Origin of the sequence: Devosia submarina (assembly GCF_003056345.1) — a bacterium.
Lineage (GTDB): Bacteria > Pseudomonadota > Alphaproteobacteria > Rhizobiales > Devosiaceae > Devosia > Devosia submarina.
This window is the reverse complement of the sequence record NZ_PYWB01000014.1, coordinates 1-54,453: the sequence shown is the minus strand read 5'-3', so window position 1 is coordinate 54,453 and position 54,453 is coordinate 1. Positions and strand designations below refer to the sequence as shown.

Genomic DNA, 54,453 nt, shown 5'->3' with positions numbered 1-54,453 from the left:
CATGTATGAGGCCGGGCTCCATTCGCTTGGGCCGACGGACAAATAGCTTTTCCCACTGATCGGTTGGCCTGATCGCCAGGGCCTTGGGCAGCGACGCCCGGTCCGGGCGATGGCGGCCGTGCGAGCAGGAGCGACGGCATGTTGAGACTATTTGTTTCGCTTGGATTGGCTGCCATGCTGGTCGGGTGCTCCAGCAATAATGCGGGCACAAACACGCTGCAATATTCGCCCGAGGCGCGCGATTATCCCTATGGCTACCAAATAGAGGCCGCGCGCGTGGTGCAGGAGCGCGACGCCGATCCGGGCTTTGTGCGCGTTTCCCGGCCCATGACGACGCTGGGCGAGACGGTGTTTTCGCCAAGGCGCTGGTTTGTTTGCGTGAGGGGCATTCCGGCTCCGGCGCCACCGAGCGGGTTCTTCGCAGCCATGGCGCAGGCTTTCAGGGCCTGGTTCGGGCCCAAGGACCCGAGCGGGATTGTTTATGACGTAGTATTGTTCTTTTCGGGGGAGCAGGAGGTTTCACTCAGGGACGGGTTTGACCTGCCGCTGTGTCGGGGGTTGGAGTTCGAGTTCATAACTGCGGAGCCGCCTGGGGTTTGATGGAGGCTTGGCGCTGGGGGTGCGTGTCTGGGGAACGGGGCACGACCTCGTGGTTCGACAGGCTCACCATGAGGTCTACTGCTAATGTCGTGCCGGACCTTGAGGGAGCTTGGCGGCATGGCTTGCTCGTTCGACCGGTTTGCTCCCGAGAGCACTCCAGACAGGTTGGTGCTTGCGCCTTCCTGTCTCCTCCGCTAGCTTTTCGGGCATGATGTTTATGTCGGTTTTCTTTCCGCTCGTCTGAACGACCCCGGTCGTTGCGGCACTGGGTGCCGCTCAGATTGAACACTCCGCCTGCAGGCGGATGAGTGGAGATTTTCTATGTCAGATGTTGTTTCACCGGGCCTGAGCACGGCTCAGGTTGAGGATTTCATTGAGTGCGGCTTTGTGCGGCTGGAGGGTGCCTTTGGTGCCGATCTTGCCCACCGCGGCCGCGATGAGCTCTGGAAGGCGATGGGACTTTCGCCCGATGCGCCGGAAGGCTGGATAAGGCCTGTTGTGCGGGTGCCGTTCATGTCGGGGCCCGTCTTTGTGGAGGCGGCCAATACGCCTCGGCTTCATGGTGCCTATGATGCCCTGGTGGGTGAAGGACGATGGGTTGCGCCACAGGGGCTTGGCTCCTTTCCCGTGCGGTTCCCGTCGGCGGACGATCCGGGCGATGCGGGTTGGCATGTGGACATGAGCTTCGGGACGGACAATCCCGACTTCATGCAGTGGCGGATCAATGTCCAAAGCCGCGGACGCGCGCTGCTCATGCTGTTTCTGTTCTCCGATGTAGGGCCGGAAGATACACCGACGCGGCTGCGGGAAGGCTCGCATGCTGTGATTGCGCGCGAACTCCTGCCACATGGGGAGGCCGGGCTGACGCTGGGGCAATTGGCGGCGGATGGCTTTGCCTCGACGGCGCACTGCCCGGAAGTGCTGGCGACAGGGCCTGCGGGGACGGTGTACCTATGCCATCCATTTGTGGTGCATGCGGCGCAGCCGCATCGGGGACAGAAGCCGCGCTTCATGGCGCAGCCGCCATTGCTGCGGGTAGGTGAGTTCGACCCTGCCCTGCCACCTTCACCTGTGCAGATAGCAATAAGGCGAGCATGCGGGTTGCATTTCTAGGCAATCAGGTCGGAGCCTAAGGCTACGACCATTTTTTTAGCGATTGCGCAGGGTCCACCAAGACAGGCGGGCGATTTTTTGCCAGTCGGGGGTGTTCGGGAGTGGCTCGTAAGGTGAGCTGGCGCGACTGACAAGGGCGGTGAGCTGGGGGCGCAGGATCGCAAGAGGGGCGAAGGCGGGTTTGAGGGGGCCGGGCAGGAGCTTGATGGCGGCCTTGGCCTTGCGGAGGTGCTCGGCGGCGAGTTCGGTGATCTGGCTCAGGGCTTCGTGAAGGCCTTCACTGTCGGTCTGGCTAAAAATTTCACCTTCTTGGACGCCGTTCGCTTCAAAAATCGACCATGGCAGCATGATCCGGCCTTGGGCCGAGACATAGCCGAAGGCGCGGAGATGGCCGATCATGGCGTGGGCGACGCCCAGATGGCCGGCGGCGTCGCCGGTCTCCACTATTTGGCCGTCGTTGAGGATCATCGCCGCGAGCTGGTAGAGGGTTGAGGCTGTTTCGCCCGCATAGCCTTCAAAGGTCTGCAGGTCCGGCATGGGATCGTCGTAGAGATCGAAGCGGCGGGCGCCGATCAGGCGCAGCAGCGTACCGCTCGGCAGATTGTAGCGTTCAATGGTTTGCAGCAGCGCATCGGCAACGGGGTTTTGCCGGATAGCGCCGTGTTCCTGCCCATTAAGGGCATCGCTCCACCATTGGAGGCGCACTTCGCCGGGTGCCGGATTGCTGATGCGATCGCGAATGGCGGCAACATCGGCATTAAAGGCATAAAGCGCGGTAACGGCGTCCCGGTGCTGCGGAGGCAGGATCAGGGTAGACAGGTACCGGTCGTGGTCCCCTGCCCGCAGCGCTTCGGCGGCGTGCGCAAAACTTTCGGCGGGCATCAGCGCACACTTTCCACCGCGAGCAGCGCTGCGGCGACAGCGCGTTCCTCGGCGAGAAGGACATTGTAGGTGCGCACGGCTCCGCCAGTGCTGACGGCTTCCACGATGATCTTGCGTGCGCGGAGGGCTTCGCGCAGCGGACGGGGAAAGGCTGCAATGTCAGGACCAAGGCCGATCAGGAGGACATCGATCTGATCGGCGGCGGCAAAGACGCGCTTGAGGGATTCAGCTGTTATGTCGGGGGGTGACGCGGCAGGCCAGGCGTGCATGCCGGTGGGCAGGCAGAGGAGCGAGCCACGATGGGACATGCCGGCGAAGCGAAAGCCGCCCTTGCCATAGGCGTCAATGCCGACCTGTTGGGGGTAGTAGCCGGATTGGTTGACGTCGCGCGGTTTGTCCATGATGTGGCGGGAACGTCCTTTTGGCGGCGTTGTTCCGGAACTTCACCTTGCGTCCTGGTGAGAAGGGGCAAGGTGAAGGTTGTTGCTGTTAGAGCCAGCTCTGCCCGGGGTTAAACGCCCGAACACCTCAGGATGGACCCCGGCTCAGGGCCGGGGTGACATCGTGGGTGGGAGAGCTTTCAGCGCAGCCCTGGGTTTATCAGACCGAAGCGCCGTCGGCAGTTTTGGCAGCGGGTACGTTTTCGGTATCGGAGCGGGCCTTGAGACCGAAATTGATCAGGATCGGGCCGTTGACGATGATGGACGAATACATGCCCACCAGCGAGCCGAAGGTCATGGCGATGGTGAAGGAGCGGATCACTTCGCCGCCGAAGAGGACCAGCGGAATCAGCGCGAGGAACACGGTGAACTGCGTCAGGGACGTGCGCACAATGGTCTGGTTGATCGACAGGTCGATCAGTTCCGGCAGTGGCATCTTTCGGTGCTTGCGCAGGTTTTCGCGGACGCGGTCGGAGACCACGACGGTTTCGTTGAGCGAGAGGCCCACGAGGGTCAGAACCGCGGCGATGGAGGTCAAATTGAACTCCAGCCCGGTGATACTGAACAGCCCGATGGTCATGATGATATCATGCGTGGTGGTGGTGATCGCGGCCATGGCGAACTGCCACTCGAAACGGAACCAGATGTAGATCAGGATCGCAACCAGCGCAACGATGACGGCGATCGTGCCCTTCCAGGCGAGCTCACCCGATACCGTGCCGCTGACGGCCTCGGTGCTGCGAATGGTGTAGTTTTCGCTCGCGAGCGCGTCGCGAACCTTGGCGACGGCGGCCTGGTCGGCATCCTGCCCACCCTCCTGCGCCTGGACACGGACGAGCACGTCCTGTGGCGTGCCGAAGCCCTGGACCTGCACTTCACCCAGATCAAGCCCGCTGAGCGTTTCGCGCAATTCGCCCACATCGGCCGGGCCGCCTTCATGCTGGAGCACGATGGCCGTGCCGCCAACGAAGTCGATGCCAAGGTTGAAGCCTTTGAAGTAGGCGGAGCCGATGGAGAGTAGGCTCGCGACGATCGAGAAGGCGATCACATAGCGCGAGATCTTCATGAACGGAATGCGCGTGCCGTCCGGGATGAAGCGGAAGTGCTGGATCTTGAGGATCTTGGGGCGCTTGGCGCGATACCACATGCCCACGAAATAGAGCGTGACCGTGTAGGAGGTGAAGAGCGAGGTAAGAATGCCGAGCGCCAGGGTGACGGCGAAGCCCTGCACGGGACCGGAGCCCAGGAAATACAGGACGATGGCCGCGATGAGCTGGGTCAGGTGCGAGTCAACAATGGTGGACCAGGCGCGCGAGAAGCCAGCATTGATCGCCTGAAGTGGCGACTTGCCGGCCTTCTGCTCTTCGCGCATGCGCTCATAGATGAGGACGTTGGCGTCGACGGCCATGCCGATGGTGAGCACGATGCCAGCGATACCCGGAAGGGTCAGCGTTGCCCCGAGCATGGAGAGAGCGCCAAAGATCAGGATGATGTTGAGCACCAGCGAGATGTTGGCGAACACGCCCCAAAGGCCATAGGCGATGACCATGAAGGAGATCACCAGCACCGAGGCAACAACACCGGCCGTGAGGCCATGTTGGATGGAATCGGCGCCGAGGCTCGCGTCCACGGTGCGCTCCTCGACGATGTCGAGGCTGGCGGGCAAGGCGCCGGCGCGCAGCAGGACTGCAAGGTCGTTGGCCGTGGCGGTGGTGAAGCTGCCGCTGATCTGGCCCGTGCCGCCGGTGATCGGCTGCTGGATCACAGGTGCGGTGATGACCTGGTTGTCGAGCACGATGGCGAAGCGCTGGCCGACATTGGCGGAGGTGATCTGGCCGAAGGTAACGGCGCCACGGGTGTCGAGGCGGAAGCTCACGACGGGCATGGCGCGCTGCTGATCGTAGCTTGGCTGCGCATCGACCAGCGACTCGCCGCCCAGGGCGACGTCTTCATAAAGCAGCTCTTCACCGCCATCCTGCGAAGGCAGAACCATCGTGCCGGCGGGCAGGCCCTGGGCCTGCGCCTGCTGGGCGCTCATGCCGGGATAGACCATGTGGAAGGTCAGGCGGGCGGTTTGCGAAATGATGTTTTTCAGGCGCGTGGAATCGCCGAAGCCAGGCACCTGGACCAGGATGCGATTGGTGCCCTGGCGCTGGATGGAGGGCTCGGTGGTGCCGAGTTCGTCGATACGGTTGCGAATGACCTCGATGGACTGGGACACGAGCGCCGATGTGCGCTGCTCCACGCCTTCGGGCGTGAGCGTTACGGTGAGCTTGCCATCGGGGGTTTCGCCAAAAGCCAGTTCGTTGACGCCGCCGACGGCGATCAGGGAATTGGTGATGGTGTTTTGCAGCGCCTGCAGGGCGGTGACCGCAGCCTGCTTCTGCGCGGGATCGGTGAGCTCGATCGTCAGCGAATTGGTCGCTGGATCGGTAGTGATCAGATTGCCAATGCCGTTTTCATTGGCGAGCTTGTTGCGCACATCGCGGCGCAGGCTCTGCAGGCGCTCCGATACAATGCCCTGCTCGTTAACCTGCAAGAGCAGGTGTGAACCGCCCTGCAAGTCCAGACCTAGCACCACTGTCTGCTTGGGCAAAAAGCTTGGCCAGGCATCGCGCACGTCCTGCGGCAGGAAGCTGGGGACGGCAAAAAGCACGCCCAGGAGAGCAACAAAGGCGATGATGGCGGTGCGGATCGGCGAGAACTGCATTGGTGAAAACGTCCTGAACGGAAAAACCGGAGCCCGTGGGCTCCGGCGATGTGTGGATGCTGCCTCAGGCAGGCTTGTTGTCGTTGACCGGCTCGGATTTGGAGCGGACATCGGCGACCATGCCGCGCACCAGCTTGACCTTCACGCCTTGCGCGATTTCGACTTCGAGGTCTTCGCCGTCAACGGCCTTGGTGACCTTGCCAACAATGCCGCCGGTGGTGACCACGGTGTCGCCGCGGCGGATGGCTGCGAGCATCGCCTGCTGTGCCTTGAGGCGCTTCTGCTGCGGACGGAAAATCAGCAGCCAGAAGATGATCACCAGCAAAAGGATCGGCATGAGCTGGACGAAAATATCGGTCATACCGCCGCCGGTGGCGGGCGCGCCGGCTGCCTGAGCAAAAGCGGGCGTTACAAACATGAGGCGAGTTCCTTGCTTCTTCTTGGTTTGTGAGGGGACCGCGCCAGACCTGCTGCAAGCACCACGGCTACTGGACGCATATGGGGCTCGCTGCACTTGCGCCCCGGTCAAAATCGGCCGGACTATACATTTGCACCCCTGTGATTGCAAAGGCATTCAGGGGGTCGCAAATTGCCGCGCCGACCAAAGGAAGCCAGAACAATGAAAAGCAAAGACCACCTCGCCCAGATCGCCCAGACGCTTGGGGAAATTGCTCAATCATTGAAGGCCTTGGCGCCGACAGCTCACGAATCGAATCCGCTAACGGGCGATGCGGACGCCTACCATTGGGATGGCGATGCCGGAGTGTTGATGCCGGTGCCAGTGGTGAGCCGAGTTCCCCTGGCCATGCTCAAGGGGATCGATGCGGTGCAAGACATCCTCCTGCGCAACACGGAACAATTCGCCCGCGGACATGGCGCCAACAATGCCCTGCTATGGGGCGCACGGGGCATGGGCAAGTCGTCGCTGGTCAAGGCGATCCATGGCGACATTGTCGGGCGCGAGGGTTTCGAGCGGCTGGTGCTGATCGAGATCGCACGGGAGGACCTTGATTCCCTCCCTGCCCTGATGCGGCGGATCGGGCGGGAGAAGGCAAGGTTCATCGTATTTTGCGATGACCTCAGCTTTGACAATGGCGAGACGAGTTACAAATCGCTCAAGACGATTCTGGATGGCGGGCTCGAGGGACGACCGGAGAACGTCCTTTTCTATGCCACATCCAATCGTCGGCACCTCATGCCGCGGGACATGATCGAGAACGAGCGCTCTACGGCGATCAATCCGGGCGAGGCCGTGGAAGAGAAGGTGTCGCTCTCGGACCGGTTTGGGTTGTGGCTGGGCTTCCACAATTGCGACCAGCCAACGTTTCTCACCATGGTGCGGGCGTATGCCGACCATTTCGGGTTGCAGATCGATGACGAGACGCTGCGGGCGCGGGCGATCGAATGGGCAGCGACGCGTGGCGCGCGCTCCGGGCGAGTCGCTGTGCAGTTGGTGCGGACACTGGCTGGGGAGTTGGGGAAGAAGGCTTGAGGAGCGAGGCGACGCGAGGGGCGGTTCACTGGAGTGGCGCCACATCTGCGATCGTCATCCTCGGGCTTGACCCGAGGAGTCTTCGCTTGCGGAAGGAGTGTTGGAGTGTAGAGCCCTCGGGTCAGGCTCGAGGGTGACGATCGGTCGATGATAGGCGGCCGCGTCGAGTGGGGCCACTATTTCAGTAGGCCTCATGGTTAGCCTGTCGAACCATGGGGGCGTGGTAGGATAGCTCCACTCGCTCGACCTCGTGGTTCGACAGGCTCACCATGAGGCCTTTGAGCGTTTAGTGTGGGCTGCCATCATGGTGGCTCAGCAGCCCACCCTTTTCCCTTTCCGCAAAGTAGCAGGCTGTCGACTGGGAAGCTCGGGATCTAAAAAGCAAAACCCCGCCATAGGCGGGGGTTTCAAATTGTTCCGAACCTAGCTGGCGAGCAGCGGGACGGGGTCCACGGGGGTCGCGCCTTTGCGCAGTTCGAAGTGGAGCTGGGGCTTGGTGACCGAGCCGGTCATCCCGGCGGCGCCGATGGTGTCCCCGCGGGAAACGTTGGCGCCCTTGGTGACGTTCATGGAACCGAGGTGGGCATAGGCGGAGACATAGCCATTGGGGTGGCGGATCAGGATCAGGTTTCCGTAGCCTTCAACGCCCGAGCCCACGTAGATCACGGTGCCGTTTTCGGCAGCTTTCACGGGCGAGCCTTCGGAGGCTTCGATATTGATGCCGGTGCCCTTAGAGGAGGCGAAATCGGTCAGGATACGGCCGCTGACGGGCCAACGGAACTTGTCGCTGGTTGTTGCGGCGGCAGGCTGCGCAGCGGGCGCCGTTGCGACCTGCGTTGGAGCAGCCGGTGCGGGAGTGGCTGCTGGAGCTGGCGTTGGGGTTGCGGCAGGTGCTGCAGCCTGGGGCGCGGCGGCTGGCGTCGTCTGCAGCGTGTTGGCGGCAGCTGGCAGGGTAGGCTGGGCCGGCGCAGGCGTTGTCGCGGCAGGAGCGGCGCTGGCGATTTGGGTTGGCGCCTTGGTGGCCAGCAGATCAGCGCGGCCCGGAATGATAACGGACTGACCGACGACGATCTTGTCTGGCGAGGACAGGCCATTGGCCTGGACGATCGCCTGGGTGGTCACTTCATAGCGGCGGGCGATGGTGTAGAGCGATTCACCGCTGGCAATGGTGTGGCGGAAGCCGTTGCCGTTGGCGGATACGGCCGGCGCGGGCGTTGCGGCAACAGTTGGAACCGAATTGTTGGTGGGCAGGCTGCCGAGTGCGGCTGGAGACGGCATCGGAGCGGCCGAAGCGAAAGCGGGCTGTGCTTGCATGGCTGGAAGGGATCCCTGGGACGAGGAACTCAATACTGGAAGGTCTTGGGACTGGACGGAGGGCGCGGAGCCGCCCGTCGGCAGGGGCGCGAGTGGCTGGCTGTAGGCCGTCTGCGCTGGCTGATTCCATGCGGGTTGCGCCGCAGGCTGGCTGTTCCAGGCGGGCTGGGCCGGCTGGTTGTTCCACCCACCACCATTGCCCAAGGGCGCTGGCGGGAGAAACTGGTTTTCGGCAACCATGGCCTGGGGTGCCCCAAGGCTGGATGGCATGCGCTGGTTGACCGATGCGGGAGCCGACTGCCCTATCGAGCTTGTCGTTGTATTGTCGCTGAATGCGCGACTGCCCAGGCTGGAACAGCCGGAAAGGGCAATGGCAGCAGTAACCAGACCGGCCATTGCAACAGCGCTTTTCGGCGCCTGACGGCATACGCGGATATTCATCAGCTAACTCGTACGCAGGTACTCAACACGAGATTGAATCTAGGCGGGTAAGGTAAAGACGAGTTTAAAGCCGATGCGATTTGAGCAAAATCGTAAGGGGCCGATTTGGGATTGGGTAAGGTTAAGAGCGGTGGGGGTGTGATGGCGGCGTAGGACCGGCACCTCGGCAGCACTCACGCGGGGTCATCCTAGGCTTGATCCGAGATGCATCCTGAAACGGATGGATTGAGTGCGGCGGTTACTAGAGCCACTTTGCGGCGGGGGAGGAATCTCGAGATGGGCCCCGGGTCGAGCCCGGGGTGACATCGAGTGCGTGGCGAGGGTGTGCCGACCCTACAGCGAGAGCATGCCCTTGAGGCGCTGCACGACGGCCATGTCGGTTTGCTGGAGCATCATGGGGGTGACGGTGATGAAGCCGTCGCGGCGCATGGTTTCGAAATCAGCTTCGGGATCGAGCGGCAGGGGCGTTTCGGGAATGGCGACGAAGAATTTCCCGGCGTTGTCGCTTTGATAATAGCGGAAAGGTGAGCGCGAAAAGCGCTGGTGGGGCACGACAGCAATGCCGCGTGTTGCTGCCGGGTCGCAGAAGGGGAAATTGACGTTGTAGTAGTGGTCCCGCGTGTTGCCGGCCGCAGCAATGATGGCGCGAGCTGCGGCAAGGCCGTGTTGGCTGGCATTGGACCAGTTGACCTCACGGCCATGCTCGTAATTGATCCCCTGGCTCATGGCTATGCCAATGGCACCTTGGAGGGCGCCTTCGCGCGCGCCGGCAGCTGTGCCAGAGCAATTGACGATATCGCCAAGGTTCTGGCCGGCATTGACGCCGGAGAGTACCACATCGGCTGGATGGTCGCCCAGGAGGTGGGTCATGCCGGCGACCACGCAATCGGCGGGGGAGCCGCCGACGATGGAGAAGGTGCGAGGGCCGCGCTGGTCGATGGCGAGTTCGTGGCCGAGGGTAAAGCGGTGCCCTGCCCCCGACTGGTTGCCATCGGGCGCAACGATCCAGACGTCGTCGCTGAGCCTGTTGGCAATGTCCGCCATGATGGCAATGCCTGGCGCATCCACGCCATCGTCATTGGTGATGAGGATGCGCAGGGCCATTACTTCCCACCAATGGAGGTGAGGCCACCCATGTAAGGCTGCAAGACTTCGGGGATGGCGACGGAGCCATCTTCCTGCTGGTAGTTTTCCATGACCGCGATGAGGCAACGGCCGACGGCCGTGCCGGAGCCGTTGAGCGTGTGGACAAAACGCGGTGCCTGCTTTTCGCCGGCGGGACGATAGCGCGCATCCATGCGGCGGGCCTGGAAATCACCGCAGACCGAAACCGAGGAGATTTCCCGATAGGTGTCTTGGCCAGGTAGCCAGACTTCAAGGTCATAGGTCTTCTTGGCGCCAAAGCCGATGTCGCCGGTGCAAAGGTTCATGACGCGGTAGTGCAGGCCCAGTTTCTGGAGCACCGCCTCGGCGCAGCCGAGCATGCGCTCGTGTTCGTCGACTGAGGTTTCGGGCGTGGTGATGGAGACCATCTCCACCTTGTTGAACTGGTGCTGGCGCAGCATGCCGCGCGTGTCGCGACCGGCCGAACCGGCTTCGGAGCGGAAGCACGGCGTAAGGGCCGTGAGCCGCAGGGGGAGTTCTTCTTCGCCGAGAATGGATTCGCGCACGAGATTGGTGAGCGGCACCTCGGCGGTGGGGATCAGCGCGAGGCGGCCTTCGCCGTGGGGCGTAAAGAAGAGGTCTTCTTCGAACTTGGGCAGTTGGTTGGTGCCGAAAAGAGCTTCGTCACGAACCAGAAGGGGCGGCTGGACTTCGGTGTAGCCGTGTTCGGTCGTGTGCAGGTCCAGCATGAACTGCCCCAAGGCGCGTTCGAGGCGGGCCACCTGCCCTTTCAGCACCACGAAGCGGCTGCCGGAGAGCTTGGCGGCGGTTTCGAAGTCCATCTGGCCTATGGCTTCGCCGATCTGGTAGTGCTCCTTGGGCGCAAAGCTGAAGCTGGGCTTGGGGGCACGGGCCTTGGCAGCGGTTTCGGCAGTGCCGTTGCGGCCGAAATATTCGACGTTGTCGTTTTCATCGACGCCAGTGGGAACGTCGTCGAAGACGAGATTGGGGATAACCGAGAGAGCGTTGCGCAGCTCGAGCTCGATCGCGCGCTCCTCGGCCTCGCCTTGCGGGATCATTTCCTTAAGGCCCGCCACTTCCGCCATCAGCTGCTGGGCCTTGGCCTCATCCTTTTGCGCCTTGGCCTGGCCGATCTGCTTAGACAAGGCGTTGCGCTTTTCCTGCGCTTCGTTGAGGCGCACGATGATGTCGCGCCGCTTGTCATCGATGGCAAGCAGATCGGAGGAGCGGACCGACACACCTTTGCGCCGGGAAATGGCAGCATCGAAGGCTTCGGGATTGGCTCGGATCCACTTGATATCGAACATCGTTTGCTTCGGGGCGCTGCCCGCCTCTGGTTTGGGTCTGGATTGTCTAAGGTGGATGGGGGATGACCGCAATCCCGAAAAGGGGAGCGGTTGGCTGCTGCAGAAGTGCAGGCCCTCGGGTCGAGCCCGCGGGTGACGATCGGGGGGTGGGGCACCAGCGGTGCGCTGACCGCTACTTACGGCTTGGACGTGCCGGTGAGTTCGGCTTCCTGGGCAGCCAGGGCTTGGGCACGGCGTTTTTCGACCATGCGGACCGAGATGATGGCCAGCTCGTAGAGCATGTACATGGGCAGGGCGAGGCCGATCTGGGAGATCGGATCGGGCGGCGTGATGAAGGCCGCGAACATCAGGATGCCGACGATGGCGTAGCGGCGCCCCTTTTTGAGCAGATCCACATGGACGAGGTCGATCTGAGCCAGCAGGGTTAAAATAACCGGCAGCTGGAAACAGATGCCAAAGGCCAGGATCAGCAGCATGGCGAGGCCGAGATATTCGCTGACGCTGGTGAGCATCTCGATATCCTCGGTCTGCATGCCGGCAAAGAAATGCAGCGCCATGGGCAGGACGATGAAATAAACGAGCGCGGCGCCGGCCAGAAAGAAGATAGGCGTGGCAATGAGATAGGGAATGAAGGCCTTGCGCTCGTGCTTGTAAAGACCCGGCGCGACGAACATGTAGATTTGGCTCGCAATGATCGGAAAGCCGAGGAAGATGGCGCCAAACAGGGCCACATTGAGATAGGTGAAAAAGAGTTCCTGAGGCGCCGTGAAGATGAGGTTGGCGCCAGGAACGGCCCGCTTATAGGGGATCAGCAGCCAATCATAAATGGTGCTGGCGAAGATGAAACAGAACGCCATCAGCGCAACAATGGTGATGGCGGAATAGATCAGGCGCTTGCGCAGCTCGATGAGGTGCTCGAGAAGCGGTGCTTCGCTGCCAGCGAGCTCGTCCTCGGGCGTCTTGGTCTTGTCCTCGATCTGCTTGGCGTCGGCCATAACTTATTCGTTTCCGGCTTGCGTAGTGTCTGGCTTGGGCTTGCGTGACGTGCGCGCCTTGGGCGTGGGAGCGGCCGGCGAATCTGCTGGTTCGGTCGGCAAGACGTTTTTCTTGGCCGCTGGCTTACGGGTGCGCGGCTTCTTGACCGGCGGGTCCATGTCGATGGGCTGTGATTCCGCGGGCGCGGGCACGGCGTCGAGCGCAGGAAGCTCCGTGGTAACGACGGGGCGCGTGGGCGACGGCTCGGCTTTAACAGGCTTTTTCATAGGCGGGGCCTCCGCAGGGGGTTGAACCTCCAGCGGCGTCTCACCGGCCGCTGGTGCAGCCACGACAGGCGCGGGCTCGGTCATGCCCGCCCTCGCCCGTATTTCATCGACAACGCTTTCGACCTTGGGATCGGTCGGCTTGATGACGCCACTTGGCTTGGGGCCAGTCGGCGTCATGGTGTTAAACTCACGCCGGATCTCTTCGCTAGTCTTTTTCAGCGGCGCCGTGATCGAATTGCGCAGATTGCGCACTTCATCAAGGCCAGTGGTCTTGTTGATCTCGCGCTGGAACTCATTGCCCATGCGGCGGATCTGACCAACGATCTTGCCGACGCGGTTCATAACCACCGGCAAATCCTTGGGGCCGATAAAAATCAGCGCGGCGACACTGATCACCAACATCTCAGTCCAGCCCAAGCCGAGCATAGTCTTATTCCTTCAGAGCAAGGGCAAGTCAGGCGAAAGCGTCAGACGACGTCTTTCTTTTCGGGCTCGCGAACGTCGGCGGTCGTCGTGACGCGATCGACGGGACGATCATCGTCGTCCTTCATGCCCTTCTGGAAGGCTTTGATGCCCGAGGCCACTTCACCCATCATGCCCGAAATCTTGCCGCGGCCGAACAGCAGGATAACCACGACGGCAACTACGAGAATACCCCAGATACTTGGCGCGTGCATATGTCTCTCCCTAAAAACTCAGTACGCGTTACACGCGAAATGTAGGTCAGAAATAGGTTTAATCGCTCTGAAACACAAGAACGTGTTCCCCAATCAAGCGTCTCGGGACATCTTGTCCCACGCTTAATCCCCTATTGGAAGGCCGGAACGCATTCGCCTAGCCATTCACTCGTCGGTTTCGTCGCCATCGAGAGGATCTTCATCTTCGCGCAGGGCGCCGTCGAATGGTAGCGGGATCTGCAGATCGGGCGGCAGGCGGCCGGAAAGAAGGCCGGAGCCCTTTAGCTCCTCAAGACCCGGCAGGTCGCTGAGCGACTGAAGGCCGAAATGATCAAGAAAGGCTTCGGTCGTGCCATAGGTGACGGGGCGACCGGGCGTGCGGCGGCGGCCGCGCATGCGCACCCAGCCAGCTTCCATCAGCAGGTCAATAGTCCCCTTCCCCGTTGCGACGCCGCGCACCTCCTCGATTTCGGCGCGAGTCGCCGGTTGATGATAGGCGATGATGGAAAGGGTTTCGAGCGCAGCGCGGGAGAGCGAGCGCGTTTCCTGCTCTTCACGGCGCAGCAGGAAGCCGAGATCCTCGGCGGTTCGGAAGGCCCATTTGTCGGCGCGCTGGACCAGATTGACACCGCGGCTGGCGTAGCGCTGCTGCAGCATCTTGAGGAGTTGGACAGTGTTGGCGCCCTGCCCCAGATAGATTGCCATTTGCGATGGAGCCAGCGGCTCGGCTGAAGCGAACAGCAGCGCTTCAAGGATACGCAGATTGCGTTCGGTGATTTCGGTGCGCTCGTCCAACTCGGTCACGGCGTATCGGCCTTGCGGCGGCGCATGAACAAGGGGCCAAAGGTCTCGGTCTGCCGCAGGTCAATCTTGCCCTGGCGCACCAGTTCAAGGCTCGAGGCAAAGCTCGAAGCCCGTACGGTGGCGCGTTCCGCGGGGGTGGTCAGGTATTCGGCAAGATAGGTGTCCATGGGCACCCATTCAAAGCTGTCGCCGATCAGACGCTGGAGAATATCGCGGGCATCCTGCAGTGACCAGACTGTGCGCTGCAGGGGCGTGTATTCGGTGATCGAGCCGCGCTCGCGCTGGGCGGAATAAGTTTTGAGCAGATCATAGAGCGAGGCTTCCCAGAGGCTGGTGCGCTGTATCTGGATGGGTTCGGGCATGCCGCGGGCATAGACCTGAAAGCCGAGACGCGGCCGACTCATCAACTGATTGGCGGCCTGGCGCATGGCCTCGAGACGCTTGAGGCGGAACTGGAGCATGGCAGCCAGCATCTCGCCCGAGGGTTCCTCGTCCGATGGGGCGCGGGGCACCATGAGGCGGCTTTTAAGATAGGCAAGCCAGGCTGCCATAACGAGGTAATCGGCGGCAATCTCGATCCGCTTCTCGCGAACCTTCTCGATAAAGGCGAGATATTGCTCGGAGAGAGCAAGGACGGAAATGGCGGCGAGGTCTACCTTTTGCCGCCGCGCCAGATCGAGCAGCAGATCGAGCGGGCCCTCATAGCCGTCCACATCGACATACATGACGTCGTCAGCAGCCGGGGGAGCCGGCGTGTCGAACCAGTTTGTCGGTGTTTCGGTCATGGGTTCAGGGTGCCGCTCGGGTTTGGCGGCTATCCTTGGAGGCTTGGGTGGGGGGCGTCAAGCGGGGGCTGAGAAACCCGGCGGCCGTGGCTGCATCTCGAGATGAGCCCCGGGTCGGGGCCGAGGTGACATTGTGGGTGCGGCAAGCGCGGAACCACAATTGGAAGGGCGTTACATCGTGAAGCAGTCGCCGCCGGCGGCTTTGACGTTGGTGCAGATGTTGGAGGCTTGTTCCAGGGAATTGGCGGGGACGCGGACGCGGTAGAATATGCCCCGGTCACCGAGGTCGACGCGCTGGACTTCCATGTTGGCGCCGCCGAACAGCGGGCCAAAGCGGGTGACGAGGCCCTGGGCCGTGGCGCGGGCTTCGGCTTCTGTGCGCTGCGAGGCGAGCTGCACATAGGCCGGGGCGTCGTTGGAAACGGCGGGCACTTCGGTAGCGCCAGGGATGTTGACGGATGGCTGGGCGGCTGGAGGCGGCGGCAATTGCTGTGCTGCGGCCAAGGCCGCGGAGTCCTGCCCGATTGCGGCATTTGCCGGCGTTGTTGGCGCGGCGGCCTGAGGCCGCTGCGCAAAGCTTGAGGGTCGCTGCAAGGGGATGACCGTGGTCTTGCCTGGCAAGACATTGCCCGCTGCGTCGACGGCCGGAACCGTTGCACCAGGGGTGACTACTGGCACGGGCGGAACCTCGGGGGTCGGCGGGAGGGCCGCGGCTTCAGGCGCTGCAGGGGGCGGCACGGCGCCAGCTTCAGATGCTGGACTTGCTGGCGCTGCGGCAGACGGATCGGCCGGAGGTGGCACGGCGCCCTGAGCAGCGAGCAGTTCGGGGCTTGCGGTCTGTGCACCCGGGATTTCCGGAACATTGGGGCGATCCACTGGGAGAATCGTGCTGCCGGCAAGGCTGTTGTCGGCGCTCACGATCGTGCCGTCGGGGCGAACCGTGACAGTGCGCACCTTGCGGTTGGCAAGGCCCTCGGAGCTGATGTCGGGTGCGACAGGGGTTTGCGTTACTTCATTGAGGTCGGCCTGATCGCGCGAAACAAGCTGCTCCTCGGCGCCGGGAACAACGCCTTCCATCTCGTTGAAAACAACGGATTGCTGTTGCGAAGCAGCCTCGGGCTGGGGCTCGGGCGTTTCCTTGACCGGGGTGGCGTCTGCCGTGAGCAAGGGCGGCGGGCCGCTCTCGCCGCCGCTCAAGCCAAGCACCCAATAAAGGCCAAAGCCTGCTGCAAGCAGCAAAACAAGCGCAATGAGCGGACCGGCCAGAGCGCGGCTGAAGCCAAGCTTAGGCATAGCGAAGGCACGCTTCTCGCGGCGACTGCGCGGCTCGACCTGATCTACCTCGGGCGCTTCCACCCAGCCGATTTCGGCGCCCGATGCATGGGCGGCAGCCAGGATCGCCTCGTCGGCGCTCGAAACGCTGCGCGGTGGCGGCGGAGCCTGCTTGGGCACTTGCGGGGTAGCGAGACTGCGAAGAGCGGGACGTTCTGCTTTCGGCGCCGGCTGAGGCGTATCATCGAGATCCACACGTACGGCACGCCCGATCAGGCTTTCGATCTCGTCGATTGGATCAAGGCCGATATTGTCTTCGACTGCCGGCCTTGCCGCGGCGGGCGCAGGCACCTCCACAACAGGCGCGGGTTCCGCGCGAACGGGCGTTGGGGCCATGGTCGGCTGGGCCGTTGTGGCGGGCGGCGGAGCGGATACGGGTTCAGGTGCCCTGGCTTCTGCCGGCGGGGTCGCAGGCTTGGCGGAAAGACCAAAAACCGGCGGCACCTTGAACTTATCCTGCTCGGGGCGCGTGGGCTCCGGGCGCGGCGTTGGCTGCAAATTGACTGGCCGCAGCTCTGGCTGGGGTTGGCGATCCTGGCTTGCTGACGCAGGCGAGGAATTGACGGGCTGCCAATCGGCGCTCGGGTTTGCGGCAGGCTGCGGGCGCTGGGCGGGTTCGGCAGGGGCCGCCGCAATCGGGGGCGCTGTTGGAATGATGGGGGCAGCGGCTTGCTGTTCGCTCGCCAGTTCGGCCGCGATCAGATCGGCGATGCTGTCGTGCTCGATGGGTTGGGGCGCTGCAGATTCGGGCATGGGGGCCGGTGCCGTCGCGGGCTCGGGCGGAACGGTCGGCGCAGCCTGCTGGGGCTCAACAGGGGCCTGTGCAGGCGCAGAAGCTTCCTTGCGCTGGCCGAGCTCAAAGGCGAAGCTGAACGTGTCACGTTCATTGCCGGCCGCGGACGCGGGTTGCTGGCGCACGGGTTCCACAATGGTGGTTGCGGAGGCCGCAGGTGGCACCGCCGAGGGGATGCGAACAGGCTCTTCGCGGCGCGGGGCAGCGGCATTGGCGGGTTCACCGGGGATACGCACGGTGAAAGGCGACGGGGTGGCTGCCTTGGGAGGCGGCGTGTCCTGCGCATCCTGGGCCATCAGCTTGGCCAGTTCGGCAATCAGATCATCGGCGGCGTCGGAGTTTCCGGCCATTGGCTGCGGTTTCGCTGTCATCAAGCAGCGCCCTCTAGAGCCTCATGCGACCCGGCAGCGCCAGATCGCCTGCTCTTTAATGGTTGGTGCATCGTCCAAGCGAGGAACGGGTGTCCCCTTCCCCGCCCGATGCTCTAGGTTTTACTACGGTGCCCTTGGTGGGCAATTTTGCCGCGAGTCAACACAGTATTGCGCCCGAATTATGAAAGCTCCTCGGGAGCGGAGACGCCCAGAATTCCCAGTCCGTTCACGATCACCTGCCGGACGGCATCAACCAGTGCGAGTCGCGCCAGGGTTAGCTTTGGATCCTCAGCATTAACAAACCGTAACGAGGGATCATCCTTGCCCTTGGCCCAGAAGCCGTGGAAGGCCGCGGAAAGCTCGTGGACATAGAAGGCGATGCGGTGCGGTTCGTGCGCGATGGCGGCGGCCGTGACCGTGCGCGGCCAGGCTGCGAGCACGCGGACGAGGTCGAGTTCGGCTGCTGATTGCAGCAGGCTCACATCGGCAGCCCGGAGTGCCTCGGGCGAGACATCGAGCTCGGGCAGATCGCGGGCGGCGGTCTTGAAGATCGAGTAGGCACGGGCATGCGCGTACTGGACATAGAAGACAGGATTGTCCTTGGTCTGTTCCTTGACCAAGGCGAAGTCGAAATCCATGGCCGCGTCGTTCCGGCGGTACATAAGCATGAAGCGTGTGGCGTCGGCGCCCACTTCCTCAACCACATCGGCCAGGGTGACGAGGTCGCCGGACCGCTTGCTCATCTTGAACGGCTCGCCGTTCTTGAGGAGTCGCACGAGCTGGCATATCCGCACGTCCATGTCGGCTTCGTTGAGCGAGACGGCCTTGGTGGCAGCCTGGAGGCGCTTGACGTAGCCCGAGTGGTCGGCGCCCAGCACATTGATCATGTGCTTGAAGCCGCGCAGATATTTGTTGCGGTGATAGGCAATATCGGCCGCAAAATAGGTGTAGGAGCCGTCGGACTTGACCAGCGGGCGATCCACGTCGTCACCGAAATCGGTGGCGCGGAAAAGGGTTTGCTCGCGGTCTTCCCATTCGTCGGGCGTCTTGCCCTTGGGAGGCTCAAGGCGGCCTTCGTAGATCATGCCCTTGTCGCGCAGCCAGGCAAGGGTGCTCTCGATGTCACCGCCCTGCCCGTGCAACGTGCGCTCGGAAAAGAACACATCGTGGTGTATGTTGAGCTTGGCAAGGTCGGCCTTGATCAGCTCCAGCATGGCAGCAAGGACGCGCTCCTTGACGAGCGGGGTGACTTCCTCATCGGGCTTGCCAAGAAGGCTATCGCCGAATTCGTCCTTAAGCGCCTGGCCAACGGGGATCAGGTAATCGCCGGGATAAAAGCCCGGGGGAATCTCGATAGTTTCCCCCAGCGCTTCGCGATAGCGCAGGAAGGTGGAGCGGGCGAGCGTGTCGATCTGGCTGCCGGCATCGTTGATGTAGTATTCGCGGGTGACCTCGTAGCCGGAATAGCTCATGAGTTCGGCCAGCGTGTCGCCGAACACAGCGCCGCGGGTGTGGCCCACATGCATGGGGCCCGTCGGGTTGGCCGAGACATATTCGATGTTGACGGCTTCGCCGCCGCCTAGGCTTGAGCGGCCAAAGGCGGCGCCCTGCTCACCGATGGAGCGCAGGACCTGGTGCCACAAGGGATTGGCCAGGCGGAAATTGATGAATCCGGGGCCGGCGATCTCCACCGAGGTGACATCGGGATCGTTGCGGAAGTGCTCGACCAAGGCGCCGGCGATCTCGCGCGGGTTCTTGCCGAGCGGCTTGGCAACCAGCATGGCAGCATTGGTGGAGAGATCACCATGGGCGGGATCGCGCGGGGGCTCTACCACGATGCGGGCCAGGAGATCGGCGCCGGCTTCGGGGAAGAGTGACTGCATCGCCTGGGCAATGCGCGCGGAGAAAATGGCGAAAACGTCCATGGTGTACTCGGGAGAAAAGCTTGAGGGGCCGGACTAAATCAAATCCTGGCCACCGTCAAACAAGCGGGCGTGTTCCTCGAAGGCATAGGGGTCGGTCATTCCGGCGATGAAGTCGGAGACGATGCGGGCGAGAGGGAGTTCGTCGGCGGACATGGCTGCCACGCCCCAGCGGCCCGGCATGTCGCGATTGGCCATGTAGCTTTGGAAAAGTTCGGTGACGATCCTTTCGCTTTCGCGCACGGGCGCCATGACGGCTTCGTGGCGGTAAACACGCTCAAACAGGAATTGCTTGAGACTTCGCTCGGCGGCGGCCATATCGGGCGAAAAGCCAATCAGCGTTTGGCCGGCATTGCGCACATCTTCGGGCGATTGGACGCCGGATGCGGCGATGTTGGCACGGCTAGTTGCAATCACGTCCTCGATGGAACGAGTGATGAGGCGGCGTTGGACTTCATGGGCCTGCCGCTTGGACGGCGCGTCGGGATAGCGGTGGAGCACTTCGCGCACGATTGGACCGGCGAGTGGCACGTCCTGGAGGTCTGCCAGCGTGATGAGGCGGGCGCGCAGGGCGTCGTCGATGTCATGAGCATTGTAGGCGACGTCGTCGGCAATGGCGGCGGATTGCGCTTCAAGCGAGGCAAAGCTGGAGGGACGCAGATCCGCAATCGCCCGGATGTCGCCTATGCCGTCGGGTAGGCCCTCTTTGGCATAGCGGCCATACGGCGTGCCATCCGGGTTGGTCAGCGGGCCGTTGTGCTTGAGGATGCCTTCAAGTGTTTCCCAGGTGAGATTGAGGCCGTCGTGCTCGGCATAGCGATTCTCAAGCAGCGTGACCACGCGCATGGCCTGCAAATTGTGATCGAAGCCGCCATAGGGAGCCATGCAGGCGTGGAGCGCCCGTTCGCCGGCATGGCCAAAGGGCGTGTGGCCCAGATCATGCGAAAGGGCGATAGCCTCCGCCAAGTCTTCATCAAGCCGGAGTGCACGGGCGATGGAGCGCGCCATCTGGCTGACCTCAAGCGTATGGGTCAGGCGGTTGCGATAGTGCTTGCCGCTATGCTGGAGGAATACCTGCGTCTTGTATTGGAGGCGCCGAAAGGCTGTGGAGTGAATGATGCGGTCACGGTCGCGCTGGAATTCGCTGCGTGTGGGGCTGGGGCCAGTGTCGTGCAGGCGTCCCAGGGAGTGTTCGGGCTTGCTGGCGTAGGGAGCTGTTTCGCTCATCGGTGATGTTTATGGCCCTTTTCATTGACGGCAAGAGTTACTATTTTAGCCTTACCGTTCATTCTTGACGCGGCATGGATTTGATATGACCGACACCGCCCTTGTCTCCCCCAACGTGGTTCTGACCGATCGGGCTGCAAAGCGCGTCTCGCGGATTTTGTCCAAGGAGCCTGCGGGTACGGTCCTCAGAATTTCGGTCGCGGGTGGTGGCTGCTCCGGATTCCAGTATGAATACAACCTCGTACAGGAAAAACCTGGGAGCGACGACACTGTTCTGCAAAAGGGCGATGCCGTGGTGCTGATCGACTCCATGAGCCTTGAGTTCATGGGCGGATCGGAAATCGACTTTGTGGATGATCTGATCGGACAGGCCTTCCAGATCCGCAACCCCAATGCGGTGGCTTCTTGCGGCTGCGGAACAAGTTTCGCGGTTTAACTTCCCCAGCAGATGGTTCTAAGGTCCCCGCGCAAGCGGGGATTTTTGTTTGGGGAATCAGATGAAGATGGAGCAGCGCCTTGATGCGGTGGTGAACCGGGCAATCGAGGAGAAGCGGATCGTGGGGGCCGTGTTGCTTGTGCGCAGGCATGGCGAGGTCCTCTACGAGAAGGCGCATGGTCTGGCGGACCGGGAGAATAGTGTCCCCATGCGGCTGGACACGATTTTCCGGCTGTCTTCGCTCACCAAGCCGATCGTTGCGGCGACGATCCTGGCCATGGTTGAAGCCGGCAAGTTGCGGCTGGAGGATCCAGTTACGCGCTACCTGCCAGAGTTCAAACCGAAGCCGGCGGATGGCAGCGTGCCGGAGATCACGATCCACCATTTGCTGACGCACACTTCGGGAGTGAGCAGCGCTTCCATCCTGAGCGAGGACGAGATTGCGGCAGGCGTGAACCGGTGGCGTTTGGGTACCGGGGAGATCCTGCGCCGGCTGGCAGCGCTGTCTTTGCTGTTTGCGCCGGGTGAAGGCTGGTCCTATGGGCCCTCGATCGATGTGCTGGGGGCTATTGCCGGCAATCTGGTGGGCGGCAAGCCGGAAGATGCCATTAGGCAATATGTAAGCGGGCCGCTGGGGATGGTGGATACGCGGTTTACGGTGACAGACACTGCAAGGCTCGCGGCGGCCTATGCCGATGGCGAAAATGGCGCCGTGTTGATGGGCGATCCGTATAGTGTTCGCAATGCATCTGGGGGAATCACGACCTATGATCCGGGCCGCATCTTTGACGCGGAGGCATTCCAGTCTGGTGGCGGCGGCATGGCGGGTAGCGGGCCGGACTTCATGATGCTGATCGAGGCACTTCGAACAGGCGGTGGCGCGATCTTGAGCCGGGATATGGTCGCGATGGGCCTTGCGAACCAGACGAGGCAATTGCAGCAGGCGCAAGGTCCGGGCTGGGGCTTCAGCTATTTCGGGGCATGGCTCGACGATCCGGCGTTGGCAGGTTCGCCCGCCGCACGCGGCACCAATCGCTGGGGCGGCATTTATGGGCACAATTGGTTTTTGGACCCGGAGAATGGCTTGTCCGTTGTGTCGATGAGCAATACGGGCATTGAAGGGTGCGACGGACCATTCAAGGACCAGATGCGCGATGCGGTGTATTCCGCCCTTACGTGATTGCCCGGTGAAGGGGGTAGCGATAGCCTTGCCCCAAGGTGGAGATTTTTGATGCGCATAGCGACCTGGAACATCAACGGCATTAAGGCCCGTCTCGAAATCCTGCTGACCTGGCTGGCGCAGGAGAAGCCCCACATTGTGGTGCTCCAGGAAATCAAGTCGGTCGACGAGGCATTCCCCCGCGCCGAGATCGAGGCGTTGGGCTACAATGTGGAGACGCATGGGCAAAAAAGCTGGAACGGCGTTGCGATCCTGTCGCTCTTGCCATTCGACGAGGTGTGGCGCGGTCTGCCCGGCGACGAGAGCGACGAGCAGGCGCGGCTGATCGAGGGCGTGTTCTCGGTGGAAAGCGGTGTCGTGCGGGTCTGCGGCATCTATCTGCCGAACGGCAATCCGGTCGATTCCGAGAAATTTCCGTACAAGCTGGGCTGGATGCGTCGGCTGGAGAGCTTCGTGGAAGGACGATTGGCTCTGGAGGAGCCATTCATCCTGCTTGGCGACTTCAACCTCATCCCCGAGCCGATCGATGCGCATAATGCTGAGGGGTGGTGGGGTGATGCGCTGTTCCGGCCGGAGAGCCTTGAGCGCTGGCGGACGCTGGTGAATTTGGGACTGACCGATGCCGTTCGTGCGACGACGAGCGAGCCATCCTATACGTTCTGGGATTTCCAGGCGGGCGCTTGGCGGCGCAATGCCGGGATCAGGATTGACCACCTGCTGCTATCGCCCCAAGCCGCCGATCGGCTGGACGGCGTCAGGGTGCACAAGGAGGTGCGGGGCTGGGAGAAGCCGAGCGACCATGTGCCCGTTGAGGGACAGTTCAGCTTGTAAGGGGCTGCTGCGTCCGGCGGACGTGGGGGATCTTAGGATGGATCCCGGCTCAATGCCGGGATGACTTCGGGATCGGGGCGCGTGCCAGTTAAAAGGCCGCGAATTGAGGAGCTATGCCTTGAGCCAGGGTTTTGGCTTCGGCTTGCTCTTCGGGCGAGGACAGGCTGCTGGCGGTTTGCAGCAGTTCGCCGATCCATGAAGCGTCGGCCGTGTTGGCGCAGCGCTCCTGGGCGATGGTCAGCCACATAAGGCCTTCCACGGGCTGGGCTTCGATGCCATCGAGGCCGTGGAAAATCAGATGGCCGAGCTTGGCCTGGGCGGGACAATGCCCCTTGCGGGCAGCTAGCGAAAACCAGCGGGCGCTCTGGAGCGGGTTGACGCCCAGTTCGCCCTTCTCGCTATACAGCAAACCGACGCGATATTGCGCATCCGCGTCGCCGAAATAGGTGGCGGCATGCAGCAGCAAGGCATGGGAGCGTTCCGCATCGGCCGGGATGCCGGCATCGGGCAGGCCATTGCGATAATAGTCGCCGACCTTGACGAATGAGCGAGCAACGATGTCCGCCTCGACGCCCTTGGGCGCGGCGTCGGCATGCTGGTTGGCGATCTGGGCGAAATAGCCGAAGGCCTTGACCGGGTCCTTGGTGACGCCTTCGCCGTTTTCATACATGGTGCCGAGCTGCCACATGGCCATGGGCTGGCCTGCATCGGCCGCATTCTGTAGCGCCGAAAGCAGGTCGTTGCTGGATACGCCGCCTCCTGCCCCGTCGAGCATGTTGGCCATGTTGAGCGCAGCGTCGGCTGCTGTCTGGGCGTGTGCCGGAAGCATGGTGGCCCAAAGGCCCATCACACCTGCCACAGCCACGGAAATCAGGGAATAGTCCCTAACGGTCCGCATCATTCTCCTTTTGTCCACCTCTCGGTGAACCAACACAAATGGACGGACCCGGCCATGCGAGTTCCGTAGGCGTCCACCGACTTTTTCAGCAGAGCCCGAGGTTTGTTGCAGCAAGCTTCCCCTAGGTAAGGGCCTCTGGAAAGCTTTTGTTAAGAAAGAGGTAAACCCCTTTTGTGACCGCATTAGAGCCAAACCCATCACGAGATCGCGCCTGCCTTGATACTGGCGATGCGGACCTGTCCGGGATGAGCGAGCCGAGATGCAGTCACCTTCACGTCCTATCTCCTCGCAGGCAGCCGATCCCGCTCCCGCGCCGCCCAAAGGGCGAGCGGAAAGGAAGCCAGAATGCCTGCATTTGGCAAAAGACCGGCATAGCCTGATGCACGCAGAAGCATTTGCTCTTGGTGCTTGCAGCCATCCGCCCCCGAATGCCTATGCCGTTTCGTTTAGGGTGAGAATGTGGCGTAAAACATCGCCAAATGGTTGCCAGCCCAGCTGGGTACATTGAATCCGCATTGCTGTTGCGGAATCGGCACATTGGACTTGGGAGAACCCCATAGTTGGGCGGCTCGGGAGGCGTGGAGCGCCTAAGGGGCAGTGCCACGACTTTGTGGTTCGACAAGCTCACCATGAGGTCTATGGGCCTACCGGGAATAGCACAGGCGGGCGCTGTGCGTCCCGATGAATGCCCCAGTGGCCCTCATCCTGAGCCTGTCGAAGGAGAAGGGCTGGCACGGGCCTTCGCTCGCACGACCCCATGGTTCGACAGGCTCACCATGAGGTCTACTGAGGTTACCCTTCTGACTATTTCAGCCGTTCAAGGGCCTCGGCGATGCGGGTGCGCCGATCGATTGCGGCTTCGCGGCGCGCTTTTTGCTCTTCGATGACTTCCTCGGGCGCCTTGGCGACAAATTGTTCGTTGCCGAGCTTCTTATCGATGCCAGCAATTTCGCCGTCGAGCTTGCCGATTTCCTTTTCTAGGCGCGCGCGCTCGGTGGGGATGTCGATGAACTCGGCCAGGGGCAGCGCCCAGGTAGCTTCACCGACCACGAACTGCGCCGATTCGCCGGGAATGGCGGATTGCGGCGAGATGCTGTCGAGGCGGGCAAGGCGGGTGATCAGCGAGGTGCCGGCGACGAGGCGCGCCAGGGTCTGGTCCCCTGCCCCGACCACAACCAGCGGCAGCTTGGCGCTGGCGGGCACATTCATTTCGCTGCGAACGGAGCGAACATTGGTGATCACGTCGATCAACCAATTGAGTTCGGCATCGGCTTCCGCATCTTCGAGGCCAGCCACGTTCGGCCAGTCGCTCAGGACCAGCATGTTATCGCGGGCCGGCCCAAACTTGCCGGTTTCGGCCCAGAGCTCTTCGGTGACAAAGGGCATGAAGGGGTGCAGGATTGCCAGGATCTGGTCCAGCGCCCAGGCGGCCGTGGCGCGCGTTTCGCGTTTGGCAGCTTCGTCCTCGCCCATGAAGACGGGCTTGGCGAATTCCACATACCAGTCGCAGAACGTGCCCCAGACGAAGTCATAGGCCGCGTTGGCGGCTTCGTTGAATTTGTAGTCGGTAATTCCCTGGGTGACGGCGGCTGCCGCACGCGAAGTGGCGCCCACAATCCAGCGATTGAGCGAAAGGCGGTTCGCCTTGGGATCATAGCCTTCGACGCGGCGGCACTCGTTCATCTCAAGGAAGCGCGAGGCGTTCCAAAGCTTGGTCACGAAGTTGCGGTAGCCTTCCACGCGCGACATGGAGAGCTTCAGGTCGCGCCCCTGTGCAGCCATAGCAGCCAGGGTAAAGCGGGTGGCATCGGCACCGTATTGGTCGATCAGCGCCAAGGGATCAATGACATTGCCCTTGGTCTTGCTCATCTTCTGGCCCTTTTCGTCGCGGACCAAGGCGTGCATGTAGACGGTGTGAAAGGGCTCTTCCTCAAGGAACTCGAGACCCATCATCATCATGCGGGCGACCCAGAAGAAGATGATGTCAAAGCCCGTGACCAGAACACTGGTCGGATAATAGCGCTTGAGCTCCGGCGTTTCGTCGGGCCAGCCCATGGTCGAGAACGGCCAGAGGGCCGAGGAGAACCAGGTGTCGAGCACGTCTTCGTCGCGCTTGAGCTCGACGGGCTTGCCATAATGGCCATCGGCCATGGCCTGCGCTTCATCGGCGCTGGAGGCGACGAAGGCTTCATTGTCCGGGCCGTACCAGGCTGGGATCTGGTGACCCCACCAGAGCTGGCGCGAAATGCACCATGGCTTGATGTTTTCAAGCCAAGCGAAATAGGTGTTCTCGTATTGCTGGGGCACGAATTTGGTGCGGCCTTCGCGGACGGACGCGAGCGCGGGCTGGGCCAGCACATCGGCCTTGACCCACCATTGGTCGGTCAGGAATGGCTCGATGACGACGAGCTTGGACTTCTCGTCATGCGGGACCATGATCTTCTTGTCTTCAATATGGTCGAGGCCGCGGGTGGGGGTTTCCTCAGCAAGGGCGGTCAGATCTGCGACGATGGCCTTGCGGGCAGCGAAGCGGTCGAGGCCGCGATAGGCGGCAGGGATGAAGTCGGCATCGATGATGGACCCGCGCGTCGTGAAGACGTTGATCTGTTCAAGCCCGTTGCGAACGCCGACTTCGAAGTCGTTGAAATCGTGGGCCGGCGTGATCTTGACGGCGCCAGTGCCCAGGGTCGGATCGGCATATTCGTCGGCAACGATGGGAATGCGGCGGCCGACCAGCGGCAGGTCGACGAACTTGCCGACGAGCGAAGCATAGCGAGGATCTTCGGGGTGCACGGCTATGCCCGAGTCACCCAGCATGGTCTCGGGGCGGGTGGTGGCGACGATGATGTAGTCGCGGGTTTCCCATTCGCTGGGCTTGCCCTCTTCATCGTGCGCGATCGGGAACTGATAGGTTACGCCATCGGCCAGGGGATAGCGCAGATGCCACATATGGCCCTTGATCTCGATGTTCTCGACTTCAAGATCGGAGATGGCCGTTTCAAGGCCCGGGTGCCAGTTCACGAGGCGCTTGGCGCGGTAGATGAGGCCGCGCTTGTGCAGTTCCACAAAGACCTTGGTGACAGCGCGGACCATCTGGTCGTCGGGCGCGCCATTGCTGCCCATGGTGAAGCGTTCGCGGGAGAAGTCAGCAGAAGCGCCCAGGCGCTTGAGCTGGTTCATAATGGTGCCGCCGCTTTCGCCCTTCCATTCCCACACGCGCTCGATGAACTTCTCGCGCCCCATGTCGCGACGGTTCATCTGCTTTTCGGCAAGCTGGCGCTCGACGATCATCTGGGTAGCAATGCCGGCGTGGTCCATGCCGGGCTGCCAAAGGACATCCTTGTGCAGCATGCGGTTGAACCGGACGAGAATGTCCTGGATCGTGTTGTTGAGCGCGTGGCCGATGTGGAGCGAGCCGGTAACGTTGGGCGGTGGAATAACGATGGTGAAGGGCTCGGCGCCGGGCTTGGCTCCTGCCCCTGCCGCGAAGGCATTGGCCTCGAGCCATTCGGCAAAGATGCGGCCTTCAACGGCGCCGGGCTCATAGGTCTTTTCAAGCATAGGTCAGGGTCCAACAGCAGCGACCCGCCATTGGGATGCTGGCGGGTCGGATCAAGGTTTGGCAGACTTCAAGCAAATGCGGGGGGATGGGTCAACAGGAAGTGGCGGCCTGAACCAAATCCGAGCCATCACGCGGCTGTGGCTTGTTCTCGGGATGGGCCCCGGCTTGAGGCCGGCGTGACATCCTGGAAGTGGCGGGATCGTGTGTCCCACCCCCTCCCCGCCGGGGAGGGAGAGATTGATGCCCTTAGTCGCCGCGGGCGACGCGGGCGATTTCCTTTTCGACCATGCGCTCGACGACGGCAGGCAGGTTTTCGTCCAGCCATTCCTTGAGCATGGGGCGCAGCATGTCGCGCATCAGCGACTCGATGGTGGCGCCACCATTGCCAAGGCCAATGCCGTTAAGCTTGGTGATGGAGCTGCGCACGGCGGCTTGCGTCGCGGGCTCAAGCAATTGCTCGGTCATGTCGCTGGTGAGCTTTGGATCGGGCAAAGGCGCGGCCTGGGCAATCGAGGGCTGCGGAGGACGCACAGGTTCGGGCGCCGGACGCGGCTCGGGCTGGGGCTCCGGCTCGCGAAAGGCGACGGGAGCAGCGGCAGGCGCAGGCCGTGGTGATGGCTCGACGACACGCATGGGCGGAGGATCGAATGCGGGCAGCCCATCATCGCTGTCATCGGCGGCAAAGCTGATGTCTTCGGGATCGATCAGGGCCGCGGCGGGAGCTGGCTCCTCTTCCTCTTCGGCGGCTGTGTCCGCAAGGATCGAATCAAAGCTGAAACCGCCGACATCGTCATTGTCGCCGGGCCGCTCCACGATCTGGGAGGGGGACAAGGCCAATGGCTCGATGTCATCGAGCATGTCGCTAAGGTCACGGTCGAGCGAATTGTCCGCCGTGCGCGCCGGCGCTGCCTGCATGGGAGGGGGCGCTGCCTGGATGGCGGGCCGACGAGGTGCGCCGGCAGCGTCGTCATCGGCAATGATCTGCCGGATGGACGACAGGATCTCGTCCATGGAAGGTTCTTTGGGTGCCGGCTTGTTCATAGCTGCCTCTTACTCATGCGCGCTCGACCCGCAGCCTACCAACCGCCCTGGTTGCTGCGTGATTCGTTGAGAACACATTAACGCTGGCAAGCCTCCATGTGAATCGCGGAGGCAAGGGGCAGAGATGTCTTCCACTAAAACTTGTGGCCGGGCATTGCCCAGCCACAATAGAGAGCATCGGACTCGAGCAGATGTTACTCGGCGATGGTGCGCAATTCCTGCCAAACGTCTTCGACGGCCTGGTTGTAGCGCACCGCCGATTTTACCTCGACCGGCAGGCCAAGATCGGTCGCGGTCAAATTGCCGATGGCGGCAAGCAGAGAGAAGGTCGCGACGACCTTGTTGGCGGAGGCGGTGATTAGACCTTCGCGGGCGGAGGTCAGTTCGGCCTGCGCGTTCAGGACGTCCAGCGTGGTGCGGGTGCCCAAATCGCGTTCCTGGATCACCCCTTCCACTACCTCACGGCCGGCGGCAACGGCAGCATTGGCGGCGGTGATCTGCGCGTCGGCGCTCTGGATGCCGGCCCAGGCCGAAATCACCGATTCGCGGATCTGGTCATAGGCAGACATGGCGTCCACTTCGGAACGGATCTGCTCGATATTGGCGCGGCGCACCGAGGCGCCAATCGCGCCACCGGCATAGATGGGAACCGTGATCTGGAAACGGACCGAGCCCGAGAAACCATCGGCGGGGCTATTGGGCTGGCTCCAGCTCGAACCGACCTGCCCGGTTACGCTCGCTGAGGGGCCGAACTCTGCCTGGGCGCCATCGGAATTGGCCTGAGCGGCGCGGATCGCGGCCTTGGCGCCCAAAATAGCGGGATGGCCGACTTCGGCTTCAGAAATGGCAGCCTGCAGATTGCGGGGAACGAGGCGAGAATAATTGTGCGAGCCATCAAGGCTTTGCGGCGCGACGCCGACATAGCGCTGGAAGGTGGCCTCGCTGATTTCAAGGCTGTTGATGGCTGCGTCCAGCGTAGCCTGGCCCTGGGCAAGACGCGCGCGAGCCTGGGCAACGTCGATACGCGTACCCTCGCCCACTTCGAGGCGATCTTCGGAGGATTGCAGCTGGGCCTGGAAGAAGGTGACGTTTTCGCGCCGCAGGGCCACCAATTGGCGGTCCGAAAGAACGGACATATAGGCCTGCACGACGGACAGGAGCACGTTCTGCTCGGTGTTCCGGATCTGGAATTCAGCGGCTTCAGCGCCGGCGCGAGCTGCTTCGATCTCGGCGTCGGTACGGAAATTGTCGAAGATGGTCTGGTTATAGGTGAGGCCCGTTGTCAGCGACGTGCCGTCGGTGAAACCTGCATCGGTGAGCGAGCCCGAATAGGTGCCGCCGATGGAAGCGCCAATCGTGGGGAGCTTGCCAGCCTTGGCGAGTGCAACGTTTTCAGCAGCCGACTTAGCCGCCAGCAGCGCCGACTGCAGATCGGGTGCATAATCATAGGCCCTGGTCAGCGCCTGGGTGATCGACTGCGCCTGGGCGCCCGAGACAGCCAACGAGGCCATGCTAAGCGCCAAGACGCTGGCGACCATTGTTGCGCGAAAACTCATTGCCGACTCCACTTTGGTACTATGCTCGCGGTCACTGGACTTCGACTCTCCGGACGCAAGCAATTTGAACTATAACGCTTAAGAGGTTTAGGAACCGTGCCCAATCGGCAACACGCCGAGCTTTGATGATTCTCAAAAGACAAATTCCTGCGCCTTTTGCATCGGCAGCAATGGTGGCAGCGCAGCATTGAACTCGGCACTCGCGGCGATGCCCTTGGCAGTGCGCACAAAAACATGGGCGACCGACACACCGCCGGACCAGATCAGCGCAACGAGGCGCCCGCCTTCCCTGAGCGCGTCAAAATAGTCCTGCGGAACAGTCTGCAGCGCGCCTTCCACAAAAACAACTTCATAGAGCCCCTGCCCGATCGTCTCGACCATGTTGGCATTGGCCAGGCCGAGCTCGCGCAGATTGGCCTGCGCTGTGCTGGCGAGTTCTGCGTCCGGCTCAAAGCCATCTACCGAAGCGGCAAGGCCGGCGATCACGGCGGTCGAATAGCCTGTGGCGGCGCCGATATCGAGCACGCGCTCATCCGATGTGATTTCGGCCAGTTGCAGGAGCTTGGCAAAGATTGCCGGCGGCGCGATGAAGCGGCCGCTGCCCGTCTTGCCCAGCCATTGCACGCTGTCGGTGTAGGCAGTCACCCGGCGGGCAGGCGAAACAAAGCGCTCGCGCTCGATGACGCTCATGCGCGCAAGGATGCGCTTGTCGGTGACGCCGGTGCTGCGCAACTGGCTATCGATCATATGCGTGCGCGCACGCCGGAAGTCGGTCATCGAAAGAGTGCCGCCCCTTTTAAACACTGATGGTGAATATCTCCCGCTGGTGCAGCTTGGCAAGCGGCGAGTGCGGATGGCGAATTGCCGCTTCTGTCACCAAAGGCTGGTCGCCGAATCGCGCGATCTTGATGCTCGGGCAAAGGCTTAGGCCCGAACGACCGGATATTCCCCCATCCAAAGGAGCTAGTTCCATTTGCCCGAGAAAGGCCCTTAGGTATTCCCCCTGAGGCGGAGAATATCGATCCAATTTGCTGCAAATGCGCAGCGATCCGCTTCACCCAGTTTTAAGGCTTGAGGGTAGTTCTATGGCCATGAGCACCCATGAAGACAGACGGCGTCATGCTCGCCATGCGACGCGGATCGAGGCAACGGCCGTTGCTTCTGACGGCCTGAGCCGTTTGCCGCTTCACCTGGTGAATCGATCCCGCTCGGGCGCCATGCTGGAAATGGCGCATGCCAATATCCTGCCCGAGCAGTTCGTCCTGCTGTTCGACCATCGCGCCGAGCCCTGCCAGCTTGTCTGGCAGCATGGCACCCTGGCTGGCGTGCATTTCCTGGATAGCCCTGAGGCATAAAGACGGGCGAAAAGCCCTATTCCATGTCCGGAACATCGCCCTCTTGTAGCAGGACGACGGGATCGCCGAATTCCCCGTTCACCAAATCAGCCGCGCGCCACCAGGCGAGTACGCCGGCATATTTGCCGCTCGACCACAGCAAGCGCGCCTGCTGCTTGGCGGCACTTTCCGACTGCGCCTCGCGCGCGTCAAAGGCAGGCCGGAGTTCGCCTTCCTCGTCGCGTACAAATGCAAGATAGACAATAAGCTTTGTCGGTGTGGCAGGCTTTTCCATGGAGGCACTCAGCTGTGGCGGGTGGCGCCAGATAGCCGCAAGGTTGTGGCAACGCAACAAGGCGGTGGACGAGGTGCGTGCCAGCGACCCGCAGCAAAGAGCTTAGCGGCGCTTTATCGCTGCATTGGCGGCGTCGATCAGGGCTTCGCGGGTGGCGGGCTTGTCAACCCAGATGCCCGAGGCATAGGGCGTTCCTTGGTGGTGCAGCGGCAGGTCACCCGAGTGCACAACAAAGGGCACCCCATCCTCCACGAAGCGGGCAACAATCGCTTCGGAGGACCCATCGCGCAGGGTGATGTCCACAATGGCGACATCGGGACGCTTCTCGAGCAGCCAAGCTTCGGCCGCCGCGCAGGTCATGGCCGTGGACACATCGAACCCGGCATCGCCGAGGGCTTGCTCCATGTCCATCGCGATGATGGCTTCATCTTCCAGAAGAAGTGCGACCGACAGGTTTTGAATCATGAGCGGGATCGTAACCCAAAGTGCTGGGGCAGCACGATAACATGCGTTAGACCCCGCTCATTGCGGCCGCTTGCTGTGCTTGGCGCCGGCACAGCGTGCCGACGCCAGGATGTGCTAGAAGTACCAGATACCGTCTGCTATGGCGTCCGCCACATTGGCCCGGTTTTCATCGCTTTCCGAGAACGAGGCCAGCACGCGCTCGCGTTCAAAGCCGCGGTTCAGCTCGGCCATCCAATATTGGTAGCCTTCGCCATCGGGCGCGCGATCAAGAACATTGTTGTAGATGAGTTCCAGGAAGGCTTCATTGCTGACGCTGGATGGCGTGCCGTAGGTGTCCTTAAACTCCTCGGAGATGATGAAATTGTTGGCCATCCAGGCCAGGTCACCCTTGCCGGCATCGAGTTCGTCGATCCAATAACCCAGGCCCTGCTGGTCCGGAGCACGATCGAACGCCGCCTGATAAAGCCGGTATGCTGCGCCAGCAATTCCATCGGTGTCGAGGGCCAGCGTTTCGCCGGCGAACTGAACGCGCTCGACATTGATCAGCGTGTCCGTGTCGCCACCGGCATCCCTCACAACAATTGCGTCGCCAACCCTGCCAATCGTGTAGCTCGAGGCGTTCTGCGCAAATTGCACAATGTCGAAGCCCTCGCCGGCATCGATGGTGTCGCTGCCACCCAGGCCGGCTACAACATCGTTGCCGCCGCTCAGCTTCATGCTGTCGTCGCCAGACAGCAGCCGGTCGACGAGGAGGTAAGCGCCATTGTTGAGCTGCGCATAACTCAAAACCTCCGCAGCAGAGAGATTGAGGTCGCTGATGCTGGCCGTGAGTTGGCCGTTCTGTGAGAACGTCACCTCTGTAACCAGACCCGATACCGCCCCGGTCTGGAAATTGAACGAGAAATTGCTGCCATAGAGATCGAAGACGCCCGCATTGGTCGGCACCGACACCTTGGTCGATGAAACGATCGGTTGGCCGATCCAATCGCCAACATTCATGGAGTCAGGATTGCGGAAGTCGAAGCGGAAATTGTTGAATGCTGATATCTTGGCCATCTGGTCCCCCGAAGTAGATCTTGTCTGCGGCGAGGTGAACCTAGATGCAATTGTTCTCTGATTTGTCTTTTTGAAGCGGCAAAAAGTATAGACGCCGCTACATGCTGGTTAACCGATCGTGTACGGGTAAATACCTACCAGTAAACAACTGATCCAGGTCCAGGAGCCATTTGGCGAAAGACGAAATTGCCGACCAGCAATCTGCACAAGAAGCGATGCGGCGGTTGATGATGCCCAGGAGAACTACTGAGTACCGCACGCATCGGCGCAATAAAGCCAGAGTTCAGACGAACCCGTTGCGGCACCAAAAATGTTCAGGGAAATTTGGAGGCCACGTCCGGAATTGAACCGGAGTACACGGATTTGCAATCCGCTGCGTCACCACTCCGCCACGTGGCCTCACGCCCGCCTTTTCTGGGGTTTGGGCCTACCTGTCAAGACAAGGATTGCACACACTATCCGTGGTGTGTGCAAAATCTGTTCTGGAGAGGTTCCGAATCGATGCCTGAAACACCCGAACAGATGGCGCCAGAGCTGTGACCATCTACCAGTGGACCACAGACGATGACGAAGTTGCGCTAGATGCAATCATCGTCGGCATTGGATCGGACGAGAAGGCATTCACGGCTGCTGGCATTGAGTACGGCGAGGTCCTAGCATCGATCTACTGGCCGGACTGGATTCGCCAGGGCGACAAGGTGAAGGCGTCTCTTGAAGGCCCCTACTCCGTCCCTGAAGCTCTCAGGCGAGCCGACGAGCTTTGTGCCTTGTGGGCCTACAATCGCGTTGTCATTGCCATCCAGGACAGGGCATTGTGGCGGCCAGAATGGGGACGCTTGGCCGAACTGGAGGGGCTGGACTAATGGAAGATCATATTGGCACCGCTCTTAAGGCTCGGGATGAGCAAATCCTAACGCTGTCAGCTCAGGGCCTGAGCAGTAGAGCTATAGCTCATCGGCTCAGTCTGAGCTTAGCCGTTGTAAAACACTGCCGCGCTGGCGCACTGCTCAAGTTGGGGGCTCCCTTAACCGGCCGTGAACAGGAAGTCGCGGAGCTCGCTGCGCAAGGGCTTACCAGTGCTGAGATCAGCCAAAAAATTGGACTTTCTGAGCGTACGATCGAGGTGCACAGATATCGCCTAATGAAGAAGCTTGGCGCCCGGAACGCTGTTGAGTTGGCTCTGCAGTACCATAAAATGGAAACAGAGGCCCTTCACGCCCAGATTGCTGAACTGCAGGCGAATGTAGCTCGCCTTGAAGCAGAAGCAGCCGTTTTGCGAGGCAAGTCAGAATGTGCGGCCGCTTCACCAACGAACTGACCTGGCCTGAGCTTCACGCCCTCTACAAGCTGAGTGACGAGCTCCATCCCGTGCCGCCGCACAACATGCAACCGCGGTACAACATCGCGCCGACGCAAGACGTTGACTTTGTCCACCTGGACAAGGCCGGAAACATGGAGCTGGATCGGGGCCGGTGGTGGCTTGTGCCGTTCTTTGCCAGGGAATTGCCCAAGGCCGCGATGTTCAATGCTCGCCTCGAGACGGTGGACACCTCCGGCGCATTCCGAAAGGGCTTCAAGTCACGACGCTGTCTGATCCCAGCCGATGGCTATTTCGAATGGACCAGGGCCGAGGACGGCGGCAAAGATCCATGGCTCTTGCAACTACCAGATGGCCAGCCATTCAGCTTTACCGGCATTTGGGCGCACAACGATAACCTTGGCGTCACCAGCTGCACCATCATCACGGCGCCGGCCGTCGAGCGCATCGCCCACATCCATACCCGCATGCCGCTGATCATCGGGCCGGAAGCATATGAACAGTGGTTATCATGCGAGGACCAGGGCGTTAGTGCAAAAGCGCTGCTGATGGACAGCCAGATTGATAGCCAGCTCCAGTTTCACCGCGTCACCCGCGCAGTCAACAACAGCCGCTATGAAGGCACAGATACCAAGAAGCCGCTGATCAACTCGCTTTGAAAGCTAGGCTCAATCAAGGTCAGGCCCGTCTAGTTTGCGTCTGAGACTGCCTCATCACTGAGCTTCAGCTCAGCCCATTCCTCTGTCCAGACAGATAGATCGCCGGTCAAATACATGGGCGTATAGGTGAGCATGCTCAGTGTTACTGCAATCCCAACAGCCATAGGCAAGTGATAGGTGTGACCTGTTTCGAACTGGTCGTAACCTGCCGCGACAAGCACTCCGGTAAGAGCAGATGGGATATGCAACACCCCCTCGGGTCTGCTGTCGCTCCAGCGCATTTCGACTCCGACGCACTGATCGGGAACCTGCGCTGCGTAAAAGAACCGACCGATCACCACCAAAGAGCCTAATGTATGTTAATTGCCTGCATGGCGTACCACAGTGCGCCTGACAACGACCTGACAAAAACCCCGGGTTGTTAACGCAAGCTTGCTAGGAAACATAGCGATCCTCCTTTTCTGTGCTTGCTTGCTGCTCACCGACGCGAGCGAACCTCAGTAAGTAATTACTAGGTATTTAGCCTTAGAAAGACTTTCCATATGTGCCAGTGGGGGCATTCTTGGACAGCCTAACTTACAGCGTGCTAGATTTTTGTGAGAATATTGACAGACAAACAAGCTTGCGGGGGCTTATAGAGGCCTTTACCAGCGCGATCCGGAGTTTTGGATTTACCCGTTTTTCGATCACCAGACTAAAACAAGAAGTCGGTGGAAGGCTCGCGGTTGCGTCCATAGCGCATAACTTGCCACAAGCTTGGCTGGATCGATACTCCAGTGAGAATTATGCCAAGCACGATCTAGTGGCTGACTTCGCTTACGGCCAACTTCGCCCTTGGACTTGGATCGAAGCCAGGGAGCGCATTCGAGCCACTCCGATCTCTAAGAAGATTGCGGCAGAGGCCGCCGAGTTCGCAATGGTGGACGGTCTTATCGTTGCATTGCACGATAGCCTAACTACGCAAGCCCTTGTGTCGCTAGCATCCGAGCGAAAGGTTCAACCCACCGGGTGGGAGCGAAAACTTCTACACATGGCATGCTTGCACGCCCAAATTCGTGCCATCGAGATCATGGATCAAAAGAGGCGAGCCCACCCTAACTTGTCGCATCGAGAGCGAGAAGTGCTGACATGGCTTGCCGGTGGACACAACCTGACCCAAACGGCTGAGATTTTGGACCTGTCCCGCACCACAGTGAAATCCTACGTAGAAGCTGCTCGGCTAAAGATGGATGCAGCAAGCACCACGCAGGCAGTTGTAGCGGCAATCCGGTTGAAGCAAATCAAGGTCTGAATGATAGCGCGAAACGCCAGTCAAACAGGGTTGACGTTTCGTTAATTTCCCCTCCGTTCGGAGGGTAGTGGAACTCCTATGATTACGCAAAATCTCTCCCAAGCCATGGCTCTGGAGGGACGATGCTTCACAACACGAATTACAGGTCTTGGGAGAAGCCAGTACTCTTTGAGGAGGTCTGCTTTGTCGAACTATCCGAGGAGGAGAAGTACGTTCTTGACCTCATCGTCCTAGGCGCATCAGAGCTCAGAATCATGTGGCTCACGGCGCTAGACAGGGCCTCGCTGCGCAAGATCATAAATGACCTCGAAGAAAAGCTTGGGACCGACAACCTCGGCGCAGCTGGCGCTCTGCTTCGCGATCATGATCTTCTAAACCCAGTCTCGATCGGCGCTCGTCTAGCAGAAACGCAATTGCGAGTGCTGACCGGGGCTCGCGTGCTTAAACCGATCGTGGAGGGTGAGCACTGTGGCTTACACCTGTTCCTCGCTAATGGAACTATGGTGAAAGCTTGGATTTGCGCCCACGAAGAAGTCGATCTACCTGGTTTCCTGGACCTGCAGGATGATGACGGCGACGTTGTCGACTATGAAGGCATAAGCCGGTTGCTTGCCGACGTGCATAGCGCGATCGGGGGCACGCCAACAACGCCAAGGCTTGCTCGCCACATCCTTGCCGACCTTGTTGAGCGCGCCTTAGCGATCATAGATGAGATAGATGGCGACAGTGACCTAGAGCCGCCTGCAGATGATGAAGATGATTCAGATCGATGGCTCAATCCTGTATCGCTTAATCCAGAATACCAACGCGAACCCATCATCGTTGCGGTCGATGCCCCTTCTTTGCCCGAACGCGAAGCTACTTCCGATAATTCGGCAGTCAGGAATGATTATGTGTGCCGCGGCGCTAGCACTGCTTATGAGCAGGAACCATATCACCACCGGGACCGGTCGACCGCCTCGATCACGGCGCCACCAGTGAGCCAGTTCATTCAAATTCAGGCCCCAGCTGAACTGGCTCCGGGAACCAATGCTACGTACGTCATTGAAGGCCTTCCACCTGGCCCACGACTATCCTTGGCAAGAAAAATGATCGCTGACTTTGATGGGTTCGTCCGAGCTAGTCAATCGGGCTTGGACGAACGCGCTTGGAAAAGCCTCAAAGAATACGTCGACGGGATGATAGGACAGCTAAACCAAAGAAGCAGGCACAGTCCGCATCATCAGGCATTATGTGAAATCATAGCCAACGCCTATTACGAGATCCTTTTCGACTGACACCAGCCCACTAAAGGCGCGAGGTTGCTTGGGCCTGTGCGGAGACGGATGAATCGGCTATCGAGCCGCCATGACTATCGAAGAGCTCACGCCCGAAGCCGTCGCAATCCTCCGCAGCCTAATCAATAACCCACACGCTATCGAGGACAGCCCGACCCTGCAGTTGCTCTTAGCCGATCGCCTGGTAATGGGATCACCCAGCAAGGCCCATGCCACCCAATCTGGATTGCGGCTGCTGTCGCAATACGAAGCGGCCAGGCTGAACGAGAACGCGGCCTAAAGCCACCTGCCCCGCTTCCGGTACTTCCACGGGTTTGGCGGGCCAATGAAGTGCTTGCTGGTTTCCTTCTCTGCTTCCTTTATCCGCTTCCGCTCTGCCCGTGCCTCTGCTGCTATCTCGGCATTGGTCTTGAACCCGTGGAACCGGAACCACGCTTCGAACTCGGCCTTGCGCTTGGCAATATCCTCGGGTGCCGGCATAGGCCCGTGATCATGAGCGCCGCCTGCGCCGCCCATGCCGTGGGTGTCTGCTGAAGGCTGAACGATGACGGTAGCGCCTCGGCCGCCACATACCTCGCACACTAGGCGCTCGAAGCCAGTCCGGTCCTTCACCCAGTCAGCGTCCGGGCCGAAATACTGGATCAGCTGATCCCATGTCGGCTGCCAGCTATGGGTGCAGCGGGCGTTCGCCGCCTTGCAGCAGAGGGTGATGCGCCACCCCTCTTCCTTCATTTGACGAAGCGTCGACACAGCCGGCCAATATCAGGACCGAAGCCCGCGTTTGAGTGGGATGCCCTTGCTACGGAGAGCCTGGCGTACCTGCTGGGTGGGAACGCCCATCTTTGCGGCCAGCTGCTCGGGAGTAAGCAAAGGCTCCTTAGCGTTTGCCAGTCGGATCATCTCTGCCTTGTTCTGTGGCTTTGCTGCGATTGGAATCATCGTCACCTCCTTCTGGATGTGGCGAGTCCTATCAGCGTGAACAGAATAAGAACAAGATGGATGGTTGGTTGTGGATAATTATGGGGAAACAGCGTCTCCAACAGTTTGGTGCATAGCCGGTGCATCGGTGGCCGCGGGCCACATTCCCGCCCTGCCCGCTGGCTTTCTGATTATCTCGACAGGCTCATGTAACCATGGGCCTTGAGGGTCGCAGACGAAACACTTCACCATCAGCATGGCCAATGGTCCGACGCGCTGCAGCTCCCAACTGGCGGGCCGCCCGCATGAGGGGCAAAGGCAGATCACCTGCCAGACCGCACGATTTCTCGCGTGAGCTCGCGAATGTCAGTCCTTGCATCAGTGATGTCCCCGCCCATGGAAATCGCCGCGGCAGTGTTGGCCCGGATGGCATTGCCCGTCTCCTTGGTAGCTTCGGTGTTGTCGGCCAGCTCGCTGGCTACCTTGGTAAACGCTGCGATCAGTTCATCGGCTTTTTTGTTGTCGATCACCGCGCCCAGAATGCGCCCTGTTCCCTCGCCCGCTCCCTCGGCGGGAGCAAGTGCGCGAAGGCCCTGCAGCAAGCCCATGTGTCGGACGCCAAAGATCAGGGCCAGCACCGCAGCAAATACAAGTAGAGCAGGCATGGGCAGTGACCCGATAAGCCTAACCAGTTCGTCCATTCCGCGTCTCTCCTTCGTCGTGCGCGGCACGGTGGATATTGACCAGCTCGCAAATCCCAAAAAGCGGGTAGATCGCGAGCCACGTGCTGACGACATCAGACGAGGCGAAAGCGTAGGTAATGCCAAACCAGATCATGCAGCCGACGCCGGCCGACACTTGCCGGATCCTTGGTGTCACGTGCTTGCGGGCACCATTGACGATCAGGCCTGCAACGCGAGCTAGGCCAGCGATCAGCATGCCTACGCCCATGTAGAACTGCACAGCATCAGGCGGCAGCCAGGAGAAGAGCTTGAGAAAGCCAGCCCAGGTGGGTTGTGTAAAAAGCTCGGGCGCAATCAGCAGGACGAACCCAAAAACTGCCGTGTGCCCCGCCATGAACCATTCGGGCATTCGAGGGCCGAACCTGTGGGTGATCTGCACCCACAGGCCTGTGCCAGTGTATGGCTGGTGATCCATCAGATCACCCCTGCCTTCTTCTCCTCGCTGCGCTGATAGACCTGCACGCCAAGAACGGCGCAGCCGGCGACAACTAGAGTGATGAGAAGGCCTGCCACGGCTTCAATGCCAGTGAGCTGGCCGATCCAGATGGCGCGGCAGATCGTCAGCACGATGCCGACGAAGCAGGCAGTGAAGGCTAGGGCGAAGATGCCGCGCCAGCGGGCCTGTATCCATCCTTCTGACTTCTGGTCGCCCTCGAGCATGCGGTGATAGCTCAACATCATGTCGCGGTCGGCTTCAGCGATGCGGGCAAGATCCTGCCGAACCTCAGCTTCGACCTGGCGCACCACGACAGGAGCGTTCACATCGCTCTCGATCTTAGCGCCGATGGCTTCAGGCGTGGCTGGAACGCCGAGCCGTTCGGCCAGAGTATCCACAACAACACCTGCCATCTGGCCGCCAACACCGCCTAGCTTGGATTGAATGATTTCCTTGAGCAGCGGCGCACCGGCTGCGACCAGGATTGTTGAAAGGTCCATTTCATAGTTTCCTTAAAGCTGCGGTGAGTTCGTCGCGATAGCGCCAGGCGAGGTAAGCCAGACCAAGAACAAGGATGGCGAGCCCGCCCCAGAGAAGAAGGTCACCGAGCCAGCCGGCATCTCCCACAGGCGTGGGAACATGGTCAGCTGCGCCCGTTGCACCTTCTGCCGCCCCTGCCCCGGCCGTGACTGTTCCGCCGGCCGCCACCTGCGCGGCCTTGCGCTTGAGGTCGATGGCGCGCTGCAGTGCAGCCAGGGTTGCAGGCCCAATAATCCCGTCGACCTTGAGCGTGCCGTGATCCTGCTGAAAGCGCCGTGCCGCAAGAACGGTACGGGGCCCGGGTATGCCGTCGGCACGGCCGAGCTGATAGCCAAGATCGTTCAGCCACAACTGGGCTTGCTTGACGTCAACTTCATCGACGTGGGTTTCGGGAGGTACGTCAGCGACTGCCGTTCCCATCCATGTCGGCCATTTATCAAAGGCAGCAATGTCTGCTTCCTCGTTCCGTCGACGTACCAGCCCCGGGAGGCGCTTGCCCTTGGATGTGGTTGCTGTATTGCGCCAAAGGTTGGCAGCGCCCTTGTAGTCGCCGCGGGCACAAGCAGCGGCCCACTTCCATGCCAAGGCACCTGCCCCGGCATTGAAAACTACCGAGAGCGCCGGCTCTTTGACGTTGATCGGCGCCGTCGGCATCTTAGCTTCGACGGGAGGAAGATACTCGGCATCGAGTACCTTCAGCAGCACCTCATAGGCTTCGTTCTGCCCGATGGTGTCGCCCTTGCGCATCTTGCGCCCGTACTTGGCTGTCCACCATTCGCGGAACACCCGGCTGCCCCAAGTGAAGCCGTACCCGATCGTTGGCGTGCCGGTCGGGTCCAGGTACATAGTCGAGACAAAGCCTTCGTGGCCGCCGATGAAGCGGACGATGCGTGTGGTCAGCATGTGCTGATCTCCAGTGATGTAAGAGGATTGCGCCGCGCCCTGCCCTATGCACTCAATGGAGCGGGAGGAGCGTCAGGCTATGCAAGTGGGGATGGCTCGGGTAAGAGGCAGCAATAGCCGGGCGGTGGTGAACGTAGCGAGGTTTTAGTGATCGATCCGCAGGAAACTATCCAACAGCTCGAAGCCAAGATAGCGATGCTGGAACGAGAAAGGGTGGAACTTCGCAACACACTAACGAAGGCCGTTGACCGCCTGACTCAGAGTGCCGAGGCAGAAGACCTGGTAAGTCTGCAATCCCTCATGTTGTGGGCTTTAGAGCGCGGTCGTGAACAGCTGACCGACGACGAGCTCAGCCCAGCACAGGCAAAGGCGATGGATGAGGGCGTGCGCTCTGGCTTTTTCGAAGAGTATCACGACGCCATAGGGTTTCGCAGCTATTACAAACTGACCAAAAGGGGTCGGGAGCAAGTCCGCTGACAAACGATCTAGCTGCGCGCCCTCTGACTTGGGGTGCATTTCAGCCATTCCGCTTTATCCTCGCCTTTGAAATTCTGATTTTCCACAGCAATTGGCGCTTGGCCCCACAAGGCTACTTGGCCGTGGAGATATTCTTTGTCTTGGCCGGGTTTCTCGCGGCTTCCAGGTATGATCGCCCTGCCAAAAAGCCGCCATCGTCGGCAATCGCGTCTACAATTTGGAAAATATACCCTTACTACTTTGCCGGGGTCGTCCTCACGCTAGTAGTTTTCCCGTGGCCCGCGCTTCCCGATCTGCTCCTAGCAGTAACGATGCTTCAATCCACTGGATTGAATAAATTCATTGTTAACGGGCCTATGTGGTTCCTGTCCTGCTACCTCCTTGTCTCGATCACCGCATTACTCCTGAGCATATACATCCCCCGCCAATGGTTTCTGGCCGGAGGAGCTGTTGCTGCGTTTGCTGGTTACGCGATGATCCTAAACTATAGCGGGAGCATAAACTTTACATGGGAGGTCCGCTTCGGGTTCCTGAGCATGGGGATGATGAGGGCCATTGCCGGCTTCGGTTTAGGCGCGGTGGTTTATGCCGTCTACTCGGCATATCCCCAGCTTCACCGTATGCCGCTAGTTGTTGCGACTGCCCTTGAATGCGCCTGCATAAGCATCATGTTTTACTACATGGTGTTCGCACCCGTGGACGCATCGAATTACCTTGCAGCATTTCTGGTAGTCAGCGGCTTCTTCATCCTGTTATTGTCCAATCAGGCAGGGGCAGTCTCAAAGGGACTGTCGCTGATAAATGGCCAGTGGAAATTTTTGGCAGACTTCTCAGTTTACCTGTTTGTATTCCACGGGCCATACCTTCGCATTGTTGATACCCTTATTCCGGGAGAGCCCCAAAGTGCTCTGGGGCACATGCTCTTTTGGACGATTGTTGCTGGAGCGTCAGTCGCCACTGGCCTAGCGGTTAACGCCACACTCCACATCTCTTCAAGCCACGCTAAGGCCTAGGCTCCTGGATTGTTAGCAATGACGTTGTGCGTTCCGGTTGCGACGTTAAACAGCCCTGCGGTGCCGTTCCCCCCGACATTGTTTCCCGTCACTACGGAGTAGTCCATGGCTCCGGCAAAGACCAAGCCAGTCTGGCCGTTACCGCCAAGGTTACCGACTTGGCCAACGAAGTTGTTCACGATGATCAACTCAGTAGCGCCGCCAGAGACGTCGATGCCATTATTCGGGTTGTCGCTAATGCGGCAACCGTCAGTGACGGAAAGCTTGGACACGTTAGGGCCTATCAGGGCGATACCATGACCAGCGCCGCCTTTGCCGTTGCTGATGATGTCGCTGTTTGCAATACCCACACCGGCTACTATTGCAGAGCCGGACGGGTCAACCACGATGCCTGATTGCTGACTGCCGCTGAACCATGAGGTAGTGAAACCGCACTGGCGAACGTCCCCGCCGCTAGGGGTGATTGCCATTGCAATCAGCCCGCTATCGAAGCAGCAATTCGCACCATAGACACCGTGCGCGAATTGACCAGCGGAAGGTCGGATCGACAGGTTAGTGCCCTGCTTTATCATGTCGACGCCTGTCATGTTGATAATATCAACGTACCCCATGACAATGCCGAAAGACGGCTGAAGGCTCTCATTGTTTTGGTTGGCTTTGCAGTTGTTGATCGAAATGCTGGGAGTGTATTGGGTTGGACCAAGCGAAATGTTGCAAGAACCTACCGCTGTTGCGCTAGGCGTTGCGTCGAAGAAATTCACGCCGTCCAGAACGAAAGCAAACGCGCCGTCCAGAACGATGCCTTGGAAATGCTTTTCCATCATGCAGTCACGGATAGACCCACGTCCGGGGCCAGTCACCTTTATAGTGGCGCCAGTAGTCCTGACCACATCGCTGCTAAACTGTAGATCCCTTGCGGTGAAGGCGACACCTGTTACATTGAATAAGTCTCCCGTCGCTGCCAAAGGCTTAATGACGCTTGCGCCCTCTCGGGCTGCTCCTTTGATGTTTAGGGGCTTGGCAACGTTCACCTGCCCCAGCTTGTAAGTCCCGCCCCCAGGGAAAAGCAGTTCCCCGCCACTAGAGGGCAAATAGTCTATTGCTGCCTGCACAGCCGCCGTGTCATTTACGCCATTGCCGAGCGCGCCGAACTCATAAACGTTGATCGAGACAGACTTCGCCACAGCCGGCAGCAGCTTGGGGCGAGTGACTGCACTATCTATCAGCTTCGCAGTGGTGACGCCGTTGTCCGGAACGGCACCCGCTGCAATATCGTCCGCGATCTCTTGCAGAGCATCAAATGCTAAGCCAAAAGCATTCCGAATGATTGCCTTATTAGGATTGTTCACGCCTGATTGCGGGTCGCCAACGGGCAACGGTGCGCTTATAGGCTCGGCAGGCAGCCCATCGCCGGTATAACGCCGGAACTCACGAAAGGCCCGAAGGATAGCTGTCTTTGCCTCAGCAATAGTTGGCATGGGGTGCCCTCAAGAAAAAGGCCCGCCGAAGCGAGCCATGTTGCAGTCAATGATGTTGGAAGGCTCAAGGGCCTGGTGGCGGAGGAACCGGCACGGTGATCGTGACGTATGGGAAAGCCCATTCCCCGGCTGCGTTCAGAGCCCCAGTCCAGCGAGCGCGAACTTCGTAGGTGCCATCAGCAACTGGACCGAAAACAGCCGAAACGTTGTCGTCTTGAACGTCCATCTCCTGCCACGTGGACCCCGCCCCAGCGCGGATTTGAACCTGCAGGGCGAGGCCGGAGCGTGCCGGATCATCGACAGTTGCCGTGATGATCCCGTCATCATCAACTGAGAGCTCCAGACCTTCTGGGACCGGATAGGAAAGGTCAGGCGTGGTGTCCTGCGGAATGGCGGGGTTCTGCCCCTCTTCCGATGCAGGGTTCCACTGATACGCAGCCTCCGAGATGGTCATCACCTCGATCTCGACTGAAGTCAGATCGGACGCGATCGAGAAGCCCGCCACATAGAACGCCTCGTCAATCTCAAGCTCGCTGATCTCCAGCGCTATGGTGCGTTCGCCTAGTGCATTGAGCCCGAGCAGGTTGGTTTTCACCCTGCCCTTCCAGCGAGGATTGGACTTGCTGATGTGGATCTTGGCCAAGCGACGGGCCTGCGAAGGCGAAGGCACAAAGTCCAGGTCTAAGTCAGAAGGAATAGGGCCGCGCTCGTCTTGGTCGGCAGTGTCGATCCAAGCCGTTGCTTCCATGGTTTGGAAGTCATGGAGCGGCGACGTGTACATGATCTTAAGTTCGTTGAAGGCGGCGAAGCGGTTGTTCCCCTGCTCCATAGAGTGGCCGAGGATATCCCGGTCTGTGATCGTGACCGTTGGCGCTTCCCACTTGCCGCCCCTGATTGCGATCTTACCTTGGGCGTTCTGATAGAGCTCAGCGTCACAGGTGGCCCGCATCTTTCGCAGGATGTCTTCTGGCTCATCATTAAGGCTGTAGACGCCCCAGAGCCGATAGCGCTTCTCCGTGCCGCCAGCAGCTAGCGGGACGGCCTCATCGCAAAGATTGGCAAAGATGGCGAAGCTGTTGAGGTCGATATCGTCCCGAGTTTTCTTGAAGCCGTCAGGATGGGTCAGGTAGTCGAGGATGCAGAGTGCTGGATTATCGCTCCAAACGGTGTTGCCGTTGCGTGGGTCCCAGATACGGGAGAGCCGGCACAAGGCGCGCACTGGTGTATTGTAGCTCTCTGGGTAGACGATTGAGGCATTGTCGCTGCGTGGAGATCGGAACCGCGTGGCGAGATAGGCTATGCCGCGCAGACGGTGAGCACTGGTCCAAACCCCAGGCCAAGCATCCATCATCATTGCATCGGCAGGTTGGTTGGGCGAACCGGTATGAGCGCGAATGCGGATATACGGGTTGCCCGTGTTGTCCGAAACGAACACGTCTGGTGCCGTCACATCGCCATCGCCATTCAGCGTGACCTGCTGATCACCCACTCGGAAATGCTCGATAAAGTCGATCCACCCAGAGTGCATCATGATGACCTGGTAGAGAAAGCCATCCTTGCTATCGAAGAACGCACGGGTTCCACCCAGCAGCGCATAGCCATAGCCACGCAGGCGGGCACCGGTGGATTGGTTCACCACTGCCTGCGCCTGCGGCGTTTTCATAACCGGCGGGCGCGGCGTCAGCAGCATCGAGACGCCAAGGAACGCAGCACCGACGATCACACTGGCAGCGACACCCGCCAGAGCCGTTGATAGGCCAATGCCGACCAGGGCGCTTGCGACATAGCCAGTAATGGCCGTGAAGATCGCAAAGGCGCGGCGCGGCGTTGTGGCTTCCCAAGGGCGGGGCGGCCAGCGGTTCATATCCATCTACAGCACCCGCACCCATGCCTGCTCTGCCAGCTGAAAGCCGCAGCGTTTCAAGATCATTCCGGCTCTTTCGCTATTCGGCGGCGTGGACATGCGAACGGCAAAGCAGCCGCGCTCTTTGGCCCAGGTCAAATAGGCGCGGAGCAGATCCATTCCGCCGCCCTTCCCTGCCCACCAGCCATGCTCCACGGCAACTGGGGCCATGGAGATAGATGCGGTGCCAATGGAAGCCGCCAAGAAGCCTGCAGGCCCATCGTCCCCGTCCACCACGTGAACCCAGCCCAACGGGCTCCCCAACAAGCCAGAGACAAACCGGGACGCAACTAGAGGATCAACTGGCAGCGGCGAGCCGATTGATGCGCGCAGCCGCTCTGTCATTGCGACGATTGCCGCAATGTCGTTTGTCGTTGCTGGCCGGATCATTCAGACGAGAGCGGCCCAGATGAGCGCGCCCCAGATCAGCCCCCATGCGGCAATGCGCCCGAGCCACTTGGCAACAGCGTCAGCAGAGCAATCTAGCGCGGCAAGTGTTTTTGGTAGGCTCATGCTGCTTCCTCCAAAGAGGTCCAGATTTCTCTACGATGGATCGCCCCGATAAGGCTCTTGCAGACGCCGTACCGCTTCGCCAACCGGCGCTGTCCGACCTCACCCTTGAGCCTTAGGATTTCCCGAACGTCAGCTTCGGTTAGCTTAGCGCTGCCGTGGTTCTCACCGGATCGCCAAGTGCCGTGCTGCTTCCGGTCTTGATGGTTGTCATGCGATGTCGCCCATCTCAGATGATGCGGTGCAATACATCCAAGGTGACCCTTGCCGCAGGAGTGCGCCGCCTCATGATCTGGTGTTGGTGCAGTGCCGTGAACGCGCTCGCACACGACGCGATATGCGAGTGAAGTGTCATACCTGGGGTCTGATATTTGAGCCCGGCCGCTAGAGAAGCGGCCATAGGGCCAAATAATACACCCACCTGACGTAATTTCTCCCGCGATGACCTGCTCTAAAAACTTGGATGGCTCGCCACGGCTGGCCCTCAGAGGCACATGGGCCATGGGATTGCCGTGAGTTCGAACGCGAGTGTAATGCGCCGAGCAATATCCCAACGCCTCATAAGGCTTGTTGCAGCCCTCGACGGAACATATACGATTAGTTTCAGCCATTTCGACACTCGCCCGTGTTGATTTCGGTTAGGGCTGGTTCGGTGGTTCCAAGCACCAAATCAGCCCGTCACTTGTAGCAAATTACCGCTTAAATATCAAACACATAGGCTCAAAATGCGGGCCATCTCACCGTTTTCATGACCAAGTTCACGACCTGCTCTAAGCCCCGATCGCCGGGGAAGCGCGCATTCTGATCGCGATCGGTCCAGAAACCGTAGGCGGGCCTGCGCCGCCCGGTCCAGATGCTCTCTGCTGTCAGCGTTACGCGCCTTTGGCTTGGTCCGTCTGCGGCATAACTCATCTGGTCCATGATACCGGACCAAATTGCATAAGGCGCATCGAGCGGTTGCCACGGCATCTGATCGCCGCCAGGCGCGATCTCGAAGAACTGGATGAACACCTGGCACGGCCGATCCTTGACCCGTGCGCTTGACTGACGGGCGAGCGTGACAATCGCACTGTCCACACCGGAGAGCGTGAAGGTTGTTTTAGGCGCTACCGTGCCGATGGCAGACTCCAGACCATCGATCTGGATCATCTCGCCTGTGCCTTGCCACGTGTGGCCGCCGGCGGTGAGATCGCCAAAGCCCATCCACCAGTGACGGGGCGCGTCTCGAAACCCCATATAAACAAGGAGCGACGCCGCGACCTCCCGGCCGGCCAGCTTGGCTTCGATGGTCTGAGAGAAAAATCCCATCACCAAGCTTCCACAAAATCGAAGGTGACCATTCCCGAGCCGGCACGGCTCAAAGCAATGTCGCCAGTGTCGTCAGTTGCGAACCGCATGAGGCAGACCGGCCGATCAATGATAGCCGTTGTTCCTGATGGAGCAGGAGCTCGCAGGCGCGGCCAGAACTGCACTATGGTGGGATCGCCTACATTCTCTTGCCAGACCTGCTGACAGCGATAGATCTGCTGCCCTATGCCGAAGTAATGGCCTGGCCGCGGCCCTTCGCCATCCAGCAGGTTCAGGGCAATCTGGGTGGCGCCCAGCGGGGCGGATCCGGAGACTGTAGCGTGGGGCGTTTCTTCCTGGCCGAACCCTGACAGATCGAAGTTGAACTCGTCCTCGCGGGCGGCGTCATAGCCTACCGCTAGCGCCTGTGAGAACTGGCGCCCGTTAATGTTGCGGGGCCGGTACTTGTCCCATTTGGGAACCAAGACAGTCCCTGCCCTGCCTTCCATCTGAGCAACGAACGCCCGGGCAGCAAGGTTCGAACTTTCACCCCGAACCGCAACTGTAACGGTGGCCTTCCACATGCCGGCCAGCGAGACGATGATCTGCTCTGAGCCAGATAGTGAAGCCCCACCAGAACGCGATTGGTTCATAGGGACGAATTCTACCCGCCACGGAGGAAGCGCAGCCGGCCAAGACATTGCTCTTGCGGGCATTAGCCGGTCCTTTGGTTGATGTCGCGAAGCTTGCCAGGCAATTGCTTGTCGTACCCCTTGAGCCCTGCACTGACACCCGCCTGAACCATCTGCATAATCTCGGTATTCCCACGGGCGCCTGTAACGTCAACGTTGATGGACATTGACCCGCCACCGGAGGCGGCAGCAGCGCCGGCGCTCGGCATAGTTGGAATGCGGGGAATGATCCGCCCGCTCTGGTTCGGCACGAATATCTCAGGGCGCTTCTCACCAACGATGTACGGCTTTCCGGCAGTTACCGGCCCGCCGCGCTCACGACGCTGGAACAACGATGCGATGCCCCCACCGCGACCTGGCATCAACATGCTGAAGAGGCTGTTCAGGCCGAAATCCAACAAAGCATTGCCGATGCTGGCCAGAGCATTGCCTAGAGCTTCAGTTGCCGACTTGCCCTCGATCAGATCGTCAATGAAGCCGCGCAGTCCGCTCTCGGCGACATCTGCGAAGTTCTGCATGGCATCGGCGGCCATATCCTGGGCTTGCTTGAGCTGTTCGGCTTCGACCGATGCTCGAGCATAGGCTGATGCAACCTCTTCAATGGCAGCTGCGCGCTGCGGCGTGAGTTCCAGGCCAGCCCGCGCCGCTTCGTTCTCCAAATCAAGCTGAACTCGCAAGCGCTCAGCCGCGAAGCCATTTTCATCATATGTAGCACCAAGCTGCCGGCGCAGTTCGGTTTCACGCTGCAGTTCGGCAATTCGCCGCTGTTGATCCTCAAGGGCTTCATTGAAGCGCTCGCCTGGGGAACGGCCTCCACCACCACCCTTCTTGCCACTACCGCCGCCGCCACTTGTTGGCGGGGTATAATCTGCGATCGACACTGGCTTGACGGGAGTAGGCGGCTTGAACTCGCCATTGAACTCCGCCATGCTGGGGAACGACCCGACATCATCCAGCCGGGTCGCAGCAACAGCGGCTTGGCGCAGAGCGATGAAGTTCTGGATCACCGCAGCGATCTTGCTTTGCAGCGCTGAGAAGTCGGGATTGGCTTCGCCTAGAGCTTCGATAGCTGCCGCGGCGCTCTCTGCTGTACCCCTGCCCTCCAGCAGCTGCTGAACAAGATCCTGGAACGCTGCGTCCACCTCACCGAAGCTGCCTTTGGTGTTTTGGGCAAGATTGACTAGGGCCTGTTCAGCAGAGGCGATCTCCAGCTCGGCATCCGACACTTCGGAACCGAACCGATCAAAACGGCTCATCACATATTCAAGTGCTGAGCCGATAGCCTCGAGCTCGCGGGCTGTTCCTTCTAAGCGGCTGTTGCCGAGATCATCCAACCACCCGATGATGGCTTCGAATGCACGGCTATCGGAGACGCGCTCGATCGAATCGCCGAGGCTTTCGAGGAAATTGGCGAGGTTCTGCGAAGCGCCGGTGGTTTCGTCAAACTTCCCAGCAACATCGATCAAGACATTCTGCAGCCGCACGAAGCCTTGGGAGACAGTTAGCTCTGCATCGGCAACCTTATCGGTGAGGATGACCGAACCGGCTTCGAAGGCGCGGAAAAACGCCTCGCTGCTGACCTCGCCATCCACAACCAAGGCGCGGAGCTTGGCAACAGAACCGCCAGCCTCTTCCAAGCCAGCCGCAGCAGCTTGCGCAACTGGCAAAGCACCTTCCAGGATGGAGTTAAACTCTTCTGCTCGTACAGTTCCGGCGCCCAGCGCCTGAGACAATTGGAGCAGCGCGCCCGATGCAGACTGTGCGTCCGTGCCGGCCACGCGCAGCGCAACAGCCACGTTGTCAGTAAAGCCGAGAAGTTCCTCAGTGCTGACGCCGAGTTCCTTCTGGACGATCGCGGCGCGGCCATACAGCTGCACAAGGCTTTCAAGTGGGGCGGCGTTGCGCTGCGCTGAGGCGAACAGGCTGTCATATACATTCGTCAGATCTTCGCCGGCGAGCCCCGCCACCTTCAGGCTGTTCTCAATGCGAGTGCTGGTGTCGATCAGTTGCTGGGCCCCGCGCAAAGCGGCTGCACTGGCAAACGCAGTAGCGATGCCGCGCCCCACGCCGGCGAAACTGGCCTGCATGCGATCGTTCATGGAGGCGAAGCGGCGCTCGATCTTGCGAGCAGTGGCGTCAGATACACCAGACGCCTTTGCCATGGCGCGATCAAACTTGGTCACAGAGGCTTCAAGTGACACCACCAGCCGCTCGACATCTGTTGCCATGCTATTGAACCTCGAACGTGACCACGCCAGCTGGCACCAGGTGCTCGCCGTTTAGCCAATAGGTCTGTGTGGAGAGCTGAACCGCGCCGCTATCGCTCTGCTCGATCCAGTCGAACAGTTCATCGGCTTGCGTGTCAGTGAGCTTGTTGCCGTCTTTTGGCGTATTGGCTTCGATGAAGCCGTTGAGAGCGGCAAAGTACTGCCACATGCTCATGTCGTTTACCTGCTGGGGCGTGAAGCCCATTGCAGCCGCAGCGCCGTAGATGGCCGCTATTCGGAACTTTCCGTTGGGGAGGTCATCGAGCCGCTGCCCGTCGCCTCCCCCTCGGCTTCCCCCGGTTTTTCATCTGGCGCTCCCTGCAGGGCAACGCCCAAAATACCGCGGGCCAGCATGACGTTTTCCAGAGGCGGCCGGCTCTCGACATAATCACGAGTGAGCTTGATGGCCTTGGCTGGCTCAACGCCACCGCCGATCAGTGCCAGCCGTATCGTGTGGCTGATGTCGTTCAGCTTCCACTGCCCTGTGGAGAGGCGCTGCAGGATCACGAATGGGCCCGCATCGCATTGCTCCTGGAGCTCGATCAGATGGCCCCATGCCAGGCGGAAATCGTAATGACCATCCGCCCAGTCGAGATCGATCTTAGCGTCTCTGCTCATCAGGTGGTCACAGCAGAAGTGCGGACCATTTCACCGTCCGACTGCATGGAGACATTCTGCGTTACGCGCCGGCCGTTTGGTGCACCCTGCTCCAGGCTTTCAACGTGCATCCGACCCGTGTAGGTATAGGTAGTGGCCGGAAACTCGTACTCGATTTTGACAGGCAAGCTTTCAATGCTCTCCCAAGCGTCAAACCAAGTCTCCACCGATTCCGACGCCAAAACGCCTTCTCCGCTGATCGAGATCGACAGCGAAACGGTATCGCGGCCGACCCAATCAACCTTGTCGGGATCGGCGCAATCGGGAACGACGACTTCCTCAAGCCCCTTGTTGAAGGTGATGCTCTTGGAGGTGAAGCCGCAGGGTGCGGAATAAACGATAGGATTGGTATCATTGCCAATGAGGACGCGAACTTTCGAGCCGCCCTTGATGGTGGTTGCAACGGCCATAAGGGCCTCCTTTGGAGATGATCAGTGGGTTTCGACTATGGCCGTGAACTGGATCACGCCATGATTGGTGACCCCATCCGGATCTCGCAGGATGCGGGTCAATTCGTGTGTCAGCGTCACCAGGGCATTCGTGCCGAGCGTCAATTCAGCGTTGTGGAGCGCCTTCCGGATCGCGCCAGTGATCTTGCGGACCTGCACCGACCCGTAAGCCTCACCAGAACCCCAGGACCAGGCGTCGAGCTGGAATGTGACCTCCAGCCCATCAATGCATTCTGCGTCGTCACTGATGACTGTCACCGGGCCGAAGCTGATGTAGGGGCTGACGACATCAGCCACCAACTGCTCGCCAACCTGCTTTTCCGGAACTCGGTCGTAGATTCGATTGCCGACCAAAGCGACAAGTTCAGGCGTTGCTCGCAGCGCATTGAGCGCCGCAAGCTGCAGTTCATAAGTCGGTTCCATGTCAGCCCCCAGCCGCAACCTTCTTGGCGGCCTTGTTGACGGCACGGGTAACCCGGCCCTTTGCCCGCTTTCGATTTGCTCGATATGCGGGGTAAAAGAAACTTTGCGCCGCGGTGCCAGGGTTGTGCGATCCGGCGAAGCGCCCGCCATTTACGTGTGGCGCGGTGCCAAACTCAATAAACCTCGCGTAATAGGCATCAGGGCCACCAGCATAGACCGTGATCTTTAGGTTTCTGGACTGCCTGCCCTTCACCTTTCCCAAGACGATCGCACCCTGCGGAGCATCGCCATAGGTCCATGCAATGCTGTTGCGGAGGTCGCCGCTGTCAGCCGGAGCCAAAGACTTGGCCAAGGCTACGATCTCATTGGCGCTCGTTTCCATCGCGGCTTTGATTTCGGCCTCAACAACTTGAGGAAACCGCTTCAGCTTACGTTTGAGCCGATCGAGGCCGAGTATCTTCGTGGCCATCAGTCAGCTAGGCAGCGAATGCCAAACCGGCAGATGAAGCCGGAGTGCAGTTTGAGCAACCAATCTATCGTCGGATCATCCTCTTCGAGGAAGGGCGCGATGACGTAGAACATCAGCATCAGCAGATCGAGATATGGCTGCACCCACCAGGCGACTTTGACGGTGAGCTTCGTGGTCAATACGGCTATCAGATTTGCCCCTCCACTGCGATAAATTCCAGCCATTGGTTCTTCCCATCAGGATCGGCTGGTGGGGAGGTAATGGCAAACACCCGGCTTTCATTCCGAGCATCGACCAACCGCCACGCTGTGGTGATCTGGCAGGTTTGCGACGTGTTGCGGACGGTGACCACAAACGGCTGACGTCCACCTAGTCGGGCAGCGTCAACTTGCTCCCCACCGGTGCGCGGACGCATGCCGGCAGACACGGTAAACTGCGTGGCGAAGTCACCAGCGCCAGGAAGCGGGTTGCCCCAGCCATCATCAGCGGGAGCAGACGCAGATTGGCACAGAACGCGCTCGCGCAGCGCCCCTGCCCTGCGGAAGTTCTCAGCCATTGGCCTTCGGCTTCTCGGCCTTGGCTGGTTCACCTACATGCTCGCCTGCGCCAGCTTTCAGCGCCGCTTCCACAACGGCGTTGGTGATTTTCCCCGATGCGGCAGCGCCGGTGACGATCTCGCCTTCATGGCCCTTCGGGAATGCCACCGTCATCTGCGACGTTGGCTTGAAGTCATAATCCTTGGTGAAGCGGAACTTTGGCATGGCGATCTCCTAAACACGAAGCCAGCGATACGGATTGATAAGATTGCGGGATGATGCTGGGAGCGATATCTCGCCCTCGCCTGCCCGGTTGTCGTACATGGCGGTAATCGCCATGAGAGCAGCGACCTTGAACGTCGCTTCTTTCCCATACGGGACCAGAGAGATGTTGCAGTACTGGAGAACCTGCTGCTCGGCAGCATCCATCATGGCCTCAATGAGCTCGTCGTCATCGCTGCCCTCCACGCGCAGGTGCTGCTTCACCTCTTCGATGGAGTAGAGCGGGCCAAGCTGGGTAATCACAACGTTTGCCATGGTGGCCTCATGAAAAAGCCCGCACTAGGCGGGCTGGGGTAAGCACACTTGATGAGAGGGCGTGGGGTTAGCCCCAAACGTTAGAAAGCTACCCTGACCTTCTGAACTGTGCTTTGGTAGAAGCATACAGCAGGCGGGGGAAATGCCAGTACCATCAAAGAGCAGGTTAGAGAGTATACAAGTCGGTCGCGCCATCGGCGTGATCTTGGTTATCGCGTATCACGCGATCTACCTGCACGCTGAATACACAGGAGAAATGGGGCTTACTCCCATCTTCACCTGGGTTCCTCATTGGAGCGCACCCTATTTTGACCGGACATGTGGCATAGCTGATAAGGCATAGGCATACGCCTATGAGTACGACTATGTCCAAGAGTGCCGATGAGCCGTTTCGACGGGTCGAAGTGATTACTTCCGTG

Annotated in this window: 61 protein-coding genes and 1 tRNA gene (1 of these 62 only partly in view); 16 read left to right on the top strand and 46 right to left on the bottom strand. The window is 60.4% G+C overall.

Annotated features, from left to right (window positions below; translation table 11 throughout):
- From DDE77_RS17855 to DDE77_RS17845, 3 genes are all read left to right on the top strand, one after another.
- Positions 1-46: the end of a hypothetical protein gene (locus tag DDE77_RS17855; RefSeq protein WP_157959932.1), read on the top strand. 263 nt of this gene lie to the left of the window's left edge; 46 of the gene's 309 nt are visible here — the last part of the coding sequence; its start codon lies beyond the left edge, outside the window; the stop codon is at positions 44-46.
- A gap of 92 nt (positions 47-138) precedes the next feature.
- Complete coding sequence (locus tag DDE77_RS17850; RefSeq protein WP_157959931.1) at positions 139-600, top strand: hypothetical protein; 462 nt, start codon at positions 139-141, stop codon at positions 598-600.
- Between the two features lie 321 nt (positions 601-921).
- Entirely contained in the window at positions 922-1,713 is a 792-nt protein-coding gene (locus DDE77_RS17845) for a phytanoyl-CoA dioxygenase family protein (RefSeq protein ID WP_108398839.1), read from the top strand.
- Between the two features lie 36 nt (positions 1,714-1,749).
- On the opposite strand, the gene DDE77_RS17840 is transcribed toward DDE77_RS17845, so the two are convergent.
- The 4 genes from DDE77_RS17840 to yajC all read right to left on the bottom strand — a co-directional run bounded on the left by DDE77_RS17840 (position 1,750) and on the right by yajC (position 6,163).
- Positions 1,750-2,595, bottom strand: coding sequence for a phytoene/squalene synthase family protein (locus DDE77_RS17840; RefSeq protein WP_108398838.1), 846 nt, complete (start codon positions 2,593-2,595; stop codon positions 1,750-1,752).
- Positions 2,595-2,996, bottom strand: coding sequence for an Mth938-like domain-containing protein (locus DDE77_RS17835; RefSeq protein WP_108398837.1), 402 nt, complete (start codon positions 2,994-2,996; stop codon positions 2,595-2,597). Before DDE77_RS17835 ends, DDE77_RS17840 begins: the two co-directional genes overlap by 1 nt.
- Positions 2,997-3,195: 199 nt before the next feature.
- Entirely contained in the window at positions 3,196-5,745 is a 2,550-nt protein-coding gene (gene secD / locus DDE77_RS17830; RefSeq protein ID WP_108398836.1) for a protein translocase subunit SecD, read from the bottom strand.
- A 64-nt stretch (positions 5,746-5,809) separates the two neighbouring features.
- Positions 5,810-6,163, bottom strand: coding sequence for a preprotein translocase subunit YajC (gene yajC / locus DDE77_RS17825; RefSeq protein ID WP_108398835.1), 354 nt, complete (start codon positions 6,161-6,163; stop codon positions 5,810-5,812).
- A gap of 201 nt (positions 6,164-6,364) precedes the next feature.
- On the opposite strand from yajC, the gene DDE77_RS17820 reads away from it, so the two are divergent.
- A complete protein-coding gene (locus DDE77_RS17820; protein WP_108398834.1) occupies positions 6,365-7,237 on the top strand; it encodes an ATP-binding protein in 873 nt (290 codons plus the stop codon).
- Positions 7,238-7,660: 423 nt separating this feature from the next.
- On the opposite strand, the gene DDE77_RS17815 is transcribed toward DDE77_RS17820, so the two are convergent.
- From DDE77_RS17815 to DDE77_RS17765, 11 genes are all read right to left on the bottom strand, one after another.
- Positions 7,661-8,992, bottom strand: coding sequence for a M23 family metallopeptidase (locus tag DDE77_RS17815; protein WP_108398833.1), 1,332 nt, complete (start codon positions 8,990-8,992; stop codon positions 7,661-7,663).
- Positions 8,993-9,325: 333 nt separating this feature from the next.
- Positions 9,326-10,096: a 5'/3'-nucleotidase SurE gene (surE, locus tag DDE77_RS17810; RefSeq protein WP_108398832.1), complete on the bottom strand. Its 771-nt coding sequence runs from the start codon at positions 10,094-10,096 to the stop codon at positions 9,326-9,328.
- The gene (serS, locus tag DDE77_RS17805) at positions 10,096-11,424 is read right to left on the bottom strand and encodes a serine--tRNA ligase (RefSeq protein WP_108398831.1); all 1,329 of its coding nucleotides are present in this window, start codon (positions 11,422-11,424) and stop codon (positions 10,096-10,098) included. Before serS ends, surE begins: the two co-directional genes overlap by 1 nt.
- A gap of 176 nt (positions 11,425-11,600) precedes the next feature.
- The gene (gene tatC, locus DDE77_RS17800; RefSeq protein WP_108398830.1) at positions 11,601-12,419 is read right to left on the bottom strand and encodes a twin-arginine translocase subunit TatC; all 819 of its coding nucleotides are present in this window, start codon (positions 12,417-12,419) and stop codon (positions 11,601-11,603) included.
- Positions 12,420-12,422: 3 nt separating this feature from the next.
- A complete protein-coding gene (gene tatB / locus DDE77_RS17795) occupies positions 12,423-13,112 on the bottom strand; it encodes a Sec-independent protein translocase protein TatB (protein WP_108398829.1) in 690 nt (229 codons plus the stop codon).
- A 41-nt stretch (positions 13,113-13,153) separates the two neighbouring features.
- On the bottom strand, positions 13,154-13,363 hold the full coding sequence (gene tatA, locus DDE77_RS17790) for a twin-arginine translocase TatA/TatE family subunit (RefSeq protein ID WP_108398828.1): 210 nt from the start codon (positions 13,361-13,363) through the stop codon (positions 13,154-13,156).
- 165 nt (positions 13,364-13,528) lie between these two features.
- Positions 13,529-14,167 carry an SMC-Scp complex subunit ScpB gene (gene scpB / locus DDE77_RS17785; protein ID WP_108398827.1) on the bottom strand — a complete coding sequence of 213 codons (639 nt, stop codon included), beginning with the start codon at positions 14,165-14,167 and terminating at the stop codon, positions 13,529-13,531.
- Entirely contained in the window at positions 14,164-14,952 is a 789-nt protein-coding gene (locus DDE77_RS17780; protein WP_108398826.1) for a segregation and condensation protein A, read from the bottom strand. The genes scpB and DDE77_RS17780 overlap by 4 nt, the downstream gene beginning before the upstream one ends.
- A 171-nt stretch (positions 14,953-15,123) precedes the next feature.
- A complete protein-coding gene (locus DDE77_RS17775; RefSeq protein ID WP_157959930.1) occupies positions 15,124-17,448 on the bottom strand; it encodes an SPOR domain-containing protein in 2,325 nt (774 codons plus the stop codon).
- Positions 17,449-17,627: 179 nt separating this feature from the next.
- A complete protein-coding gene (argS, locus tag DDE77_RS17770; protein ID WP_108398824.1) occupies positions 17,628-19,373 on the bottom strand; it encodes an arginine--tRNA ligase in 1,746 nt (581 codons plus the stop codon).
- 33 nt (positions 19,374-19,406) lie between these two features.
- The gene (locus tag DDE77_RS17765; protein ID WP_108398823.1) at positions 19,407-20,597 is read right to left on the bottom strand and encodes a deoxyguanosinetriphosphate triphosphohydrolase; all 1,191 of its coding nucleotides are present in this window, start codon (positions 20,595-20,597) and stop codon (positions 19,407-19,409) included.
- Between the two features lie 85 nt (positions 20,598-20,682).
- Here DDE77_RS17765 and DDE77_RS17760 point away from each other — a divergent pair, with 85 nt between their 5' ends.
- From DDE77_RS17760 to xth, 3 genes are all read left to right on the top strand, one after another.
- Positions 20,683-21,033: a HesB/IscA family protein gene (locus tag DDE77_RS17760; protein WP_108398822.1), complete on the top strand. Its 351-nt coding sequence runs from the start codon at positions 20,683-20,685 to the stop codon at positions 21,031-21,033.
- A 61-nt stretch (positions 21,034-21,094) separates the two neighbouring features.
- Complete coding sequence (locus DDE77_RS17755) at positions 21,095-22,213, top strand: serine hydrolase domain-containing protein (protein ID WP_108398821.1); 1,119 nt, start codon at positions 21,095-21,097, stop codon at positions 22,211-22,213.
- A 51-nt stretch (positions 22,214-22,264) separates the two neighbouring features.
- Entirely contained in the window at positions 22,265-23,044 is a 780-nt protein-coding gene (gene xth / locus DDE77_RS17750) for an exodeoxyribonuclease III (protein ID WP_108398820.1), read from the top strand.
- Positions 23,045-23,132: 88 nt separating this feature from the next.
- Here the strand turns inward: xth and DDE77_RS17745 are convergent, their stop codons facing one another.
- The 5 genes from DDE77_RS17745 to DDE77_RS17725 all read right to left on the bottom strand — a co-directional run bounded on the left by DDE77_RS17745 (position 23,133) and on the right by DDE77_RS17725 (position 30,878).
- On the bottom strand, positions 23,133-23,945 hold the full coding sequence (locus tag DDE77_RS17745) for a tetratricopeptide repeat protein (protein WP_170116547.1): 813 nt from the start codon (positions 23,943-23,945) through the stop codon (positions 23,133-23,135).
- 801 nt (positions 23,946-24,746) lie between these two features.
- Complete coding sequence (locus DDE77_RS17740; protein WP_108398818.1) at positions 24,747-27,503, bottom strand: valine--tRNA ligase; 2,757 nt, start codon at positions 27,501-27,503, stop codon at positions 24,747-24,749.
- Positions 27,504-27,750: 247 nt separating this feature from the next.
- Positions 27,751-28,545, bottom strand: a complete 795-nt coding sequence (locus DDE77_RS17735; RefSeq protein WP_108398817.1) for a PopZ family protein — start codon at positions 28,543-28,545, stop codon at positions 27,751-27,753.
- Between the two features lie 194 nt (positions 28,546-28,739).
- Positions 28,740-30,101 carry a TolC family outer membrane protein gene (locus DDE77_RS17730; RefSeq protein ID WP_108398816.1) on the bottom strand — a complete coding sequence of 454 codons (1,362 nt, stop codon included), beginning with the start codon at positions 30,099-30,101 and terminating at the stop codon, positions 28,740-28,742.
- A gap of 132 nt (positions 30,102-30,233) precedes the next feature.
- Positions 30,234-30,878 (bottom strand): protein-L-isoaspartate O-methyltransferase family protein, encoded by a 645-nt coding sequence (locus DDE77_RS17725; RefSeq protein ID WP_108398815.1) that lies wholly within the window; start codon positions 30,876-30,878, stop codon positions 30,234-30,236.
- A 308-nt stretch (positions 30,879-31,186) separates the two neighbouring features.
- Between DDE77_RS17725 and DDE77_RS17720 the strand changes: the two genes are divergently transcribed.
- Positions 31,187-31,456, top strand: a complete 270-nt coding sequence (locus DDE77_RS17720) for a PilZ domain-containing protein (protein WP_157959929.1) — start codon at positions 31,187-31,189, stop codon at positions 31,454-31,456.
- A 16-nt stretch (positions 31,457-31,472) separates the two neighbouring features.
- On the opposite strand, the gene DDE77_RS17715 is transcribed toward DDE77_RS17720, so the two are convergent.
- The 4 genes from DDE77_RS17715 to DDE77_RS17700 form a co-directional block, all read right to left on the bottom strand.
- The gene (locus DDE77_RS17715) at positions 31,473-31,730 is read right to left on the bottom strand and encodes a hypothetical protein (protein ID WP_108398862.1); all 258 of its coding nucleotides are present in this window, start codon (positions 31,728-31,730) and stop codon (positions 31,473-31,475) included.
- A gap of 102 nt (positions 31,731-31,832) precedes the next feature.
- Complete coding sequence (locus DDE77_RS17710) at positions 31,833-32,195, bottom strand: response regulator (protein WP_108398813.1); 363 nt, start codon at positions 32,193-32,195, stop codon at positions 31,833-31,835.
- Between the two features lie 114 nt (positions 32,196-32,309).
- A complete protein-coding gene (locus DDE77_RS17705; protein WP_108398812.1) occupies positions 32,310-33,251 on the bottom strand; it encodes a DUF4214 domain-containing protein in 942 nt (313 codons plus the stop codon).
- A 325-nt stretch (positions 33,252-33,576) separates the two neighbouring features.
- Positions 33,577-33,650: transfer RNA gene (locus DDE77_RS17700), tRNA-Cys, on the bottom strand.
- Positions 33,651-33,787: 137 nt separating this feature from the next.
- Between DDE77_RS17700 and DDE77_RS17695 the strand changes: the two genes are divergently transcribed.
- From DDE77_RS17695 to DDE77_RS17685, 3 genes are read left to right on the top strand one after another with little or no spacing between them, the layout of a single operon-like run.
- The gene (locus DDE77_RS17695; RefSeq protein WP_108398811.1) at positions 33,788-34,114 is read left to right on the top strand and encodes a hypothetical protein; all 327 of its coding nucleotides are present in this window, start codon (positions 33,788-33,790) and stop codon (positions 34,112-34,114) included.
- Entirely contained in the window at positions 34,114-34,569 is a 456-nt protein-coding gene (locus DDE77_RS17690) for a helix-turn-helix domain-containing protein (RefSeq protein WP_157959928.1), read from the top strand. Before DDE77_RS17695 ends, DDE77_RS17690 begins: the two co-directional genes overlap by 1 nt.
- Entirely contained in the window at positions 34,542-35,228 is a 687-nt protein-coding gene (locus tag DDE77_RS17685; RefSeq protein WP_108398809.1) for an SOS response-associated peptidase, read from the top strand. Before DDE77_RS17690 ends, DDE77_RS17685 begins: the two co-directional genes overlap by 28 nt.
- Positions 35,229-35,257: 29 nt before the next feature.
- Here DDE77_RS17685 and DDE77_RS17680 read toward each other — a convergent pair whose 3' ends face one another.
- The gene (locus tag DDE77_RS17680) at positions 35,258-35,509 is read right to left on the bottom strand and encodes a hypothetical protein (RefSeq protein WP_157959927.1); all 252 of its coding nucleotides are present in this window, start codon (positions 35,507-35,509) and stop codon (positions 35,258-35,260) included.
- A gap of 281 nt (positions 35,510-35,790) precedes the next feature.
- Here DDE77_RS17680 and DDE77_RS17675 point away from each other — a divergent pair, with 281 nt between their 5' ends.
- The 3 genes from DDE77_RS17675 (at position 35,791) to DDE77_RS17665 (ending at position 38,076) form a co-directional block, all read left to right on the top strand.
- Complete coding sequence (locus tag DDE77_RS17675) at positions 35,791-36,519, top strand: helix-turn-helix transcriptional regulator (RefSeq protein ID WP_170116546.1); 729 nt, start codon at positions 35,791-35,793, stop codon at positions 36,517-36,519.
- 122 nt (positions 36,520-36,641) lie between these two features.
- Positions 36,642-37,796, top strand: a complete 1,155-nt coding sequence (locus DDE77_RS17670; RefSeq protein ID WP_108398806.1) for a hypothetical protein — start codon at positions 36,642-36,644, stop codon at positions 37,794-37,796.
- A gap of 70 nt (positions 37,797-37,866) precedes the next feature.
- On the top strand, positions 37,867-38,076 hold the full coding sequence (locus DDE77_RS17665; RefSeq protein ID WP_108398805.1) for a hypothetical protein: 210 nt from the start codon (positions 37,867-37,869) through the stop codon (positions 38,074-38,076).
- Here the strand turns inward: DDE77_RS17665 and DDE77_RS17660 are convergent.
- The 5 genes from DDE77_RS17660 to DDE77_RS17640 all read right to left on the bottom strand — a co-directional run bounded on the left by DDE77_RS17660 (position 38,073) and on the right by DDE77_RS17640 (position 41,336).
- Positions 38,073-38,528 carry a hypothetical protein gene (locus DDE77_RS17660; protein WP_108398804.1) on the bottom strand — a complete coding sequence of 152 codons (456 nt, stop codon included), beginning with the start codon at positions 38,526-38,528 and terminating at the stop codon, positions 38,073-38,075. The genes DDE77_RS17665 and DDE77_RS17660 overlap by 4 nt on opposite strands.
- A 509-nt stretch (positions 38,529-39,037) precedes the next feature.
- Positions 39,038-39,415 (bottom strand): hypothetical protein, encoded by a 378-nt coding sequence (locus DDE77_RS17655; RefSeq protein ID WP_157959926.1) that lies wholly within the window; start codon positions 39,413-39,415, stop codon positions 39,038-39,040.
- Positions 39,399-39,872, bottom strand: a complete 474-nt coding sequence (locus DDE77_RS17650) for a hypothetical protein (protein ID WP_157959925.1) — start codon at positions 39,870-39,872, stop codon at positions 39,399-39,401. Before DDE77_RS17650 ends, DDE77_RS17655 begins: the two co-directional genes overlap by 17 nt.
- On the bottom strand, positions 39,872-40,393 hold the full coding sequence (locus DDE77_RS17645; protein ID WP_108398801.1) for a hypothetical protein: 522 nt from the start codon (positions 40,391-40,393) through the stop codon (positions 39,872-39,874). The genes DDE77_RS17650 and DDE77_RS17645 overlap by 1 nt, the downstream gene beginning before the upstream one ends.
- A gap of 1 nt (position 40,394) precedes the next feature.
- Positions 40,395-41,336, bottom strand: coding sequence for a glycoside hydrolase family protein (locus tag DDE77_RS17640; RefSeq protein ID WP_108398800.1), 942 nt, complete (start codon positions 41,334-41,336; stop codon positions 40,395-40,397).
- 147 nt (positions 41,337-41,483) lie between these two features.
- Here DDE77_RS17640 and DDE77_RS17635 point away from each other — a divergent pair, with 147 nt between their 5' ends.
- Complete coding sequence (locus DDE77_RS17635) at positions 41,484-41,813, top strand: hypothetical protein (protein ID WP_108398799.1); 330 nt, start codon at positions 41,484-41,486, stop codon at positions 41,811-41,813.
- Positions 41,810-42,826, top strand: coding sequence for an acyltransferase family protein (locus tag DDE77_RS17630; RefSeq protein WP_108398798.1), 1,017 nt, complete (start codon positions 41,810-41,812; stop codon positions 42,824-42,826). The genes DDE77_RS17635 and DDE77_RS17630 overlap by 4 nt, the downstream gene beginning before the upstream one ends.
- Here DDE77_RS17630 and DDE77_RS17625 read toward each other — a convergent pair.
- The 16 genes from DDE77_RS17625 to DDE77_RS17555 all read right to left on the bottom strand — a co-directional run bounded on the left by DDE77_RS17625 (position 42,823) and on the right by DDE77_RS17555 (position 54,034).
- Positions 42,823-44,304 carry a right-handed parallel beta-helix repeat-containing protein gene (locus DDE77_RS17625; RefSeq protein WP_108398797.1) on the bottom strand — a complete coding sequence of 494 codons (1,482 nt, stop codon included), beginning with the start codon at positions 44,302-44,304 and terminating at the stop codon, positions 42,823-42,825. The two genes, DDE77_RS17630 and DDE77_RS17625, sit on opposite strands and share 4 nt — an antisense overlap.
- Positions 44,305-44,368: 64 nt before the next feature.
- Entirely contained in the window at positions 44,369-46,174 is a 1,806-nt protein-coding gene (locus DDE77_RS17620) for a phage tail protein (RefSeq protein WP_108398796.1), read from the bottom strand.
- Complete coding sequence (locus DDE77_RS17615) at positions 46,175-46,459, bottom strand: hypothetical protein (RefSeq protein ID WP_157959924.1); 285 nt, start codon at positions 46,457-46,459, stop codon at positions 46,175-46,177. It abuts the gene before it with no gap.
- Between the two features lie 138 nt (positions 46,460-46,597).
- A complete protein-coding gene (locus DDE77_RS20110) occupies positions 46,598-46,720 on the bottom strand; it encodes a hypothetical protein (RefSeq protein ID WP_281261314.1) in 123 nt (40 codons plus the stop codon).
- 717 nt (positions 46,721-47,437) lie between these two features.
- On the bottom strand, positions 47,438-48,025 hold the full coding sequence (locus DDE77_RS17610) for a hypothetical protein (RefSeq protein WP_108398794.1): 588 nt from the start codon (positions 48,023-48,025) through the stop codon (positions 47,438-47,440).
- Entirely contained in the window at positions 48,025-48,657 is a 633-nt protein-coding gene (locus DDE77_RS17605) for a hypothetical protein (protein WP_108398793.1), read from the bottom strand. The genes DDE77_RS17610 and DDE77_RS17605 overlap by 1 nt, the downstream gene beginning before the upstream one ends.
- A gap of 62 nt (positions 48,658-48,719) precedes the next feature.
- Positions 48,720-50,924, bottom strand: a complete 2,205-nt coding sequence (locus tag DDE77_RS17600) for a tape measure protein (protein WP_108398792.1) — start codon at positions 50,922-50,924, stop codon at positions 48,720-48,722.
- 1 nt (position 50,925) lies between these two features.
- Positions 50,926-51,168: a hypothetical protein gene (locus DDE77_RS17595; protein ID WP_108398791.1), complete on the bottom strand. Its 243-nt coding sequence runs from the start codon at positions 51,166-51,168 to the stop codon at positions 50,926-50,928.
- A gap of 26 nt (positions 51,169-51,194) precedes the next feature.
- Positions 51,195-51,581, bottom strand: a complete 387-nt coding sequence (locus tag DDE77_RS17590; RefSeq protein WP_108398790.1) for a gene transfer agent family protein — start codon at positions 51,579-51,581, stop codon at positions 51,195-51,197.
- The gene (locus DDE77_RS17585; protein WP_108398789.1) at positions 51,581-52,030 is read right to left on the bottom strand and encodes a phage tail tube protein; all 450 of its coding nucleotides are present in this window, start codon (positions 52,028-52,030) and stop codon (positions 51,581-51,583) included. Before DDE77_RS17585 ends, DDE77_RS17590 begins: the two co-directional genes overlap by 1 nt.
- Before the next feature lie 21 nt (positions 52,031-52,051).
- Positions 52,052-52,492, bottom strand: a complete 441-nt coding sequence (locus tag DDE77_RS17580) for a DUF3168 domain-containing protein (RefSeq protein WP_108398788.1) — start codon at positions 52,490-52,492, stop codon at positions 52,052-52,054.
- A gap of 1 nt (position 52,493) precedes the next feature.
- Positions 52,494-52,961 (bottom strand): HK97-gp10 family putative phage morphogenesis protein, encoded by a 468-nt coding sequence (locus DDE77_RS17575; RefSeq protein WP_108398787.1) that lies wholly within the window; start codon positions 52,959-52,961, stop codon positions 52,494-52,496.
- Positions 52,961-53,140 carry a hypothetical protein gene (locus tag DDE77_RS17570; protein ID WP_108398786.1) on the bottom strand — a complete coding sequence of 60 codons (180 nt, stop codon included), beginning with the start codon at positions 53,138-53,140 and terminating at the stop codon, positions 52,961-52,963. The genes DDE77_RS17575 and DDE77_RS17570 overlap by 1 nt, the downstream gene beginning before the upstream one ends.
- Positions 53,141-53,148: 8 nt before the next feature.
- A complete protein-coding gene (locus DDE77_RS17565; protein ID WP_108398785.1) occupies positions 53,149-53,517 on the bottom strand; it encodes a head-tail adaptor protein in 369 nt (122 codons plus the stop codon).
- Positions 53,510-53,722, bottom strand: a complete 213-nt coding sequence (locus tag DDE77_RS17560; RefSeq protein WP_108398784.1) for a hypothetical protein — start codon at positions 53,720-53,722, stop codon at positions 53,510-53,512. Before DDE77_RS17560 ends, DDE77_RS17565 begins: the two co-directional genes overlap by 8 nt.
- A 9-nt stretch (positions 53,723-53,731) precedes the next feature.
- Positions 53,732-54,034: a head-tail connector protein gene (locus DDE77_RS17555; RefSeq protein ID WP_108398783.1), complete on the bottom strand. Its 303-nt coding sequence runs from the start codon at positions 54,032-54,034 to the stop codon at positions 53,732-53,734.
- Positions 54,035-54,453: the final 419 nt, after the last annotated feature.

Coding starts and splice junctions, on each gene's coding strand:
- DDE77_RS20110 (WP_281261314.1), bottom strand. CDS start 46,720: ATGAGCCTACCAAAAACACTTGCCGCGCTAGATTGCTCTGCTGACGCT.
- DDE77_RS17560 (WP_108398784.1), bottom strand. CDS start 53,722: ATGCCAAAGTTCCGCTTCACCAAGGATTATGACTTCAAGCCAACGTCG.
- DDE77_RS17680 (WP_157959927.1), bottom strand. CDS start 35,509: ATGCGCTGGAGCGACAGCAGACCCGAGGGGGTGTTGCATATCCCATCT.
- tatA (WP_108398828.1), bottom strand. CDS start 13,363: ATGCACGCGCCAAGTATCTGGGGTATTCTCGTAGTTGCCGTCGTGGTT.
- DDE77_RS17660 (WP_108398804.1), bottom strand. CDS start 38,528: ATGAAGGAAGAGGGGTGGCGCATCACCCTCTGCTGCAAGGCGGCGAAC.
- DDE77_RS17640 (WP_108398800.1), bottom strand. CDS start 41,336: ATGCTGACCACACGCATCGTCCGCTTCATCGGCGGCCACGAAGGCTTT.
- xth (WP_108398820.1), top strand. CDS start 22,265: ATGCGCATAGCGACCTGGAACATCAACGGCATTAAGGCCCGTCTCGAA.
- DDE77_RS17565 (WP_108398785.1), bottom strand. CDS start 53,517: ATGGCTGAGAACTTCCGCAGGGCAGGGGCGCTGCGCGAGCGCGTTCTG.
- serS (WP_108398831.1), bottom strand. CDS start 11,424: ATGTTCGATATCAAGTGGATCCGAGCCAATCCCGAAGCCTTCGATGCT.
- DDE77_RS17755 (WP_108398821.1), top strand. CDS start 21,095: ATGAAGATGGAGCAGCGCCTTGATGCGGTGGTGAACCGGGCAATCGAG.
- DDE77_RS17720 (WP_157959929.1), top strand. CDS start 31,187: ATGGCCATGAGCACCCATGAAGACAGACGGCGTCATGCTCGCCATGCG.
- surE (WP_108398832.1), bottom strand. CDS start 10,096: ATGGCCCTGCGCATCCTCATCACCAATGACGATGGCGTGGATGCGCCA.
- DDE77_RS17600 (WP_108398792.1), bottom strand. CDS start 50,924: ATGGCAACAGATGTCGAGCGGCTGGTGGTGTCACTTGAAGCCTCTGTG.
- DDE77_RS17760 (WP_108398822.1), top strand. CDS start 20,683: ATGACCGACACCGCCCTTGTCTCCCCCAACGTGGTTCTGACCGATCGG.
- DDE77_RS17815 (WP_108398833.1), bottom strand. CDS start 8,992: ATGAATATCCGCGTATGCCGTCAGGCGCCGAAAAGCGCTGTTGCAATG.
- DDE77_RS17690 (WP_157959928.1), top strand. CDS start 34,114: ATGGAAGATCATATTGGCACCGCTCTTAAGGCTCGGGATGAGCAAATC.
- DDE77_RS17845 (WP_108398839.1), top strand. CDS start 922: ATGTCAGATGTTGTTTCACCGGGCCTGAGCACGGCTCAGGTTGAGGAT.
- DDE77_RS17685 (WP_108398809.1), top strand. CDS start 34,542: ATGTGCGGCCGCTTCACCAACGAACTGACCTGGCCTGAGCTTCACGCC.
- DDE77_RS17730 (WP_108398816.1), bottom strand. CDS start 30,101: ATGAGTTTTCGCGCAACAATGGTCGCCAGCGTCTTGGCGCTTAGCATG.
- DDE77_RS17585 (WP_108398789.1), bottom strand. CDS start 52,030: ATGGCCGTTGCAACCACCATCAAGGGCGGCTCGAAAGTTCGCGTCCTC.
- secD (WP_108398836.1), bottom strand. CDS start 5,745: ATGCAGTTCTCGCCGATCCGCACCGCCATCATCGCCTTTGTTGCTCTC.
- DDE77_RS17580 (WP_108398788.1), bottom strand. CDS start 52,492: ATGGAACCGACTTATGAACTGCAGCTTGCGGCGCTCAATGCGCTGCGA.
- DDE77_RS17665 (WP_108398805.1), top strand. CDS start 37,867: ATGACTATCGAAGAGCTCACGCCCGAAGCCGTCGCAATCCTCCGCAGC.
- DDE77_RS17840 (WP_108398838.1), bottom strand. CDS start 2,595: ATGCCCGCCGAAAGTTTTGCGCACGCCGCCGAAGCGCTGCGGGCAGGG.
- DDE77_RS17735 (WP_108398817.1), bottom strand. CDS start 28,545: ATGAACAAGCCGGCACCCAAAGAACCTTCCATGGACGAGATCCTGTCG.
- DDE77_RS17725 (WP_108398815.1), bottom strand. CDS start 30,878: ATGACCGACTTCCGGCGTGCGCGCACGCATATGATCGATAGCCAGTTG.
- DDE77_RS17765 (WP_108398823.1), bottom strand. CDS start 20,597: ATGAGCGAAACAGCTCCCTACGCCAGCAAGCCCGAACACTCCCTGGGA.
- DDE77_RS17620 (WP_108398796.1), bottom strand. CDS start 46,174: ATGGATATGAACCGCTGGCCGCCCCGCCCTTGGGAAGCCACAACGCCG.
- DDE77_RS17650 (WP_157959925.1), bottom strand. CDS start 39,872: ATGGATCACCAGCCATACACTGGCACAGGCCTGTGGGTGCAGATCACC.
- DDE77_RS17835 (WP_108398837.1), bottom strand. CDS start 2,996: ATGGACAAACCGCGCGACGTCAACCAATCCGGCTACTACCCCCAACAG.
- DDE77_RS17780 (WP_108398826.1), bottom strand. CDS start 14,952: ATGACCGAAACACCGACAAACTGGTTCGACACGCCGGCTCCCCCGGCT.
- DDE77_RS17655 (WP_157959926.1), bottom strand. CDS start 39,415: ATGGACGAACTGGTTAGGCTTATCGGGTCACTGCCCATGCCTGCTCTA.
- DDE77_RS17590 (WP_108398790.1), bottom strand. CDS start 51,581: ATGAGCAGAGACGCTAAGATCGATCTCGACTGGGCGGATGGTCATTAC.
- DDE77_RS17745 (WP_170116547.1), bottom strand. CDS start 23,945: ATGATGCGGACCGTTAGGGACTATTCCCTGATTTCCGTGGCTGTGGCA.
- DDE77_RS17715 (WP_108398862.1), bottom strand. CDS start 31,730: ATGGAAAAGCCTGCCACACCGACAAAGCTTATTGTCTATCTTGCATTT.
- DDE77_RS17740 (WP_108398818.1), bottom strand. CDS start 27,503: ATGCTTGAAAAGACCTATGAGCCCGGCGCCGTTGAAGGCCGCATCTTT.
- DDE77_RS17670 (WP_108398806.1), top strand. CDS start 36,642: ATGCTTCACAACACGAATTACAGGTCTTGGGAGAAGCCAGTACTCTTT.
- DDE77_RS17820 (WP_108398834.1), top strand. CDS start 6,365: ATGAAAAGCAAAGACCACCTCGCCCAGATCGCCCAGACGCTTGGGGAA.
- DDE77_RS17710 (WP_108398813.1), bottom strand. CDS start 32,195: ATGATTCAAAACCTGTCGGTCGCACTTCTTCTGGAAGATGAAGCCATC.
- tatC (WP_108398830.1), bottom strand. CDS start 12,419: ATGGCCGACGCCAAGCAGATCGAGGACAAGACCAAGACGCCCGAGGAC.
- yajC (WP_108398835.1), bottom strand. CDS start 6,163: ATGTTTGTAACGCCCGCTTTTGCTCAGGCAGCCGGCGCGCCCGCCACC.
- DDE77_RS17850 (WP_157959931.1), top strand. CDS start 139: ATGTTGAGACTATTTGTTTCGCTTGGATTGGCTGCCATGCTGGTCGGG.
- argS (WP_108398824.1), bottom strand. CDS start 19,373: ATGGACGTTTTCGCCATTTTCTCCGCGCGCATTGCCCAGGCGATGCAG.
- DDE77_RS17575 (WP_108398787.1), bottom strand. CDS start 52,961: ATGGCCACGAAGATACTCGGCCTCGATCGGCTCAAACGTAAGCTGAAG.
- DDE77_RS17605 (WP_108398793.1), bottom strand. CDS start 48,657: ATGAACCAATCGCGTTCTGGTGGGGCTTCACTATCTGGCTCAGAGCAG.
- DDE77_RS17705 (WP_108398812.1), bottom strand. CDS start 33,251: ATGGCCAAGATATCAGCATTCAACAATTTCCGCTTCGACTTCCGCAAT.
- DDE77_RS17595 (WP_108398791.1), bottom strand. CDS start 51,168: ATGGGCTTCACGCCCCAGCAGGTAAACGACATGAGCATGTGGCAGTAC.
- DDE77_RS17645 (WP_108398801.1), bottom strand. CDS start 40,393: ATGGACCTTTCAACAATCCTGGTCGCAGCCGGTGCGCCGCTGCTCAAG.
- DDE77_RS17625 (WP_108398797.1), bottom strand. CDS start 44,304: ATGCCAACTATTGCTGAGGCAAAGACAGCTATCCTTCGGGCCTTTCGT.
- tatB (WP_108398829.1), bottom strand. CDS start 13,112: ATGCTCGGCTTGGGCTGGACTGAGATGTTGGTGATCAGTGTCGCCGCG.
- DDE77_RS17610 (WP_108398794.1), bottom strand. CDS start 48,025: ATGGGATTTTTCTCTCAGACCATCGAAGCCAAGCTGGCCGGCCGGGAG.
- DDE77_RS17555 (WP_108398783.1), bottom strand. CDS start 54,034: ATGGCAAACGTTGTGATTACCCAGCTTGGCCCGCTCTACTCCATCGAA.
- DDE77_RS17775 (WP_157959930.1), bottom strand. CDS start 17,448: ATGACAGCGAAACCGCAGCCAATGGCCGGAAACTCCGACGCCGCCGAT.